The 56,445-nt window shown below is 47.5% G+C and carries 61 protein-coding genes and 4 tRNA genes (2 of these 65 only partly in view); 23 read left to right on the top strand and 42 right to left on the bottom strand.

Features of this window, described 5'->3' with window-relative positions:
- From BLV22_RS11470 to BLV22_RS11450, 5 genes are all read right to left on the bottom strand, one after another.
- Positions 1–797: the 5' portion of an aspartate aminotransferase family protein gene (locus BLV22_RS11470; RefSeq protein WP_342706675.1), read on the bottom strand. Its footprint begins 550 nt before the window's first position; 797 of the gene's 1,347 nt are visible here — the first part of the coding sequence; it begins with the start codon at positions 795–797; its stop codon lies beyond the left edge, outside the window.
- A 96-nt stretch (positions 798–893) separates the two neighbouring features.
- The gene (locus BLV22_RS11465; protein ID WP_091615373.1) at positions 894–1,313 is read right to left on the bottom strand and encodes a DnaJ family domain-containing protein; all 420 of its coding nucleotides are present in this window, start codon (positions 1,311–1,313) and stop codon (positions 894–896) included.
- A gap of 63 nt (positions 1,314–1,376) precedes the next feature.
- Complete coding sequence (locus BLV22_RS11460; protein ID WP_091615370.1) at positions 1,377–2,444, bottom strand: NAD(P)H-dependent flavin oxidoreductase; 1,068 nt, start codon at positions 2,442–2,444, stop codon at positions 1,377–1,379.
- A 111-nt stretch (positions 2,445–2,555) separates the two neighbouring features.
- Positions 2,556–3,143, bottom strand: coding sequence for a PAS domain-containing protein (locus BLV22_RS11455; protein ID WP_281241109.1), 588 nt, complete (start codon positions 3,141–3,143; stop codon positions 2,556–2,558).
- A 187-nt stretch (positions 3,144–3,330) separates the two neighbouring features.
- Positions 3,331–4,422: a GGDEF domain-containing protein gene (locus tag BLV22_RS11450; RefSeq protein ID WP_143030982.1), complete on the bottom strand. Its 1,092-nt coding sequence runs from the start codon at positions 4,420–4,422 to the stop codon at positions 3,331–3,333.
- Positions 4,423–4,605: 183 nt separating this feature from the next.
- On the opposite strand from BLV22_RS11450, the gene BLV22_RS11445 reads away from it, so the two are divergent.
- The 11 genes from BLV22_RS11445 (at position 4,606) to BLV22_RS11400 (ending at position 11,663) form a co-directional block, all read left to right on the top strand.
- Positions 4,606–5,136: a TetR/AcrR family transcriptional regulator gene (locus BLV22_RS11445; RefSeq protein WP_176967752.1), complete on the top strand. Its 531-nt coding sequence runs from the start codon at positions 4,606–4,608 to the stop codon at positions 5,134–5,136.
- Positions 5,136–5,447, top strand: a complete 312-nt coding sequence (locus tag BLV22_RS11440; protein ID WP_091615361.1) for a DMT family transporter — start codon at positions 5,136–5,138, stop codon at positions 5,445–5,447. Before BLV22_RS11445 ends, BLV22_RS11440 begins: the two co-directional genes overlap by 1 nt.
- Before the next feature lie 16 nt (positions 5,448–5,463).
- The gene (locus BLV22_RS11435; RefSeq protein WP_091615358.1) at positions 5,464–5,829 is read left to right on the top strand and encodes a DMT family transporter; all 366 of its coding nucleotides are present in this window, start codon (positions 5,464–5,466) and stop codon (positions 5,827–5,829) included.
- Positions 5,830–6,032: 203 nt separating this feature from the next.
- A complete protein-coding gene (locus BLV22_RS11430; protein WP_091615356.1) occupies positions 6,033–7,061 on the top strand; it encodes a DUF6612 family protein in 1,029 nt (342 codons plus the stop codon).
- Positions 7,062–7,189: 128 nt separating this feature from the next.
- Positions 7,190–7,936, top strand: a complete 747-nt coding sequence (locus BLV22_RS11425) for a class D sortase (protein ID WP_091615353.1) — start codon at positions 7,190–7,192, stop codon at positions 7,934–7,936.
- A gap of 155 nt (positions 7,937–8,091) precedes the next feature.
- The gene (locus BLV22_RS11420; protein ID WP_091615351.1) at positions 8,092–8,397 is read left to right on the top strand and encodes a PadR family transcriptional regulator; all 306 of its coding nucleotides are present in this window, start codon (positions 8,092–8,094) and stop codon (positions 8,395–8,397) included.
- A 17-nt stretch (positions 8,398–8,414) separates the two neighbouring features.
- Positions 8,415–9,590, top strand: coding sequence for a chromate transporter (locus BLV22_RS11415; RefSeq protein WP_091615346.1), 1,176 nt, complete (start codon positions 8,415–8,417; stop codon positions 9,588–9,590).
- Between the two features lie 125 nt (positions 9,591–9,715).
- Entirely contained in the window at positions 9,716–10,642 is a 927-nt protein-coding gene (locus BLV22_RS11410) for a prenyltransferase (RefSeq protein WP_091615343.1), read from the top strand.
- A gap of 96 nt (positions 10,643–10,738) precedes the next feature.
- On the top strand, positions 10,739–10,930 hold the full coding sequence (locus tag BLV22_RS11405) for a YwbE family protein (RefSeq protein WP_091615340.1): 192 nt from the start codon (positions 10,739–10,741) through the stop codon (positions 10,928–10,930).
- Between the two features lie 188 nt (positions 10,931–11,118).
- The gene (locus BLV22_RS15195; RefSeq protein ID WP_245724083.1) at positions 11,119–11,265 is read left to right on the top strand and encodes a hypothetical protein; all 147 of its coding nucleotides are present in this window, start codon (positions 11,119–11,121) and stop codon (positions 11,263–11,265) included.
- Between the two features lie 41 nt (positions 11,266–11,306).
- Positions 11,307–11,663, top strand: a complete 357-nt coding sequence (locus BLV22_RS11400) for a GNAT family N-acetyltransferase (protein ID WP_245724082.1) — start codon at positions 11,307–11,309, stop codon at positions 11,661–11,663.
- 136 nt (positions 11,664–11,799) lie between these two features.
- Here BLV22_RS11400 and BLV22_RS11395 read toward each other — a convergent pair whose 3' ends face one another.
- Both BLV22_RS11395 and BLV22_RS11390 read right to left on the bottom strand, forming a co-directional pair.
- Positions 11,800–12,933 carry an alcohol dehydrogenase catalytic domain-containing protein gene (locus BLV22_RS11395; RefSeq protein WP_091615338.1) on the bottom strand — a complete coding sequence of 378 codons (1,134 nt, stop codon included), beginning with the start codon at positions 12,931–12,933 and terminating at the stop codon, positions 11,800–11,802.
- Between the two features lie 92 nt (positions 12,934–13,025).
- A complete protein-coding gene (locus tag BLV22_RS11390; RefSeq protein ID WP_091615335.1) occupies positions 13,026–14,084 on the bottom strand; it encodes a sulfotransferase in 1,059 nt (352 codons plus the stop codon).
- Between the two features lie 129 nt (positions 14,085–14,213).
- On the opposite strand from BLV22_RS11390, the gene BLV22_RS11385 reads away from it, so the two are divergent.
- Positions 14,214–14,828, top strand: a complete 615-nt coding sequence (locus tag BLV22_RS11385) for a hypothetical protein (protein WP_091615332.1) — start codon at positions 14,214–14,216, stop codon at positions 14,826–14,828.
- 69 nt (positions 14,829–14,897) lie between these two features.
- Complete coding sequence (rpiA, locus tag BLV22_RS11380; protein WP_091615330.1) at positions 14,898–15,581, top strand: ribose-5-phosphate isomerase RpiA; 684 nt, start codon at positions 14,898–14,900, stop codon at positions 15,579–15,581.
- Positions 15,582–15,629: 48 nt separating this feature from the next.
- Here rpiA and BLV22_RS11375 read toward each other — a convergent pair whose 3' ends face one another.
- Positions 15,630–17,651 (bottom strand): heavy metal translocating P-type ATPase, encoded by a 2,022-nt coding sequence (locus BLV22_RS11375; RefSeq protein WP_091615327.1) that lies wholly within the window; start codon positions 17,649–17,651, stop codon positions 15,630–15,632.
- Positions 17,652–17,788: 137 nt separating this feature from the next.
- Between BLV22_RS11375 and BLV22_RS11370 the strand changes: the two genes are divergently transcribed.
- Both BLV22_RS11370 and BLV22_RS11365 read left to right on the top strand, forming a co-directional pair.
- Positions 17,789–18,325 carry a macro domain-containing protein gene (locus BLV22_RS11370; RefSeq protein WP_091615325.1) on the top strand — a complete coding sequence of 179 codons (537 nt, stop codon included), beginning with the start codon at positions 17,789–17,791 and terminating at the stop codon, positions 18,323–18,325.
- Positions 18,326–18,495: 170 nt separating this feature from the next.
- A complete protein-coding gene (locus BLV22_RS11365; RefSeq protein WP_091615322.1) occupies positions 18,496–18,816 on the top strand; it encodes a hypothetical protein in 321 nt (106 codons plus the stop codon).
- 38 nt (positions 18,817–18,854) lie between these two features.
- On the opposite strand, the gene BLV22_RS11360 is transcribed toward BLV22_RS11365, so the two are convergent.
- The 6 genes from BLV22_RS11360 to BLV22_RS11335 form a co-directional block, all read right to left on the bottom strand.
- On the bottom strand, positions 18,855–19,754 hold the full coding sequence (locus BLV22_RS11360) for a DUF5996 family protein (protein WP_091615320.1): 900 nt from the start codon (positions 19,752–19,754) through the stop codon (positions 18,855–18,857).
- A gap of 56 nt (positions 19,755–19,810) precedes the next feature.
- The gene (locus BLV22_RS11355) at positions 19,811–20,218 is read right to left on the bottom strand and encodes a VOC family protein (RefSeq protein WP_091615317.1); all 408 of its coding nucleotides are present in this window, start codon (positions 20,216–20,218) and stop codon (positions 19,811–19,813) included.
- 22 nt (positions 20,219–20,240) lie between these two features.
- Positions 20,241–20,666 (bottom strand): VOC family protein, encoded by a 426-nt coding sequence (locus tag BLV22_RS11350; RefSeq protein ID WP_091615314.1) that lies wholly within the window; start codon positions 20,664–20,666, stop codon positions 20,241–20,243.
- 57 nt (positions 20,667–20,723) lie between these two features.
- The gene (locus BLV22_RS11345) at positions 20,724–21,524 is read right to left on the bottom strand and encodes a helix-turn-helix domain-containing protein (protein WP_091615311.1); all 801 of its coding nucleotides are present in this window, start codon (positions 21,522–21,524) and stop codon (positions 20,724–20,726) included.
- Between the two features lie 128 nt (positions 21,525–21,652).
- Positions 21,653–22,705: a 2,3-butanediol dehydrogenase gene (locus tag BLV22_RS11340; RefSeq protein ID WP_091615308.1), complete on the bottom strand. Its 1,053-nt coding sequence runs from the start codon at positions 22,703–22,705 to the stop codon at positions 21,653–21,655.
- Positions 22,706–22,817: 112 nt separating this feature from the next.
- The gene (locus BLV22_RS11335; RefSeq protein WP_091615306.1) at positions 22,818–24,173 is read right to left on the bottom strand and encodes an aspartate aminotransferase family protein; all 1,356 of its coding nucleotides are present in this window, start codon (positions 24,171–24,173) and stop codon (positions 22,818–22,820) included.
- Positions 24,174–24,394: 221 nt separating this feature from the next.
- Here BLV22_RS11335 and BLV22_RS11330 point away from each other — a divergent pair, with 221 nt between their 5' ends.
- The gene (locus BLV22_RS11330; protein ID WP_091615303.1) at positions 24,395–25,447 is read left to right on the top strand and encodes an MFS transporter; all 1,053 of its coding nucleotides are present in this window, start codon (positions 24,395–24,397) and stop codon (positions 25,445–25,447) included.
- 27 nt (positions 25,448–25,474) lie between these two features.
- Here BLV22_RS11330 and BLV22_RS11325 read toward each other — a convergent pair whose 3' ends face one another.
- Positions 25,475–25,741: a hypothetical protein gene (locus BLV22_RS11325; RefSeq protein ID WP_143030981.1), complete on the bottom strand. Its 267-nt coding sequence runs from the start codon at positions 25,739–25,741 to the stop codon at positions 25,475–25,477.
- 400 nt (positions 25,742–26,141) lie between these two features.
- Here BLV22_RS11325 and BLV22_RS11320 point away from each other — a divergent pair, with 400 nt between their 5' ends.
- The 5 genes from BLV22_RS11320 to BLV22_RS11300 all read left to right on the top strand — a co-directional run bounded on the left by BLV22_RS11320 (position 26,142) and on the right by BLV22_RS11300 (position 31,800).
- A complete protein-coding gene (locus BLV22_RS11320) occupies positions 26,142–28,322 on the top strand; it encodes an ATP-dependent Clp protease ATP-binding subunit (RefSeq protein WP_091615623.1) in 2,181 nt (726 codons plus the stop codon).
- A gap of 472 nt (positions 28,323–28,794) precedes the next feature.
- Positions 28,795–29,844: an NAD(P)/FAD-dependent oxidoreductase gene (locus tag BLV22_RS11315; RefSeq protein ID WP_091615299.1), complete on the top strand. Its 1,050-nt coding sequence runs from the start codon at positions 28,795–28,797 to the stop codon at positions 29,842–29,844.
- A gap of 63 nt (positions 29,845–29,907) precedes the next feature.
- Complete coding sequence (locus BLV22_RS11310; RefSeq protein WP_176967751.1) at positions 29,908–30,414, top strand: GNAT family N-acetyltransferase; 507 nt, start codon at positions 29,908–29,910, stop codon at positions 30,412–30,414.
- Positions 30,415–30,513: 99 nt separating this feature from the next.
- On the top strand, positions 30,514–30,828 hold the full coding sequence (locus BLV22_RS11305; RefSeq protein ID WP_091615294.1) for a DUF3817 domain-containing protein: 315 nt from the start codon (positions 30,514–30,516) through the stop codon (positions 30,826–30,828).
- A gap of 144 nt (positions 30,829–30,972) precedes the next feature.
- Positions 30,973–31,800, top strand: coding sequence for a DUF368 domain-containing protein (locus BLV22_RS11300; protein WP_091615291.1), 828 nt, complete (start codon positions 30,973–30,975; stop codon positions 31,798–31,800).
- 58 nt (positions 31,801–31,858) lie between these two features.
- Here the strand turns inward: BLV22_RS11300 and BLV22_RS11295 are convergent, their stop codons facing one another.
- The 9 genes from BLV22_RS11295 to BLV22_RS11255 all read right to left on the bottom strand — a co-directional run bounded on the left by BLV22_RS11295 (position 31,859) and on the right by BLV22_RS11255 (position 39,388).
- Entirely contained in the window at positions 31,859–32,236 is a 378-nt protein-coding gene (locus BLV22_RS11295; RefSeq protein WP_091615289.1) for a DUF423 domain-containing protein, read from the bottom strand.
- A gap of 19 nt (positions 32,237–32,255) precedes the next feature.
- On the bottom strand, positions 32,256–32,555 hold the full coding sequence (locus tag BLV22_RS11290) for a DUF5327 family protein (RefSeq protein WP_091615286.1): 300 nt from the start codon (positions 32,553–32,555) through the stop codon (positions 32,256–32,258).
- A gap of 180 nt (positions 32,556–32,735) precedes the next feature.
- Positions 32,736–34,205 (bottom strand): nicotinate phosphoribosyltransferase, encoded by a 1,470-nt coding sequence (locus BLV22_RS11285; RefSeq protein ID WP_091615283.1) that lies wholly within the window; start codon positions 34,203–34,205, stop codon positions 32,736–32,738.
- 183 nt (positions 34,206–34,388) lie between these two features.
- Entirely contained in the window at positions 34,389–34,574 is a 186-nt protein-coding gene (locus BLV22_RS11280; RefSeq protein WP_091615281.1) for a hypothetical protein, read from the bottom strand.
- Between the two features lie 118 nt (positions 34,575–34,692).
- Positions 34,693–34,950, bottom strand: coding sequence for a MerR family transcriptional regulator (locus BLV22_RS11275; protein WP_022792987.1), 258 nt, complete (start codon positions 34,948–34,950; stop codon positions 34,693–34,695).
- 44 nt (positions 34,951–34,994) lie between these two features.
- Positions 34,995–35,702 carry an exonuclease domain-containing protein gene (locus BLV22_RS11270; protein ID WP_091615278.1) on the bottom strand — a complete coding sequence of 236 codons (708 nt, stop codon included), beginning with the start codon at positions 35,700–35,702 and terminating at the stop codon, positions 34,995–34,997.
- Positions 35,703–36,716 carry a DUF294 nucleotidyltransferase-like domain-containing protein gene (locus BLV22_RS11265; protein WP_091615275.1) on the bottom strand — a complete coding sequence of 338 codons (1,014 nt, stop codon included), beginning with the start codon at positions 36,714–36,716 and terminating at the stop codon, positions 35,703–35,705.
- A gap of 3 nt (positions 36,717–36,719) precedes the next feature.
- On the bottom strand, positions 36,720–38,000 hold the full coding sequence (locus BLV22_RS11260; RefSeq protein ID WP_091615273.1) for an ammonium transporter: 1,281 nt from the start codon (positions 37,998–38,000) through the stop codon (positions 36,720–36,722).
- A 338-nt stretch (positions 38,001–38,338) separates the two neighbouring features.
- The gene (locus BLV22_RS11255) at positions 38,339–39,388 is read right to left on the bottom strand and encodes an AbrB family transcriptional regulator (protein ID WP_176967750.1); all 1,050 of its coding nucleotides are present in this window, start codon (positions 39,386–39,388) and stop codon (positions 38,339–38,341) included.
- A 175-nt stretch (positions 39,389–39,563) separates the two neighbouring features.
- On the opposite strand from BLV22_RS11255, the gene BLV22_RS11250 reads away from it, so the two are divergent.
- A complete protein-coding gene (locus BLV22_RS11250) occupies positions 39,564–40,052 on the top strand; it encodes a glutathione peroxidase (RefSeq protein ID WP_091615268.1) in 489 nt (162 codons plus the stop codon).
- Between the two features lie 61 nt (positions 40,053–40,113).
- Here BLV22_RS11250 and BLV22_RS11245 read toward each other — a convergent pair whose 3' ends face one another.
- A complete protein-coding gene (locus BLV22_RS11245) occupies positions 40,114–40,956 on the bottom strand; it encodes an aldo/keto reductase (RefSeq protein ID WP_091615266.1) in 843 nt (280 codons plus the stop codon).
- Positions 40,953–41,642: a uracil-DNA glycosylase gene (locus BLV22_RS11240; protein ID WP_091615263.1), complete on the bottom strand. Its 690-nt coding sequence runs from the start codon at positions 41,640–41,642 to the stop codon at positions 40,953–40,955. Before BLV22_RS11240 ends, BLV22_RS11245 begins: the two co-directional genes overlap by 4 nt.
- A gap of 200 nt (positions 41,643–41,842) precedes the next feature.
- Here BLV22_RS11240 and BLV22_RS11235 point away from each other — a divergent pair, with 200 nt between their 5' ends.
- On the top strand, positions 41,843–42,115 hold the full coding sequence (locus BLV22_RS11235) for a DUF4190 domain-containing protein (RefSeq protein WP_091615260.1): 273 nt from the start codon (positions 41,843–41,845) through the stop codon (positions 42,113–42,115).
- 56 nt (positions 42,116–42,171) lie between these two features.
- Here the strand turns inward: BLV22_RS11235 and rlmH are convergent, their stop codons facing one another.
- The 16 genes from rlmH to BLV22_RS11155 all read right to left on the bottom strand — a co-directional run.
- Positions 42,172–42,651, bottom strand: coding sequence for a 23S rRNA (pseudouridine(1915)-N(3))-methyltransferase RlmH (gene rlmH, locus BLV22_RS11230; protein ID WP_091615258.1), 480 nt, complete (start codon positions 42,649–42,651; stop codon positions 42,172–42,174).
- A gap of 63 nt (positions 42,652–42,714) precedes the next feature.
- The gene (locus tag BLV22_RS15190) at positions 42,715–42,969 is read right to left on the bottom strand and encodes a CxxH/CxxC protein (protein ID WP_245724081.1); all 255 of its coding nucleotides are present in this window, start codon (positions 42,967–42,969) and stop codon (positions 42,715–42,717) included.
- Positions 42,970–43,002: 33 nt separating this feature from the next.
- The gene (locus BLV22_RS11220) at positions 43,003–44,244 is read right to left on the bottom strand and encodes a S1C family serine protease (protein ID WP_091615252.1); all 1,242 of its coding nucleotides are present in this window, start codon (positions 44,242–44,244) and stop codon (positions 43,003–43,005) included.
- A 214-nt stretch (positions 44,245–44,458) separates the two neighbouring features.
- Complete coding sequence (locus tag BLV22_RS11215) at positions 44,459–45,253, bottom strand: MBL fold metallo-hydrolase (protein ID WP_091615245.1); 795 nt, start codon at positions 45,251–45,253, stop codon at positions 44,459–44,461.
- 18 nt (positions 45,254–45,271) lie between these two features.
- Positions 45,272–46,207, bottom strand: a complete 936-nt coding sequence (gene yycI / locus BLV22_RS11210) for a two-component system regulatory protein YycI (RefSeq protein WP_176967749.1) — start codon at positions 46,205–46,207, stop codon at positions 45,272–45,274.
- Position 46,208: 1 nt separating this feature from the next.
- Entirely contained in the window at positions 46,209–47,573 is a 1,365-nt protein-coding gene (locus BLV22_RS11205; protein ID WP_091615240.1) for a YycH family regulatory protein, read from the bottom strand.
- Positions 47,570–49,420 carry a cell wall metabolism sensor histidine kinase WalK gene (gene walK, locus BLV22_RS11200; RefSeq protein ID WP_091615235.1) on the bottom strand — a complete coding sequence of 617 codons (1,851 nt, stop codon included), beginning with the start codon at positions 49,418–49,420 and terminating at the stop codon, positions 47,570–47,572. The genes BLV22_RS11205 and walK overlap by 4 nt, the downstream gene beginning before the upstream one ends.
- Before the next feature lie 3 nt (positions 49,421–49,423).
- Positions 49,424–50,134 carry a response regulator YycF gene (gene yycF / locus BLV22_RS11195; protein WP_091615232.1) on the bottom strand — a complete coding sequence of 237 codons (711 nt, stop codon included), beginning with the start codon at positions 50,132–50,134 and terminating at the stop codon, positions 49,424–49,426.
- A gap of 227 nt (positions 50,135–50,361) precedes the next feature.
- Positions 50,362–50,437 (bottom strand) — tRNA-Phe (locus BLV22_RS11190).
- Positions 50,438–50,654: 217 nt separating this feature from the next.
- Positions 50,655–50,730: transfer RNA gene (locus tag BLV22_RS11185), tRNA-Asp, on the bottom strand.
- 198 nt (positions 50,731–50,928) lie between these two features.
- A tRNA-Glu gene (locus BLV22_RS11180) sits at positions 50,929–51,003 on the bottom strand.
- A gap of 5 nt (positions 51,004–51,008) precedes the next feature.
- Positions 51,009–51,084 (bottom strand) — tRNA-Lys (locus BLV22_RS11175).
- 143 nt (positions 51,085–51,227) lie between these two features.
- Positions 51,228–52,520 (bottom strand): adenylosuccinate synthase, encoded by a 1,293-nt coding sequence (locus tag BLV22_RS11170; RefSeq protein ID WP_091615620.1) that lies wholly within the window; start codon positions 52,518–52,520, stop codon positions 51,228–51,230.
- Positions 52,521–52,739: 219 nt separating this feature from the next.
- Positions 52,740–54,104 carry a replicative DNA helicase gene (dnaB, locus tag BLV22_RS11165; RefSeq protein ID WP_091615230.1) on the bottom strand — a complete coding sequence of 455 codons (1,365 nt, stop codon included), beginning with the start codon at positions 54,102–54,104 and terminating at the stop codon, positions 52,740–52,742.
- Positions 54,105–54,200: 96 nt separating this feature from the next.
- A complete protein-coding gene (gene rplI, locus BLV22_RS11160; RefSeq protein WP_022792967.1) occupies positions 54,201–54,644 on the bottom strand; it encodes a 50S ribosomal protein L9 in 444 nt (147 codons plus the stop codon).
- Positions 54,641–56,445, bottom strand: partial view of a DHH family phosphoesterase gene (locus BLV22_RS11155; RefSeq protein ID WP_091615228.1) — the 3' portion only. Its footprint extends 166 nt past the window's final position; 1,805 of the gene's 1,971 nt are visible here — the last part of the coding sequence; its start codon lies beyond the right edge, outside the window; it ends in the stop codon at positions 54,641–54,643. The genes rplI and BLV22_RS11155 overlap by 4 nt, the downstream gene beginning before the upstream one ends.

The following is a 56,445-nucleotide window of genomic DNA, read 5'->3' as shown; positions in this document are numbered from 1 at the left end:
CCGTACTCCTCCTGAGCTCCTCCGAGTCCAAGTCGAAAGCCAGTCTTCACTTCATCAAATATAAGCACTATTCCAAGCTCCTTTGTCACTCTCCGGAGCATTTGAAGGAAGCCGGGATCAGCGGGAATAAATCCTCCCTGAACTGGTTCAAGAATGACTGCAGAAATAGTGGAAGCATTGGCTCTAAGAAGATATTCTGCTGCACCGGCGTTATTAAACGGCAGTATAAGCGGCTTTTCTTCAGAACTCATGCCTGAAGAATCCGGTACTGCTTCCGGCTTTTCTTCAGGACCTCCTTCATTTTGTTCAGGGTTCACGCTATACAGTACTTGACTGTAGCCCCCGTGATAATGGCCTTCACATTTTGCCAGTCGATTTTTTCCAGTGTAAGCAGCAGCTATCCGCATAGCAAGTAAAGTTGCTTCCATACCCGAATTAGTATAGCGGACTGTATCAATAGATTTATACAAGGAGACTAATTTCTCTGCCATTGTAACCTCCAGCTCGTGTGGAGTGCCAAAAATAGGCGTCCCCGCGTCATGAAGCTGTTCTGTTACTTTTTCTATAACCCTTGGATGCCCGTGTCCAGTCATTAAAGCACCGTAACAAAGCAGGTAATCAATGTATTCATTCCCATCTACATCATATAGCTTACTCCCCGCCCCCTTTTTCATCACAATAGGATACGGAGAAAAATATTTAATATTTGCAGTAACACCCCCAGGCATTACCTTCTTCGCTTTTTCGTAAAGATTTCTTGATTGTGTAGTTTCACGGGAAACGCTTGTTTCTTTCACATTCAGAACCTCCATAAATATTTATTTCATTTATATTATATATTGAAATAAATATTTCATAAAGGGTTGATTTTAAACCGGTGTCTTTCAACCGGTTTAACGCCACCGCTCATACTGGCTGTGCAGGCTTTCTTTCTCTATTAAACACCTTTGCAGACTCGGTGTTGGGCAAAGCTGATTGTACCGTCGGACTTTTTTATTGATTTTACTGATTTCTTTTTTTATACGGCGGTCAGAGAGTGCTTCATCCGCCTGCTGCTTTAGTACCTGCCCGAGGTCCTCCCGGATTTCCCGCTGCAGCCGGACCCACGAAGGCACAAATCCGTTTCGTTTTAAAAGAGTGTCGAAGGTGTCGCTTTGCAGGTACTCCTTTGGCAGCGGCTTGCCGCGTCCCCGCAGATGGTCAAAGCCGCCCTTCTTTTCGTGCTCCCGAATCAATTCACCAACAGGGTCGCGGTACATTAGTCCTTCTTTTTCACCGGCGAGCCTCTCGTTGTATTCCTTCGATAACGCCATTCGTTATGCCCCTTTGCTTTTTTGATATTTTCATTTTAACAAACAGAGCATGCGAGAATCTTTCTAAAGGCTTTCCCATGTTTCTTCCGCCTCTTCCATCAGACGCTTAATCATGACACCTGCCGGCTCCTGTACGCTCAGACGTGTTCCCTGGCCACTCCAGAGAGACATAAATGCAGGCTCGTTTTGTCTGGCCGCTTCTTTGCGAATCGGCTGCGTAAGCATATTTTGAATGGGGTACGGCGGCCAATTGTGCTCGAGCGCCTCCATCCATATCATCATTTTATTTGCAATTCCTCTAGCCGGCTTGCCGCTGAATATGGAAGTAACAGCGGTGTCCGTTTCTTTACTCATTAATACCGCCTCCTGATGGGCCTGCGGGGCGCCGCTTTCCCTGCTTGTTAAAAAAGCAGTCCCCATCTGTACCGCTCCCGCGCCCAGGGCGTGTGCAGCCAAAATACCGCGTCCATCCATAATCCCCCCAGCTGCAATTACAGGAATGTCGACCTCGTCCACGACCTGGGGCACTAAAGCCATCGTTCCGATCATCGCTTTCCCGAAGGACTCTGCAAAGGTTCCACGGTGCCCGCCGGCTTCACTCCCCTGGGCCACTACCGCGTCCATGCCTGCCTGTTCATTTTGAACGGCTTCTTCAACTGTGGTGGCGGTGCCGATCAAAAAGACGCCGTGGGCTTTCAACCGCTCAACCTGGGAGGCGGAAGGGATGCCGAAGGTAAAGCTGCAAACTGAAATTTTTTCTTCTATAATAACTTCAAGCTGTTCTTCAAAGAAAAAAGGCAGCTTTTCCGGCATCGGTTGAGCGGCCAATTTTAATTCTTTATGAATCAGAGAGAGCTTTTCATTGGCTGACTGAACATCTTCAGCGACCACTTCCGGAGTTTCCGGCACGAAGACATTTACCGCAAACGGCCCCGAGGTCTGCTTTTTCACAAGTTGAATGGCAGAGCGAAGGTTCTCTGCGGTCATATATCCGGCCCCTATAGTCCCGAGCCCGCCTGCTCTTGTAACTTCTGCCACTAACTCCGGAGTAGTGACCCCACCGGCCATGCCGGCTTGAATAATGGGCTGTTCGAGTCGAAGACGCATAAGTAATTCAGGACGTACCGCCATATGTGCTCTCTCCTTTACTACAATATTTAATACAATTAATTGGAAATGTATTTATTATAGCATGGCATATATCGAATATAATTCTTTTGAACTAAATCTAAAGTTTTACACTTATTTTTCGCAAATAAAAAAGCAGGGATACTGATCCGCTGCTTTTTTATAAAATATCCCGGAACTGCTTTGCCCTTTCTTCCAGGCCTCTCGCTGCTGCTCCAATGACTCCAGAATCGCAAGATTGTTATTTGCCTCTGTCACTACCTGCTGGGAGTTTTCAGTAATCTCACGACTTTTTGTCATACCGTCCTCCGCCCTCTTTAAGAGGTCCTCAGACATGTTCTGCACAGAATCTGATAACTTTGTCATTTCGTCTTCCCGGCGGGTAATATCTGTCGCTGCCTTCAACACCGCGTGTACATTCCCCGCATCATCAAGCACCGGCATGTACGTAGCTTCAAGCCTTACCAGCTTACCGCTTCGCGTCATCCGCTGTATTTTATCCTGAAAGGATTTTCCCGCTCGCAGATCCTGCCAAAATCTTTCATAATCCCGGCTCGAAGCAAAATCCGGGGTGCAGAACTGCCGGTAATGCATCCCTGCCATGTCTTCTTCATGATACTCCATCGCCGCAGCAAAATGGTGGTTTGCCCACAGCACCCTCCCATTGAGATCGAACTCAATGATGGCGAGCGACTGTTCCAGCGCACGTAAAACCTGGGACGCGTCTAAAACCTGATCGTTATTTTTTGTTTTTTCATGGTGAATACCTCTCTAGTTCTTTTTTATTATATAATATTAATACTTTATACCCAATAACCTATTTTAAAAACACTTTTTCTAATACATATTTATAAAAAAGACTCAATTATTTATAAACAATAAAAAAGACCTATTTTATAAGGTCTTTTTTAGAATACATGCAAGTCTGGTTACGACCCTGGTTTTTTGCCTGATACAAAGCATCATCTGCCTGCTTGAACAGCTCTCTTTCCTCCACAGCTGTCCCAGGAAATATAGAAACCCCGGTCGACACAGTAATATACAGTGTCTGATGATCCGTGAGGAAAGGATATTTTTCCACCCGCTCCCTTATTCGTTCAGCGATATCGACTGCTTTGGGCGCTGGACAGTTGGACAATATAATTGTAAATTCTTCTCCACCTTTTCGGTACACAGAATCCTCCGGCCGGACCATTTCAAGAAGCACCGTGCCAAGCTGCCTTAAAATATCATCTCCGGCTGTATGCCCATGACAGTCATTAATATCTTTAAAATGATCGATATCGATCATGAGCAGTGACACCGACTGCTTCATTTTCGAAGCCTGCTCGAGATTTTTTGTTAACGAATAGGCAAAGCTCCTCGGATTATCAAGGCCCGTGAGCGGATCTTTTAAAGACTCAGCCCGATACTTATGAAGAAGCTGATTGGAATAAGTCAGCCGCTTCACCATATATACTGCTGCAAACGCTCCGGCAAACGACACAAACCAATAGCTGAGTGCCACTTCCGTATAAAGATCCACAGTATTCAGCTGGTACATCATAATAATGAGAAAGTAAATGTTGGAGCATAGAAGCATATAGAATGCTGCAAGCCACGGATTTCGCACCATCCGGGCGATAAAAACATACACCGCCGTGCTGAAAATAATCATGCTGAGCGGGTATAAAACAATTACCCCACCACCGATGGCGATACGTGAAAACGAAATAATGACCGCAGCCGCTACTGCAGGTATCCATCCGCCAAACAAAGCGCTGAGCATAATTGGGATATGACGAAGGTCGATCAGGGTGTACTCATTAACCCTGATGCCAAATCCGATTAACACCATGCCGAGTAATCCAAACAGTATGCCGGTAAACAGCCTCACCGGTATAGGGGTGACACGTGAAAAGGAATGCTCCCGGAATACCTGGTAATAAAAAAAAAGGAACGTCACTAAGATGGTTAAATTAACAAAAAGCTGACTAAACACAACGGCCCTCCTCCCACCATTCAGGCCCCGTCCACGCTTCTGCGCTCCGCGGTTCAATCTTTTTTTGTACAGACCTTTACACCGGTTATGGATAAGCTGACTTCTTCTTCGCTTTTTATCCGTTCCTCTGCTACACTTTTTACTATACCGTCCAGACTGTTGACTAATAAAGGAGAATCAACAATGAGTAAACGAGTAGAAATTATGCATTCTGCCGCCCGCATCATCCGCAGGGACGGCTTTAACCGCCTTACTCTTCACGCTGTGGCAAATGAAGCAGAAGTGAGTAAAGGCGGGCTGCTTTATCATTTTCCAAATAAAGAACGGCTCGTATATGAAATGAATGCTTATGCGCTTGCCCGGTTTCATGAATTAATCGAAGAAAAACGAAGCACTGCTGGCAGCTATATTAAAGCTTACGCGGAAGCAACACTTGAAGAGCTTCGATCGGGAAGCAATTTTTTAATAAATGCGAGCCTGCTTGCCACCCTTGCTGATCACAAAGAGGTGCTCGATCTTTGGAAGGAATACAACGAACGCTGGCAGAAACTTTTTGCTTCAGACGCTTTTCACACTGATGAAGCTTCTATGATCCGGCTGTTAAGTGACGGCATCTGGTTTTCACATATTTTTGAGATTAATACCATGCCCCTTTCACAGTCTGAACGTCTGCTTCAAAAACTTTTGGGGCGCTTTGAACAAGGAGAAGTGTAATGGTTTATGTGCTCATAATCATTTCTGTCGTATGCGAAGTATTTGCTTCCTCCATGCTCAAGCTTTCATATGGTTTTACCAGGCTGCTCCCGTCTCTTGGTTTTGCAGCCGGCATGGGCATTGCTTTTTACCTGCTGGCTCTCGTTCTCCAAACCCTTCCGCTCGGTGTCGTTTATGCTACGTGGAGCGGACTTGGCACCATTTTGACTGCCTGCATCGGCGTTTTTTATTTCAGGGAAAAAATGAATAAAATGAACATTTTAGGTATTGTATGCCTGGTAATTGGTCTTCTTATGATGAATTTAGGATGAAAGGAAGGAATAATTTATGCGTGCTGTTCTTCTGCTATTTGCTGCGATTTTATTTGAGGTTACTGCATCTACGTCCTTGAAACTTTCAGAAGGTTTTACCAACCTTATTCCCTCTCTGACCGTTTTTATAGCATTTATCGGGGCTTTTTTCTTCCTGAGCCTCGCCTTAAAATCGATCCCGTTATCTGTTGCTTATGCTGTATGGGCAGGTCTTGGTACGGCTTTAACAGCCGTCGCGGGCATTTTGCTTTTTCAGGAATCATTTGGATGGATGAAAGCTGCCGGCTTATTTTTGGTCATTTCCGGGCTTATTCTTCTTCATGTGAAAAATAGCCGCCGCACGAAAAAAAGCAGATATTTCCACCGTGCCCGGCATGCTTAAGCTCCCCTCCAGTTTTTTGAATCCCGAAGCCCCTATAAAATATGGCTATACGGGCTTTTTTTCTCACATTTTTTCACAAATTTTTAAAAAGTGCGTTTATTTCCGACATTTATAAGGTAAAATTACCATAGAATACCAGAAGCCAGTGGTTTACCACATAAGCTTTTGCCGAATAAATGAAAGAAAAGAAAGGACGAAAAATGATGAAAAAATGGATCACAGGAAGCAGTGCCGGTTTTTTAGCTCTCGGTGTAATCGCCTTACCCGCCCAGGCAGAAGAAATGAATGCAGGGGACGTTCTGCAGCAGTCAAATGAAACTATGGCTGAGCTCGACAGCTATTCTGCCACCACCGAAATTTCACAGGAAATTACAAATGCCGCCGGTGAAGGGGAAACAATGACGAACAGTTCCACTTCGGAACAGGACATTACGATGGATCCTTTCGCTCTCCACCAGACAACTAATACAGTCGATCCGGTCAGCGGTGAAGAAGTATCCACAGAAATGTACTGGACAGAAGACGGCTACTATGTAGAAATGCCCGATGGCAGCTGGACTATGATGCCCGGCGACATGATGGGTGGCATGGAAGAGATGACCACAAATCCAGGCATGCATATGGGAGCTTCAGAGTCCTTTGCTGACGAAATGGACGTAGAAGAGACCGAAAACTCCTACGTACTCACATACGAAGGAAGCGGTGAAGAGATAGAAGAAGCAGCCAGTCAAATGATGCAGTCGGATATGGGCAGCGGTATGGCTGATGAGGAAATGATGGAAGAGACCTGGAGTATGATCGATATTCAGGACGTATCCATGAGCCTGACCGTGGATAAGGAAACTCATTACATGACAGCGAGCACCATTAATCTGGATGCTTCTTATGAGATGGAAGAAATCACCACAGACATGAACCTGACAGCTGATTCCACCTACTCCAACTTCAACAGCGTCGGTGATATTACTGTTCCGGAGGAAGTCATGAATGAGGCTGTACCGATGGATGAAATGGAAGGCATGGACGGAATGAACGGTATGGAAGACATGCCTGAAGAAGACATGCCTGAAGAAGGCATGGCCGAAGACGAGGCTTCAACGGAAGAAGGCGCTGAAGGCGGAGAAATGCCTGAAACAGCAAGCGCCCAGCCTGCCTATATGGCTGGCGGTCTGGCCCTTGCCGGCCTGGCCGGCGGAGCCCTGTTCTGGACAAGACGCCGCCAGCAGGTATAATAACCTTTCGATCACGCAGCCTTCACCTCTCTGGTGAAGGTTGTTTTTTTCTCCATTGACCGTGTATTATGGAAATAATAGTAATGTGTATTGTGGTCTGTTACGTCCTTTTACTGGAGTGAGCATATATGGAAAAAATATTTATTGCGATGATTGTTATCGGCCTTAGTATTACCGGATACTTCGGATATCAGTGGTTTGATGCCAGAGCAGGAGTAGATAAAATTTCCACCAACGAAGAAGACGTTATCACTGATTCTGCGAATGAATCAGCGGAAGCTCCGGACGATAATAACTCCGAAGAGCAAAACGATTCTTCCAGCGTGGAAGCTGCCGGGGAACCAGAAGCCTATACGCTGCCTGAAGGAAACAATACAGACACGAGCCCCGACGAAGCTTCCTCTTCCTCCTCCGACAACAGCAGAGATTCGGCGGTGATGAGCGATGAAATAGATCAATGGGATAAAGGCGAAAATGTAGCCAAATTAAAAATTCCGGAGCTTGGAAACTCTTATTCCATCTACTGGGGCACAGATGATGAATCGCTTGACCAGGGCGTTGGTATGTACGTCAGCGAATGGACAACCACCCCGGAAGAGTCCCGCCACACGGTGCTCAGCGGCCACCGGGACACAGTCTTCACCGGGCTTGACGAACTTGAAGACGGGGACTCTCTTATTGTCGAGTATGAAAACACCCAGTACGTTTACCGGCTGCAGGAAACATGGGTGACGGACGCCGAGGACCGCTCTGTCATTGTAGACAAAGACGAACCAACGCTTACGCTCACCACCTGCTATCCTTTTGACTATATCGGCAGTGCTCCTGATCGTTACATTGTAGAGGCAGAACTCGAACAGACGAACAGTCTTTAAGCACCCAAAACGGCTCCGACGGCCAGCCAGCGGAGCCGTTTTTTCATTTTTCCGGCAATGTTTCAAATTTGTTTTCCCCTCTTGCTATAATAAAAATTAATTGTTATTCTTTCGATATCGGATTTCGATATCGAAATCCGAAAGGATGATCGATCATGGAAGATAAAACACTTCGCAAGCTTTTTTTAGGCTTTATTCACATTCACATTCTACATCATGCCTCCGAGCATCCCGTATACGGGCAATGGATGCTTGAGGAACTGCAGGAACACGGTTATTCAATGAGTGCGGGCACTCTTTACCCGATTCTTCATGCTATGGAAAATGACGGCCTTTTACACAAAGAAAATAAAAACGTGAACGGAAAAATCCGTAAATATTATACCACCACAGATAAAGGAGCCGGAATTTTGCAGGAAGCCCGCGCAAAAGCCTATGAATTGTTTAAAGAAATCAAGTAAAGACAGGAGAGAACGCCATGGGAAAAACATTGGGCCAAAAATGGCTGGAGATATTTTTGATTTCCACGCGGCTGGGACTGACCTCTTTTGGCGGCCCTATCGCCCATTTAGGCTATTTTCATGAAGAATACGTACGACGCAGAAAGTGGCTCGACGAAAAGAGTTATGCGGATCTTGTCGCCTTATGTCAGTTTCTTCCCGGCCCTGCCAGCAGTCAGGTCGGCATAGGAATAGGCATTGTCCGGGGAGGTCTCGTTGGAGGGTTTATTTCCTTTCTGGGATTCACCCTTCCTTCCGTTATTGCTTTAGTGATCTTCGCCCTCGCACTTGAGGGCCTCGACGTCAGCGATGCCGGCTGGCTCCAGGGACTGAAAATCGTCGCTGTGGCAGTTGTTGCCCATGCGATATGGGGCATGGCCCAGAAGCTCACACCTGATCTTCAGCGCCGCACCATTGCCCTGCTCGCCATGAGCGGTACTCTTTTATGGCAGACCTCTCTTGCACAGGTACTCGTCATACTCGCAGCGGGCGGGGCCGGCTGGGTGCTGTACCGCTCGGTCCAGGAGGCAGATAATACGGAGGTCATCGAAACCGTTTCGCGCAAAACAGGTGCTTTCTGCCTGACACTCTTTTTTGTTCTGCTCGCTGCACTGCCGCTTTTACGGGACTGGACCGGGTCTACCTTCGTAGCCATGTTTGACAGCTTCTACCGGGCCGGGTCACTTGTGTTCGGCGGTGGTCACGTTGTTCTTCCTCTGCTGGAACGGGAGTTTGTCCCGACCGGATGGATGAGTGAAGAAACGTTTCTAGCGGGCTACGGGGCAGCCCAGGCTGTACCGGGGCCTTTATTTACCTTTGCTTCCTACCTGGGCACTGTCCTCTCCGGCTGGCAGGGAGCCCTGGTCGCCTCTGCAGGCATCTTTTTACCAGCCTTTCTTTTAATTATCGGAGCGCTGCCGTTTTGGTCTCTGCTTCGTAAAAACACTCATATGAAAGGCGTTTTGACCGGTGTAAATGCTGCTGTTGTAGGTATCCTTTTAGCTGCCTTTTATAATCCAATCTGGACGTCATCCATTACCTCCTCACTGGATTTTATACTGGCTGCTTTTCTATTCACGATGCTTGCCTTCTGGAAGCTTCCGCCGTGGGTAATCGTCGTCAGCGGTGCAGCCGCAGGCGCTGTTCTTTTATAGAACAGCGTCTTTTTTACTGTTCTATGCCGGCTCTTCTCCCCTGGATACTGTACGAAACCGCCAATAAATGGGATACTAGTACCAGAAAAATTGAAATTATCAGGAACCAGAAAGGAAAGATGTGGATGGCCAATCAATTAGCCGGGACGCTGCGCAGTGCGTGGATGCTTGTTCGTGCCATTGCTGTTATATCTTCGAGTATTGCCACGATCGTCTCTACCATGCTGCCGCTTTTTTTATACTCGTCTCTCTCTGCTTCTTATTTAACAGCCGTTTTTATTCTTCTGGCCATTGGCGCTTTTCTTATTCACGGGCTTCTCACTCACGCTTTTAATGATTATGCTGACTATCTTTCAGGCACGGATGAACACAGCCCTGCTATTCTGTCCGGAGGCAGCCGCGTTCTGCAGACCAATGCCATGTCGTTAAAATCATTATGGCTGGTCGGAAAATGGCTCGCTATCGCATTGCTTGGCATTGCCGTACTTTGTTTTATCTTTGGCTATATTAAAGTCGGCGTACTTCTTCTTGTCGGCGTCTGGGCAGCGGCTTCTTATTCCCTGCCGCCGTTCAGCCTCAGCTATAAGCCATTTCTCGGAGAATGGCTCAGCCTGTTTCCATCCATATTTTTGCTCGGTCTCGGCGGAGCATGGCTGGCGCTTGGAAACATTCCGGAATGGGCTTGGCAGAATGCATTTATAAATGCCATGATCTGTCTGGCCTGGGTGATGGTCCATCATATTCCGGACCGGGAAGCGGACATGCAGGCCTCTCCCGAAAAGCGTACCACTGTAGTCTGGTTCACCCGTGAATTTGGCTCCCCTTACGCTCATATGCCTGCTGTATGTTATTTAGTGATTTCGGGGCTCACTATTTTTTGGCTTGGCAGTGACCGCCTGTGGGCGGCAGCAGGGCTGGCCGTACTTATGGCAGTATCTCTTATTCTTGTCAGCCGGATGGATAACTCCAACCCCGAGCACGTATCAGCTGTAGAAAAAACCCTTTTGCTAATCGCCATGCTAAATGCCGGATGGCTCGGTATTTTTATTTAAACCGGTGGTGCAGCGATTCAGGAAAGAGAATTTATTGTTTTCTCTTTTCGGTTGTCTGCTAAAATAAAGCATCACCTTTGAAAGGAAGGACATGTTATGGACGGCACAAAGCGTAAAGATATTACCCCGGGAACAGAAGTGGATATTGTATTAAAAAAAGATCAGCGGAGCGGCGCGCTGACCCGGGGAATCGTTAAAGATTTACTTACCAATTCCCCGAGCCATCCGCACGGTATTAAAGTCCGGCTTGAAGACGGCCAGGTAGGACGCGTCAAACATATTCATTAAATTCACAGCATCCTTAAGCTCCTCTCTTTGCTCAAAGAGACGGGGCTTTTTCATTCCAGAAAAAGTATGGAAATTAAAATATATCAATATAATAAAATCTGAATATTTTCTTCATACTTGAATCTTCCTTTCAACCATAAATTCTGTAGGAAATATGTTATCTCTGCATGAGCAACAGGAGGTATAGAATGAAGCTTCAACAAAGAAAGAGAGAAACAGAGCGTTTAATTCTGCGTCCGCTGCAGCCGGATGACTTTGATAGCTACAGGCATTCTCGGAACGAAAACCATCCCAGCATTTATACGACCCCGGTCGTCCGGAAATCAGCCGTTTAACTAAAGCAAAATTCATGGATATGATTCAGCAGAGAAAAGCGATGAAAGAGCAGGATAGTACCTATGTATACGATATTTTTCATAAAGACGGAAATCATCTGGGACATGCTGATATTACTACGTTAATACGTGAAGAATTTCAATGGGGCATGCTCGGCTATATGATTCATAACCAGCACTGGAATCGGGGGTTTGGGAAAGAAGCCGTCCAGGAGGTTCTATGCGCTTCTTTTGATGATCTGTATTTTCACCGGATAGAAGCTCACATTAATGTCGATAATCACCCATCCATCTCTCTTGCAGAAAAAGCCGGAATGGAATATGAATGCCTGCGCCGGAGATTCATTTACGAAAACGATGCGTGGAAAGATAACCTTATCTACTATAAAAATGCTTAATACAGTGTTTCACGTGGAACATTTTATTTTTGGCCTGCCGGCAGTTCCAATCAAGCTAAAGATCACTTTTTTAACATAATAAATGCGGAACCTTTATAAAATTATAAGGTTCCGCATTTACTATATTAGAATTATTTTATGGCTTCAAAATCACTTTAATATTGCCATCTTCTTTTTCGTCAAAGATGCGGTAGCCTTCAGCTGCATCCTCCAATGGAATTGGGTGAGTAATAATATCCGTCGGATCGAACAGTTTGTTTTCAATCATCCGGTAGAGGCTCGGCATCATATGAATGACCGGTGCCTGTCCCATCGTAAGCGCAACGTTTCTTGTAAAGAAGTCACCAATTGGGAAATTGTTGGCTTCGGTGCCGTAAACACCAGTCAACTGCACGACTCCGTTTTTCTTCACGGACTGAGAAGCTGTCACAATCGGGCTGATGGTCCCAAACTGGTTGTCGCTTTCGGAACCGAACGTTGTATCCGGTGGTACGGTGCCATCCATGCCTACACAGTCAACGACTACGTCTGCCCCGCCTTTTGTATCTTGATGAAGCAGTTTGCCTATTTCTTTTGTTTCACTGAAATTGTACGTTTCCACGTTGTTTGTTCTTCTCGCATGCTCGAGACGGTGCGGCACCTGATCCACCGCTATGACGCGGGAAGCCCCTTTCATCCATGCAAATTTCTGGGCCATTAACCCGATCGGCCCGCAGCCTAAAATAATGATCGTATCCCCATAAGTCGCTCCACTGTTTTCAATGCTCCAGAATGCAGTAGGTACGACGTCTGAAAGGAACAACACGCTTTCGTCCTTCAGTTCACTATCTTCCGGCACTTTAAAAGAAGTAAAGTCAGCATACGGTACACGCAGGTACTCCGCCTGACCGCCCGGGAAGTTCCCGAAATCCTCAGAGAAGCCGAACAATCCACCCATTTCCGCGTGCGGGTTGGAATTGTCGCACTGGCTTTCCATTTGATGGGTGCAGTAATAGCATTCCCCGCATCCAATGTTAAATGGAATAACAACGCGGTCTCCTTTTTTCAGCGTTTTTACATCGGGCCCGACTTCTTCTACGATTCCCATCGGCTCATGACCGACAACATAATCCTCCGGCGTCGGAATACCACCTTTATATAAATGCAAGTCCGATCCACAAATACCACTGGCTGTAATGCGTACAATCATGTCATCGCTGCGTTCAATTTTCGGGTCTGCAACTTCTTTGACTTCCATGTGTTCTTTGCCTTGAATCGTTACTGCCTTCATTATTTTAGACCAGCCTTTCTGTTATTTAATCTGTGTCTGGAGTTACTGGTTTTAAATACTCTTTCCGATTATGATAATTTGTAAACACTTGGTTACTCGTAGTCTAAATAGCGAAGTGCCGGCCCTACCGCTTCTTCCAGCACAGTTCTTTTCTCTTCCGGCAGCTCCGGCCACGTATCCGGCTTGGGATCGATGTGTCCGGTGCCTTTTTTTATCCATTGTTCGTTTGTTTCTTTTGACGCAGAGGGCGGATTTATAAAAGTAATCAGACGATCGAGCTCTCTTTCCGGTGTTTCCAGCAGATCTTCATACCGAAGCCAGTGCTGCTGAGTCTCCGGCAGACCTTCGATCACACGGCCTGCGTGCAGCAGTGACCTTGAAATCCAGGACCCGAGTTCCTTGTACGGGATGTCCATCTGGTGCAGTTGTTCAAGTTCAAAATAATCCGGGTGCAGCCACTGGTAGAAGCCAAGCTTTTCAGCCTCCGTCGACGGATCCGAGGGATCAGCCCCTGTTTCTTCCATCGCCTTTAAAATAGCTTTTCCCATTTTCATCGTCTGGAAGCGGTTAAAAGCTACGGCAATTTCCCGGGGATCCCGGTATAAAAAAACATATTTCGCGTTCGGGAACATGTCTATTAAGTATTCGACTGCGTCTGTAGAAAATCCGGAACGCTCTACACAAGTGTCACCATCAAATCGCTGCTGCATCCACTCAAACAGGCGGCGGTACTGGTCCGGCAGCGAGCCTTGCGGAAACGCAGGAACAACTTCTTCAAGCTCCCGGTACAGCTTATCCGGTTCATCGGTTAAGTGAGGAAGGGTGATGGACGCAATAGCCGGCAAGCCCGTTTTCTCGTTAAACAAAGTATTTTCCGTTCTCTCATAAAGCACTTCTTTATTGTACAGCCCTTTCTTTTCGTACGGAGCCAGTCGTATCGGCTCTTTTTGGGCGAGCAGCTCCCAGAATTCACTGCCTGTCCACGTTTGGTTATCGAATTGCTTCCATTCTTCACCGCTGATACCGAAATTATAATGAAGAGAAAGAATCATTTCAGACAGGCTTACAAGTTTAGGATGAAGATGAATGCAGTTGGACACAGCTGTTGATCCGCTTCTCCCGGTAGAAATAATAAATACTGGCTCCGTCATTGAAAACACTCCTTTTTATCGTGATCCATTCACTTTTTCTCTACCCTCTTTTACCATAATTATGACGACCGGTCTTTCTTTTGGGTTATTTTGGTACAATAGCAGGAAATGGAAATAGGAGGCCATCATATGCTTTTCCATTATCATCACTGGACGCCCTACATAGAACAAACCGAAGCCTTTTATGCCCGACTGGGATTTCGCGTCTCCCAGCGTATTGGAAAATACAATGGCAGCTATCAGTCCTTTGACCCTCCGCTGGATTGGGATGACTTCCGCGGCAGACCAATCACATTCCGCATTATTGAAATGCGCAGAGGTTCTGTAAATATTACATTCGGCCAGGGAAAGCGGGTCATGTTTGACCATATCGGCTACCTGACAAATGAACGCCGGCTCGGGATTATTTGCCAGCAGGCTGAGACGGCGGGGCTGCGTGTTCAACGAGGAGAAAAAAGAACGTTTATTTCCACCAGTCATTCGTTCCGGGTAGAGCTTCAGACGCATCAGGAGGCTGTTGACGAGATTGACAGCCCCTTCCGGCTCCAGAGTCTCAACATCGAAACCACTACGGACGGCCTTGAGCAGGAAATCAACCAACTGCTTCACCCTTATTCTTCCGGCGTACAATCTCTTATCACTCACCGTCATGCTCTTCATTCAGCCCTGATATCACATCCTGCTTTTGAAGAGACTGTCGACCCAAACGGGGTGAAGCTCATTTCTGCCAGGACCAGCAGCTGAAGCCGCAGGTTTGACCAGAAGCAGAAAAGGAAATAGCCTGCTTAAATACATCCTAAAGGAGCTTTTTTTATGTCCAGGGAACAGCAAAAACAAGACGCAGCAGCAAAGGCTGTCGAGTATATTCCAGATAATTCTATTGTCGGACTGGGCTCCGGATCCACTATGTACTGGGTCATGCAGAAGCTTGGAGAACTTGTCCGGCAAGGGATGCACGTCCAGGGCATTCCTTCCTCCCCTGCTACAGAGCAGTGGGCAAAGGAATTTCACGTGCCGCTGGTCTACTTCTCGAGCGACATGACGAAAGCTGATGTGGCCATTGACGGTGCAGACGAGGTCGATCCTGACTTTCATATGACCAAGGGAGGTGGCGGTTCCCTGTTAAGGGAAAAAATTATTGCCGACGCAGCAGATAAGCTGATTATTGCTGTGGATCAAAGTAAAATTGTGCAACAGCTCGGCTCCTTTCCACTGCCGGTCGAAATCACGCCATTTGGATGGCAGAAAACAGCACGCGATATTCAATCGCTGGGCTGTGACCCCGTCCTTCGCCGCGACCGCGGTGACCCATTTGAAACAGATAACGGCAACTACGTGATCGATTGTGATTTTCAGCTGATCGAGCGGCCGGACGAGCTGCACCACCAACTGATTCAGCTGATCGGCGTTGTGGAAACAGGTTTATTTGCTGATATGGCAGATATCATCATTGCAGGTACAGACAGCGGAGCTGAAACGTTCGAAAATAAACGGTGAAACCAACCATTAAAAAACCCGGGAGGCAGAAAGCCTTCCGGGTTTTTCCTACGTTCGCAGCAGCTGGGCGTTTATAGCTACTACTACCGTACTGATACTCATCAACAGCGCTCCGACAGCCGGACTCAGCAGAATACCGACAGGCGCCAGTACACCGGCTGCAAGTGGTATAGCAGCGATGTTGTAACCGGCAGCCCACCAGAGGTTCTGAACCATTTTCCGGTACGTTTTCCGGGACAGATCAATAACGGAAAGCACATCGAGCGGATTGCTCTGCACAAGTACAATGTCAGCAGTTTCCATTGCAACATCAGTGCCGCTGCCAATCGCAATACCAACATCCGCTGTCGCGAGCGCGGGCGCATCATTGATACCGTCGCCCGTCATCGCAACCTTTCTGCCGGACTGCTGGACTTTCTTTACCTGCTCTGCTTTATGGTCCGGCAGCACCTCCGCGTACACTTCTTCAATGCCAAGCTGGGCTGCTACCCAATCTGCCACGCGCTGATTGTCCCCCGTAAGCATAATCGGTTTGATTCCCTGTTCGTTTAAGCGCTCCACGGCTTCTTTGGCGGATTCTCTCACCATATCAGCGAGCGCCACCATTCCGATCAGCTCTCCATCAACCAGTACAAATACAACCGTTTTTCCTTCTTCTGCCTTCTCTTCGAAGGTTTTCTCATCATACGTCAGCTGATGATCTTTCATGTAGCCGGGGCTGACAATTTTCACCGCTGACCCGTTCACAGATCCTTCAAGTCCCTGGCCGGTCATCGTTTGAAAGTCTTCTACCTCATGCAGCTTGATATTGCGCGCTTTAGCTTCATTAACGATTCCTTCCGCCAGCGGATGCTCCGATTCCTGTTCCACGGAGCCGGCAAATTCAAGCACCTGCTCTTCAGAATAACTGCCGCTTGGGACAACGTTAGTTACACCGAAGCTCCCCTGGGTCAGAGTCCCGGTTTTATCAAAAATGACTGCGTCAAGCTTCCGGGCACTTTCAAACGGCGGCCGGTTACGGATTAACAGCCCCTGTTTTGCGGATAATGCCGTAGAGACAGACACGACGAGAGGAGCTGCGAGTCCGAGAGCGTGCGGACAGCTGATAACCATTACAGTAACGGCCCGTTCTACTGCACTGTCTGTCGAACCGCTTACCATCCACCAGATAATAAACGTCACAATGCCCGACCCAAGCGCAGCATAAAACAGCCATTTAGCTGCCCGGTTTGCCAGATCCTGAGCCCGTGACTTGGATTCCTGGGCTTCCTGTACAAGCGTAACTACCTGCGAAAGATACGTCTGATCGCCGGTTTTTGTTACTTCAATTGTTAAGCTTCCGTCCTGGTTGACTGCTCCTCCAATTGCCTCGTCCTGCTCGTTCTTTTCTACTGGAAGCGATTCCCCGGTGAGCATGGATTCATCCACTGAGGACCTTCCTTTTATAATCGTTCCGTCCACCGGCACTTTTTCCCCTGGTTTAATAAGAACGTGGTCTCCCTGTTGAAGATCGTCCACGCTAACTTCTTCTGTCTCCCCGTCTGCTTTCACCCGGCGGGCTTCATGAGGCATGAGCTTAATCAGCTCCTGCAGGGCGTTTGAAGCCCCCATTATCGAGCGCATTTCGATCCAGTGCCCGAGGAGCATAATATCAATTAACGTAGCGAGCTCCCAGAAAAACTGGGTGCCTTCCCAGCCAAACACTACCATAGTGCTGTATCCGTAAGCTACGACGACAGCCAGCCCGATCAGTGTCATCATTCCCGGACTTTTTTGCTTCAGTTCGTCTGCTGCTCCGGTTAAAAACGGCCAGCCGCCGTAGAAGAATACGACCGTTGCAAGTCCGAAAAGCACCCACTGATCATAAGGGAAAGCCCAGTCAAGACCGAGGAATCCCTGAATCATCGGGGTCAAAAGCAAAATAGGAACGGTTAAAATGATTGATACAAAAAATCTTCTTTTAAAGTCAGCAATCATAGCGCTGTGGTGTTCATGATGATCATGTCCGCCGCCATGATCTTCGTGTTCTTCATGATGCTCTTGTCCGTGCTCTCCGTGTTCGTGTGCCATTGGCCCACCTCCTTTAATATGATTCCTGTAAATACCCTACCCCAGTATAAAAAATAATAAACAAAAGCCTCTCCGCATAGAAAGACAAAGATAAGGGAAAAGCCTCTACAAATGATGTATTGGAGGCGAAAGCTTTTATGCAGACAGAATATCAGGGTATCACCATCGAATCTGTCAAAGGCGATATTACCAAGCAGGACGATCTCGAAGCTGTAGTCAATGCCGCCAATGCCCAGCTTTTAATCGGCGGAGGGGTTGCCGGTGCTATTCACCGGGCTGCCGGTCCGGAGCTCGAGGAGGTCTGCAAACCACTCGCCCCTATTTCTCCCGGGGAAGCAGTGATCACGGAAGGGTTGCAAATGCCAAACGATTATATCATTCACTGCCTCGGCCCCGTTTACGGAGTTGACAAGCCTTCTGATGAACTCCTTCGTGCCTGCTACCTTAACGCCCTGCAGCTGGCCGAAGACAAAGGCATTACAAGCATTGGGTTCCCTGCCCTTTCCACCGGGGCTTTTGGCTACCCTCTCGAGCAGGCGCTTGTGGATTTTATGCCTGCCTTTTTGGATCAGCTTTCTCATGCTGCTTCTATTCAGCATATCCGGTTTGTGCTATTTAGTGATAAAGATGCTGCCTCTTACGAAAAATATATTCAGCAGGCGGTTTCCTATTAACCGGTCCAGGATCCGGAAACTGCAGCAATGGATACCTCTTCTGCCGGGCTGATGCTTCACAGCTATTCAGCTGCAGGGTCCGACTTTCGATTTGAATTTGCTGCTGTTGGTTACGTTTCATCTCATGGAGGGAATGTAGAATTGTACCTTCAACTGAAAGGAGATCATCTATGAAAAAATTCTTTTCTATCGTCGGGCTCGCAGCTTTATTTGTGACAGGATCGGCTGTCCCGGCGCAGGCTTCTGAAACCCCAACGACTGTTCAACAGGAACAGAAGCAGGAATTCACCCCTTATGAAGCACTCCAGACAGTACGCGATCAGGAAGGAACAGATGCGGAGTTAAAAATCGATCAATATCCTTCGATCAGCGAAAGCGGCCAGGCTTATTACCAGGTGCAGGCACTGGACCTTTCCCTTATTGAACAGGGCGACGACGGACTGCTCCAAACGTACCACGTGTATGAAGACGGACGCGTTCTCGCCGTATAAACATCAACCCCGTGCAGCAGGAGCTGCACGGGGTTTCTCTATTTAATGGTTGGAGGCTTTTTCATTAAAAGCGGACGGTAAAAGTATTCCCGGTCCCTCCATTCAAGTTCTGCATGCAGTAAAGCAAACGTCGAATGGAAAAACCTCTGTATTGCCTTTTCGTCAAAGTCATTGGTAAGAGGCAGAAAGTACTCGCTCGCGTTTTGATCATAATAAGCCTCTTCAGGCTCAAGCGCCGGGCTGTTTAAATCCTTTTGCCGAAAAGGATATGGCAGAACGAAAAAAGCGGGCCTGGCTGTATTATCATCACCGGGCCAAAATCCAAATTCGATAAACTGCTCGTCAAAAGCAGCCTTTTCAATCGTTTTATCCTCTGGAAAAGGCTCCGGAATACTTTCCACGATAAGCGTCGAAACGTCGAAGGTGCCCCAGAATAAACCCGGTTTGATTTTACGGCACCTAAGCGGCCCGATAAAAGCCAATTCCTCCTGATACGCTGCCTGCATCATTTTGAGCCCCTTCATAGCTACCTCTGCATCGTACCGTTTATGCACCTGGTCTTCCGGGAACCATATCGTCACCGGCATTTCCTGTGGCCTGGGATGAATGTGCACATGAACTCCGGCCTGGTGAAGACAGCTGAAGATCCATTCGTAATATGTTTGAATGGACGTGCCGTCTTCCAGCTTTCTGGTTTCAGCATCACCTTCGACTGCCACTAAAAGCCGGCTGTGCCGAATGTCTATTTCGAGCTCAAATGCTTTGCGGTCCTTAAGCAGCATACCTGTAGAGAATCCATTCCGGGTAACTTCAAGCATCACATGCTCCCACTGTGGCTCCTGCGGCGCTGTTTCAAGCCTTATTTTTCCGAGAATCTGGGAGAGAAGCTGAAGGGTTAGTTTTGTTTCCTTCCATTCCTGAAAAGATATAATTTCCATTAAATACTGCTCCTTTCTTTCGGAGGAAGCTGCTGTTGTTTATTGATGCCTTTCTGCTACACTGCGTTTTCATCCATATACATTACTTCCCAGAGATGACCGTCAATATCCTGAAAGCTCCAACCATACATAAAGCCTCCGTCCATCGGTTCGTTGGATGGACGGCCGCCTGCCTCCAGCGCCTTTTGGACAATCTCATTGACTTCTTCTTTGCTGTCTGCAGAAATGGCTAGAATCGATTCCGCCTCTCTGCTGGTATCGACCATATCTTTATTGGTAAAGGTTTGAAAAAACGCTTCCTGGAGCAGCATGACATACATACCGCTTCCCAGTATCATGCACGCAGCATTTTCATCCGTGAAGCGCTGATCGAATGAAAACCCGATAGTCTGGAAAAACTCCATCGAAGCCTCAAGGTTTTTAACCGGAATATTTACAAATATTTGCTTTGTCTGCAGACTCATTGCATCTGCACCTCCCTCTTTGTCATTTTTCTTTTTCGTAAGCAACCACATGCCACAGCACACCAAACTGGTCCTTCAACTGTCCGTAAGCCGGACTGAAAAACGTTTCTGCCATAGGCATGATTACTTCTCCGCCTGCTTCAAGAGCGTGAAACGTTTCTGCTGCCGAGGAAGCGTCACTCATGCTAAGTGCGATCGACACCAGACTTCCCGGAGCTTCCAGATCAGAGCTTTCTGAAAACGTATCTGAGAGCATCAGCTCCGTATCACCGATTTTTAAATAAGCATGCATAATGAGTTCTTCGGCTCCGGGTGGTATTTCCATGCCTTCGACCTCTGCATAGGTCTGGCTTTCGATAACTCTTGCCCCCAGGGCTTTTTCGTAAAAAACAGCCGCCTCCCGAGCTTTTCCGGTAAAAGTGAGGTACGGAGTCATTCCGGTAATCATCGTACACACCCTCCTCTTATTAATGATTACCTTCACTATAGCACGGTCGCTTTCACCCTATTTCTTCCCGATTGCGGTCTCAGCCTGGCGTTTTAGAAAATTATTCATCAACAGCGACAATGATATGAGGATGGGAGGATCATCGAGGCGCGGCGGGTATAAATAAACGTCTCTATTTTCTTCTGCAAGGGCTCCGTCTACGTGACACGGCTCTTTTGAGCGTGTGCGAAGTGTGCGATGAGGGATGAGAATATCGGCCGCCTTCATTTTCCAGGCGACCGATGTAGCCATCATGAAATATACTCCCGGCTTCACCCCCCGGATACAGTATTCATCCGACGCCTCGCACAGGGTGCCGTACAATGGCACCCCCTCCGGCATCGGCCGGGGAAAGAGTCCGATTAACACAAACCCTTCAAAAGGCGCTTCACTGTAGATACGGCCTTTGACACATGTTTCCGTCGAAGGAAAAACCGGCTCTGCCCAATGGCGGGCCTTTCTTAACGAGGACAAAGATTCCTCCGTGGCAGCAGCTGATGCACGAAAAACTCCCGGCGTCATTCCTACCCTCGAAGCAAAGCTTGTTGTGAACGTTCCTACGCTCTGCTGGCCGATCTCCATCCCGATGTCCCGTATAGGAAGAGCTGTTTCAAGCAGCAGCTCCTTCGCCCATTGAAGCCGTAGAGCAGACAGGTAATACAGCGGCGGCACCCCGACACTCTTTTTAAACAGACGCGAAAAATGATACGGACTATAGGCAGCCTGCGCGGCCAGGCCGGCAAGATCCATTGGTTCGTGAAGATGTTCATGCATGTACGTAATGGCGTCATGAACAGACGGCAAATATGAGTGTTCCATCACCCAGCCTCCCGCCCTGAAAATTGTTACTGAACACACTCGTGTGCGTTGAGCTTTTCATAGATTACATTATTTACGAAAAAGCCCCTGCCGCATGCATAGGCTCAGGCGGCAGGGACTCTTTTTCGTTATTCTGGTGACACCAGTATTTTAATCTGACTTTTTTCTTTGGATAGTGCTTCAAACCCGTCGGTTACTACATTATCCAGCGGTATTTTTTGTGTAACAAACTGCTCAGCCTGAAAATATCCCTGCTTCATCAAATCCATAACGGCAGGATAAATGTGCCGGTAAGCAATAATTCCAGTCACTGTTCGCTCCTGCAGCAAAATCGTATTCGGCTGTATCGCCGCTTCATTTTCCCAAATGCTGACGATCACTGTTTCTCCTTCAAATGAAGTACTGTTTATGGCCTGAGGAAGTACTTTTGGCACGCCGGTGACTTCAAAAGCGACATCTACGCCGCCACCGCTCAAATGACGGAGTTTTTCAGCCACGTCAGCTTCAGAGGGGTCGACAACCACGGCCCCCAAATTTTCTGCTTTCTGTTTCCGGACTTCCGAAACCTCCACCGCATAAATTGCAGCGGCACCAGCTGCCTTTAAAGCTTCAATAACCAGTAAGCCAATAGGACCGGTGCCAAACACAGCAGCCTTGTCTCCGGCCCGCAGTGTGCTTTGCCGTACAGCATGCAGAGCGACGGCAGCCGGCTCTACAAATGCCCCCTGCTCATAGGAAAGCTCCGCAGGCATCGAGTGGGCCATATGTTCAGCTACGACTGTATACTCGGAAAAACCTCCACCACCTCCGGCCAAACCGTGAAAGCCAAGCTTTTCACAAAGGTTGTATTTATTCTCCAGGCAGGCCTTACACGTCCCGCAGGAGAGAATCGGTTCCACCGCCACCCGGTCTCCCACCTGCACCCGGTTCACTCCCGCTCCAGTCTCCACGACTTCTCCGGCAAATTCATGTCCCATTACAATAGGAGCTTTTTCCCCGCTCAGAGGATGGGGAGAGTCTGCGGGAATAAAAATAGGCCCATCCAAATATTCGTGCAAGTCGCTTCCGCAAAGCCCGCACCATTTCACTTTAATTTTGACGTCTTTGTCTCCCAATACTTCAGGCTCTTTCACGTTTTCGACGCGAATGTCCCGTGCCCCGTACCAGCGTGCTGCCTTCATTGAGCATACACCTCCTGTATTAATTATAACAGAAAGCGCTTTCATTTAGGCTGCAAAATGAAAATCTTTCCATGAAATTGCCCCTGCCTCGAGGCAGGGGCAAGTCTTTATTTTATGCCGGGTGTACTGCAGCTTTTACATGCTTTTTCAGGGTCGTAATGAGCAGCTGAAGATCTTTATCTTCGATGTTCAGCGGCGGGGAAAGGGTTAAAACATTGTTATGGTGCTTGGCAATATCGGATGTTTTGCCGACAATGACTCCGTCTTTCTTGCAGTTTGCAAGAATTTGCTTCACGAGCTTTTCCGGTGCTGCCTTTTTAGTCGTTTTGTCTTCAACAAATTCAATGCCGGCCAGAAGCCCGCGCCCCCGTACCTGACCTACGTGGGAAAGCTCTTCCAGCTCCTTTAATGCCTCCAGGAGCTCCCTGCCTTTTTTCTCCGATCGTTCCACCAGCTTTTCCCGCTCCATTACTTCCAGGTTTTTCACAGCGGCTGCGCAGGCAGCTGGATGGCCCCCGAAAGTATTCACGTGGCGGAAATGGTCGTAGGCTTCACTTCCAGTAAATGCCTGATACATATCCTTTCGCACTGCGGTTACAGACAAAGGCATATATCCGCTCGTTATTCCCTTCGCCATCGTTACAATATCCGGCTTCACGTCTGCGTGCATAAATCCAAAGCGCTTCCCGGTCCGTCCAAAACCACAAATAACTTCATCGCTGATTAAAAGAACGCCGTAGCGGTCACAGATGTCCCGGACCCTTTTCATATAGGAAGCTTCGGGAATCAGCACCCCGCCGCCGGTAATGATTGGTTCCATAATAACCGCCGCGACAGATTCTTCCGCCTCCCATAAAATCGCCTGTTCAATTTCATCTGCACAAGCCAGGCTGTACTCCTCATCGCTCTGGCCTTCCGGCTTCCGGTACGGATCCGGCGGCGTTACATGCACAAACCCCGGCGGCAGCGGCTCGTACCGGTATTTCCGCTGTGTCTGGCCCCCTGCTGCCATTGTGGCGAGTGTGCTCCCGTGGTAGGTGCGGTAGCGGGAAATGGTTTTATAACGGCTGGCTTCACCAATTTGTTGAAAATATTGACGCACCAGCTTCAAAGCAGTTTCATTTGCTTCCGATCCACTGTTGGAAAAAAAGTACATATAGCCGTCGCCGAGCCATTCATCAAGCTTTGCTGTCAATTGCACGGCCGGAGTGTGGCTCTGCGTTAAAGGATAGAATGGAAGCTTCAGCATCTGTTCATAGGCAGCGTCGGCAATTTCTTTTCGCCCGTATCCGACATTTACGCACCAGAGACCGGACATGCCATCAAGGTACTCCTTGCCGTCCACGTCTGTCACCCACGAACCGTCCGCCTTCTCTATAACCATGCCTCCCCCCGGACTGTAAGGTCTCATGGCATGCCAAATGCTTTCCTCATCTCTTTTCTTCATCTCTTCCGGTTCCCAAGTCATCACAGTCACCCTTTCCCTTAAAATGTCAGCGCATACAAAATGCTGTCTATTGTGATCTTCTCACGTCGGCCGTCAAAAGAAAAGACTTAGCGGAAGGGAGTTTGTAGTCAGAGTCCTTGATATTCATGATTTAAAAGCTGCAGGAAACACGTTGATAATATTTCCATATTTAGGTATTATCATTTTTATACTTCATTATTATTGGAAAAGAGAGAGCTGCGTTGACTAAATTCCAGGGACTGCACAAAAACATTAAAATACGTCTTATTACTGATTTTTCTATGGAATTTGTATTGATGGCCATTCTTCCGTTTATGGCGGTATATTTCAGCAGCCACCTCGGAGCCGGTACCGCCGGCCTTTTGCTCGCATTCACTATGGCCGCAGGCATTGGAATTGGTTTATGGACCGGACATTTATCGGACGTCATCGGCCGAAAGCGTATTATCGTTACTGCTCAGGGGCTGCAGGTATTGAGCCTCGGTGTAATGGCAGTGGCAAGCTCTCCCGTATTTGAATCTGTCTGGCTTACATTTGCAGCTTTTCTTATCGCTAACGCTTGTTTTAACGCCGCCGACCCGCCATCCGAAGCGATGATTATCGACTACAGTTCTGAAGCAGAACGCCCCCGGCAGGGCCAGGTGCCGCTCACTATATGGAAGAGGTACGCAGCCGTAATGAAAGACCGCCGCTTTCTTTTCTTTTTAATAGGGACCGTATGTATTGCCAGCCTGGAATTTCAACTGGATAAATACGTGGCCGTGCGTCTGGACGAACAATTTCATATGATGCTGGGCGGGTTTGAACTTACAGGAGTACGAATGTTCAGCCTTATTATGTTTATTAATACCCTCGGCGTCGTATTTTTTACTTTGCCGGTTTCCGCACGGGTTTCGTCCTTGAACTATAAAAAAGTACTGGCTGTCGGCCTCGGCATTTACACCCTTGCCTTCGGCTTTTTTGGGTTCAGCACTTCATTTTTAGTCCTTATACTGGCTGCTGCAGCCTTCACCCTGGGGGAGATCATTTATATTCCTGTCCGCCAGACGATACTCGCCGGCATCGTTCACGATGATTCCCGCGGTTCTTATATGGCAATGGAGTCAATGATGTATAATACCGCTCTTCTTCTCAGCAGTTTTATGCTTACAGCAAGTGCCGTCATTCCTGCTGCAGGAATGTCGACACTGTTCATTCTCCTGGGCGCTGTCGGCTTTATCAGCTACCGGCTCTGCCTTCCATTTAAAAAAAGCGGGAAAGCTTATGCTTCTTGATCCCCGTGCCTTCGAATCATTATCCACTCATTTTTTCGGCCGGTGCAGATGAACTGTCAGCGAAGGGATGTCCACGCGGAGCAGTGTCCACCGGAACAGTTTTACCTTTAACTCTCCGGCCACGGTCACTGCTTCCACCGGATTCCCATTTTCAATTTTTCGCTTTACCTCCACCGGGTGCACGTTTCCGACAGGAAACGTTCTTCTTGGCACCGGCCGGCTTTCTCCAAACAAATGACGAGGTTCTGATAACCTGTACGTCTTTGCGGATGAACGCTTTTCATTGTTTCTCATTTGGCTCCGTCCTTTCTGAACAGCTCTGTTTCTTTTCCTTTCCCTTTTTCCCTGCAAACTTTTCACTGCTTTTATCTTCCCCTAATTCGATATGTTTTATTGGTCAGAAATGTTTAGACTTTCGCAAAAATGTTAATACATTCTTTACCGTTTTTCACACATATTATCCGAGCATATTTCTTGAATTTCTCTTCTCCATTTCCTACTATGTAGGTGTAAATCAATTGGTCAGAGAAAATCAAACTTATCTCTTGCATTATACAGGAAGCGGGTATATAATACTGTTACAAGGTCAAAGATAGTCAAAGTCAATGCAATAATTCTGACCTTACGAAGATGAAAATGAACGATGCACACGTCAATAATATTACTTTAAAATAAGGAGGTTCGGTTCAGTATGATGAGATGTGAACATTGCGAACAGCGTCCAGCACGCATTGAACTGAACATGAATGTTAATGGAAGTCATCAAAAAATGCACCTGTGCGAACGGTGCTATAGAGAAATCCGTCAAAACATGAATCAGCCATCCGGCCAGGGCGGCTTCGGCGGCTCCCAGTCCCCATTTGACCAATTCTTCAACAACATGATGGGCAGCGGAGCAGAACAAGGCTCCAATCAGGAACAGGAACAGGCTCAGTCTGGCGGCGGCCAGGGCGGCGGCCTTCTTGACGATTTAGGTAAAAACCTGTCTGATGTTGCACGTGCCGGACTCATTGACCCAGTCATCGGCCGCGATAAAGAAGTTGAACGAGTCATCGAAACATTGAACCGCCGCAATAAAAATAATCCGGTTCTTATCGGTGAAGCTGGTGTCGGCAAGACAGCCATTGCTGAAGGCCTCGCCCTCCGTATTTCAGAAGGCGAAGTGCCAAACAAGCTGAAAAACAAAAGCATCTACCTGTTGGACGTTACCTCCCTCGTAGCAAATACCGGGGTGCGCGGCCAATTTGAAGAACGCATGAAACAACTGCTGAAAGAGCTGCAGGAGCGCCAGGACGTCATCGTCTTTATTGATGAGGTTCACCAAATCGTTGGCGCAGGTTCGGCAGAAGGTTCTTCGGACGCCGGCAATATCATGAAACCGGCGCTCGCCCGCGGAGAAATTCAACTGATTGGTGCGACTACGCTCGCGGAATACCGCAAAATTGAAAAAGATGCAGCGCTTGAACGCCGCTTTCAGCCGGTCATGGTTAACGAACCAAACCTCGAAGACAGCGTAGCGATCTTAAAGGGTCTGCAGGCGAACTATGAAAAATTCCATCACGTTGCTTTTACCGATGAAGCACTTGAAGCCTGCGTTAATCTATCCAACCGCTATGTACAGGACCGGTTCCTGCCGGACAAAGCAATCGATTTAATGGATGAAGCAGGCTCTAAAATAAATCTCGCTCACAGCGATGATGACAGCGAATCCCTGCAAAGCCGCCTCGAGCAGATTGCTGCAGAAAAAGAGCGTGCTACTCAGCAGGAGGATTATGAACAAGCAGCTAAGCTTCGTGATGAAGAGGCCAAGCTGCATGAGCAGGTTAAGGAAGCCGAACAAAACGGCAATATAAAAAAAGAAACGCCAACCGTTGACGTAGAGACGATCCAGATGATTGTAGAAAATAAAACTGGTATCCCGGTTCGCCGCCTCCAGCGCGATGAACAAAAGAAAATGCGCGACCTGCCTGAACGTCTGAATGCAAATGTTATCGGACAGGAAGAAGCGGTAAGCAAAGTTGCCCGCTCGATTCGCAGAAATCGTGCCGGCCTTCGCCGCGGCAGTCGCCCAATTGGTTCCTTCCTGTTTGTCGGACCGACCGGTGTCGGGAAAACAGAGCTGTCCAAAACACTCGCTTCTGAAATGTTTGGCGATCCTGAAGCAATGATCCGCCTCGACATGAGTGAGTATATGGAAAAACATTCTGTGTCCAAGCTTATCGGTTCACCACCAGGATATGTTGGACACGATGAAGCCGGCCAGCTGACAGAAAAAGTGCGCCGGAAGCCTTACAGCATCATTCTTTTGGACGAAATTGAAAAAGCGCATCCTGATGTGCAGCATATGTTCCTGCAGATCATGGAAGACGGCCGCCTGACTGACAGCCAGGGACGCACGGTCAGCTTTAAGGATACAGTCATCATTATGACTTCAAACGCCGGCTCACAAATGAAGCGCGTGACGGTAGGCTTTGGAGACAAAGACCAGGTAGAACCAAAAATCATGGAATCCCTCAGTGAGTATTTCCGTCCGGAATTCCTGAACCGTTTCGACAGCATTGTAAGCTTCAAAGAACTCGCTCGCGAAGACCTTGTCACCATTGTAGATCTCATGCTCAAAGACATTTTAGAAGCAGCCGGTGAACAGGGACTGAATGTTACCGTGTCTGAAGATGCAAAACGCATGCTGGCCGATCAGGGCTACGATCCTTCGTTCGGTGCCCGCCCTCTTCGCCGGGTAATCGAAGAAAAAGTAGAGGACGGCATTGCTGATCTCATGCTTGAAGAAGAAGATGTGCAAAGCATTACTATCACGGTGAATGACAATGATATCCAGGTAGCCAGTGCACAAACATCCGCCTCCGCTAAAGAATAATTCTCATAAAAGAAAAGCCCTGCGGCAACTGCTGCAGGGCTTTTTTATACTTAAGAACATCTGATATGAACCGCTTACTTATTTTATGTTATCCTTTTCTCAAAATACGCATCAATTAAAGAACCTTTTTCCATTTCTCTTTTTTCTGTACTGTTGCTTTGCCAGAAGGGATGATTGGATGAGAAAAAATATGCTTCGTTTTTTATGGGCATTATTTATACTGCTTACAGGTCTTTTTGTAGCAGCCGGAATTCGAACCGGAGAATGGAAATTCTTTAATTATTTAATTTTCTTACTCGTTTTATTGAGTACAGCGGCGGGCACGTATTATAAGCTCTCTCCCCCGAAGTCCTAAATGTTCCACGTGGAACATTTTTTGTTTGCGAAAGTATTTACCATCTTCCTTTTACTTTTGTACAAAAAGAGCGTACAATGTAATTGATAACGATTATCACTAAAGGAGCTGGACACCTTGTCTGACTTTCACATACATGATGTTACTATTATCGGCGGCGGTCCTGCTGGTTTATACACTGCTTTTTACTGCGGGATGCGGGCGCTCGACACCCATATAATCGAAGCGCAGCCTGATCTGGGCGGAAAAATTCACGCCTACCCTGAAAAAATTGTTTGGGATGTCGGCGGCCTGCCTCCTTCCTCCGGGAAGCAGCTGATGGATCAGCTGGTGGCACAGGCAGAAACCTTCCATCCAGCCATTACTACAAATGAAAAAATTATTCACGTGGAAAAAGACGAAACCGGACTATTTCGCCTTGAAGCAGAGACAGGCGGCATCTATTATTCCCGTGCTGTTATAATCGCTGTCGGCCACGGCATTCTTCATGCCCAAAAGCTCGACATCGAAGGTGCAGAAAAATTTGAGCTCTCGAACCTGCACTATACCGTTCAGCAGCTTGAGCGCTTCCGTGATCAGAAGGTCATGATTTCCGGAGGCGGCAACTCTGCCGTCGATTGGGCTAACGCTCTCTGCCCGATCGCAAGCGAAGTCACCGTCGTGCACCGGCGCGATGAGTTCGGCGGTCATGAACGGCACGTTCAGGAAATGAAAGAATCTGAAGTAAATGTACAGACGCCTTTTGCTCTTTCGGGGCTTCACGGCAACGACGAAGGCACTGCTATCGAAAGGGTGCTCTGCACAAACCTTGAGACGAACGAAAGTATGGAGAAAGAAGTGGATGCTGTCATCGTGAATCACGGTTTCCAGATGGAGTTCGAGCTTCTCGAAAACCTGCAGCTGCAGACAGAAGAAAATAAAATCCTCGTAAACGAGCAGATGAGAACAAATATTGAAGGTTTATTTGCTGCCGGTGATATCACCAATCACCAGGGAAAAGTCCATTTGATTGCCGGCGCGTTTGTGGAAGGTGCTTCGGCTGCGAACAGCGTCAAGCAGTTTCTTGAGCCCGGTGCCGGGGCAAAGGCTATGGTCTCTTCCCACAACGAGCGGTTTGCGGAAAAAAATCAGGAAATTCAAAAGAACCTTCTTTCTAAACAGCTGTAAACGGCCGTTTGAATGCTTTATGGAAACAATGACAGCCATCAATTAATCAAAGAGGTGAAAGCGTTGCGACTCCCCCGCTCCACAGAACGTCTTTCATTTCGTTCTATGCAGCATACAGACCATAGGCTGCTGAAAAACATTTTCCAGGATAAAGACGTCATGCGCTATTACGCCGCGTTAAAATCCGAAAAAGAAATCGACGAGTGGATCCACTGGAATAAAAGTTACTATCTATCGTACGGGGTCGGGATGTGGATGGTGGAAGACCGGCAAACCCAACGCTTTATCGGCCAGTGCGGACTTGTGCCCGAAAAAATAGAAGGCAGCGTTTCTATTGAACTTGGATACCTGTTCACACCGGAGAACTGGGGGTACGGTTATGCGTCCGAATCCGCTGCTGTGGTCAGGGATTTCGCGTTTTATTCACTCGCTATCCCAACGCTTATATCGATCATTGATCCTGAAAACACGCCTTCCATTAAAGTAGCGGAAAATATCGGGATGACTTATCAGCGTCCTGTAAAACGGTGGAACCGTTCTTTCAGCTTATATGCTGCGGCCCGCCCGTGACTCAACTGTCACAATTCGTCCATTGTACCGGATCTTACCCTATGCTATGTTAACGATATATTCTTATCGTGATTTTGACATTAGAAAGGAAGGCCGTGCATGAATTCTCTCCAATCGCTTAGATGGGCCGGTATCATAGAAGGAGTCTCATTTTTGCTTCTGCTCTTTATTGCTATGCCGTTAAAATACGGGGCGGGCTTTGACATGGCTGTCACCGTCGTTGGCGCTGCCCACGGCGGATTGTTCGTCCTGTATGTAGCTATTGCTTTGTTTGTCTGGGTACAGAAACGCTGGCCGTTTCTTCGTATGCTTATTGCCGTCATTGTATCCGTCATCCCGTTTGGCCCGTTTGTGTTTGAACGCAGCCTGCGGCGTGAAGAAAATGAAGAGCTTGAGCCCGGCGCCGTTTTTTAAACCGAACCTTTCGTTCGGTTTTTTTCATGGGCCGCTGACGGCTTATAGTAATTTCTTTCAAAACATGATATAAAGAATTGATGCTGTGAAAAATTTGCAGCTTTTACATAAACCAATTTTGATGAACGAGGAGTCTCGATGTACATGATTGAATGGAAAAATATTTTACGCGGCATGGCCATGGGAGCAAGTGACGTTATCCCGGGCGTAAGCGGCGGCACTCTGGCGTTAATCCTTGGTATTTACTACCGGCTGTTGTCTGCTATAAGCCTGCTTTTTTCACGCCAGTGGAAGCAGCAGCTCGGCTTTTTAATCCCTCTCGGTTTAGGGATGGGGACAGCTATACTGTCACTCGCCCATCTGCTTGAATGGCTGCTTGCCGAACACCCACAGCCGACATTTTTCTTCTTTTTTGGATTAATTCTCGGAACGATTCCTTTTATTTTGTACAAAGTGAATTACAAAACGAATTTTAAAAAGCATCATTACGCCATATTGCTGATCGCAGCTGTGATTGTTCTGCTCTCGGGTCTTTTCCAGGGGGATGAGGAGGCAGCCGTAATTGCCACTGGCAGCGCAGGAAGCTTTGCAACCTTATTTTTCTCAGGATGGCTTGCGAGCACAGCGATGATTCTTCCCGGCATCAGCGGTTCGTTTGTGCTCGTAATAATCGGAGTTTATCAGACCGTGATTAACGCTTTAACAGAGCTGAACCTGCCGGTCCTTTTCACCTTCGGCGTTGGCGTACTCGTAGGGATTTCCATTATGAGTAAGCTGCTGCGTTACCTGCTGCGTGCTCATACTGTCGGAACGTATGCAGTGATTACCGGCCTGCTTCTTGGGTCGCTTTACGTTATATTCCCCGGCTTAAATGACGGCGTGATCGCTTTTATCATCAGTCTGGTGATGTTTGCCACAGGCCTCTTTCTGGCACTTTTCCTCGGCCGGATTGATCGTACCAGAGCAGTGTAATTCCTACAAATAAAAAAGAGAAAGGCCGGCCGCGGTAAAATTCCGCAGCCGGCCTTTTTTAGGCTTTCAGCACATAAATAATTAAACAAATCCACCCGGCAATAAAAGCCACTCCGCCTAAAGGAGTTACAGCCCCAAGCCAGGAGATGCCAGACAGCGACAGCACATACAGGCTTCCGGAAAATAAAACGATTCCCGCAAACAAAAGCCATCCGGCCCATCCCACCAGTGCTGATCCTCCGCCGGTATAAGCTGCTACAGCGCCGATAGCGATCAGCCCCAGGGAATGATACATATGATACTGCGCTCCGGTGTGATACGTTTCAAGCATCCGGTTCGACAGCCGGCTCTCCAGGCCGTGAGCGCCGAACGCCCCAATTCCCACTGCCAAAGCAGCGTTCACTGCACCTAACACAACGAGTACTTTCCACAGCATGCCTAAGTCTCCTTCTTAATTAAAAATCCAGTAAATTACCTTCCGTTGACGGAATTTCTTTTTCCTCCTCAGCTGTTTCCCGGCGCGGCCCTGGTGCTGCAGGTGTTTTTGAAGCAGGAGCCGCTGCTTTAGGCTGCGGAGGTTCTGCAGCCGGGCGCTTCGCTTCCCCGGCCTTTGAAGAAAGCAGAATATCACAGTAGTTTCGAAGCGTTCTTGCATGCTCCTGCAGCGCCCGTTCGTCGCCCTTCTCCCCTTGCTCTGCGAGCTGGAGCAGTTCCTCTTCCATTTTTTCAATCACGGTCTGAACAGATATCTGCATAGGCTCTGCCCTCCCTTTCTCTGCTTCAAAGCATTCACAATTAGAGTCCTGTCAAATTATATCATATGTACAGCCCGCAGCCCTACGTTTCCCTTTATTGTCACGAGACGTTCGCAATTTGCCGGCGCGAAACACAAAAAAACTGCCGAACCGAACAATCCGGCACGGCAGGCAGCTCTTTTACTGACTAAACTCATTTTGAATTTCATGCATCTTCTGCACTTTATTTTCCCAGCATTTCGGGCTTAAATCAACCGGGTATTCTTCAGGATTTAAAGACCGTTTATACTCTTCCCATAAAAGCGGCAGATTTGACTGCATATAGGCCTGGATATCTGCTACGGATGGCAGACTGTATACCAGTTTCCCGTCTTTAAATACTGTTTCATGAAGGTTCACCGCTTTGAAATTCTGCACTTTTTTGCTGATGTACGTATGCACAGGATGAAACATATGCAGCTCCTCCTGCTCGTTTGGCTCTTCATCGGAAAGCGTAATATAATCCCCTTCCGATCGTTTGTTTTCGGTATTTATTATCCGATAAACATTTTTCATGCCCGGCGTAGTCATTTTCTCCAGGTTACCGGATTTTTTTGCTCCGATTTTCATCGTGTCGCGCATTTCGCCGTTATTGTTCTCAATCGCTACAAGCTTGTATACAGCTCCGAGAGCAGGCTGGTCATATCCGGTGATAAGCTTTGTGCCGATGCCCCATGTATCAATTTCTGCTCCCTGGGATTTTAAGTTGGTGATCGTATATTCATCCAGGTCCCCGGAGGCGATAATCTGGGTGTCCGTAAAGCCAGCCTCATCGAGCATTCTTCTTGCTTCTTTGGAGAGATAGGCCAGATCCCCGCTATCAAGACGCACGCCTTTGAAACGAATATTGTCACCCATTTCTTTTGCGACCTTGATAGCATTAGGTACTCCGGAGCGGAGAGTGTCGTAAGTATCCACTAAAAACACACAATCGGTGTGATGCTCGGCATACATTTTAAAGGCTTCATATTCTGTTTCACATGCCTGTACCATGGAATGCGCATGTGTGCCCGCTGTAGGAAGCCCGAATACTTTTCCGGCCCTGACGTTGCTTGTTACTTCAAAGCCGCCCACAAAGGCTGCTCTGCTCCCCCACAGCCCGGCGTCAAGCTCCTGAGCCCGGCGCAGGCCGAAATCCATTGCGCGCCCATTTCCACCCGTCACCTGTTTGATACGGGCTGCTTTTGTAGCAATCAGTGTCTGGTAGTTCACCATGTTTAACAGCGCAGTTTCAATCAGCTGTGCTTCTCCGAGCGGGGCTTCCACTTTGATCATCGGCTCATTGCCAAAGACAAGCTCGCCTTCTTTCATCGCATAAACGCTGCCGGTAAACCGGAGTTCGGCCAAATAGGAAAGAAAATCTTCTCCGTAGCCTGCTTCTTCCCGCAAATAAGTAAGGTCTTCTTCTGTCATCCGGAAGTTTGCCAAAAAATGGACAACTCTTTCCAGCCCGGCAAATACGCCAAACCCATTGCCAAACGGGAGATTCCGAAAATAGAGATCAAATACAGCTTTCCGGGTATGCATGCCGCTCCGCCAATACGTTTCCACCATATTCACCTGATACAAATCCGTATGGAGCGATAAACTGTCATCTTCATAGCGTGTCATTCCAGTCCCCCCTTTAAAATCCTGTTGTCTATAATTCCTTGATCCGTTTTTGCACTACCTGTACTTTTTCACTTCTTCTTTCCATTGAAACCCGTTTCCACCCCGGTCGTATCCCGCGTCCATATACATTTAAAAAAGAGCCCGCCCTAAATCAGGTGCGGACTCTTATACGTCTGTCTGCGTTTACTTCTCTACAAGCTCATAGCCGTAGGCTTCGATCTTCGCGTAGTCTTCTTCGTCAATCACCCAGTACTGGCCATCGTTATTGCGGACAATGACTTCCTTTTCCGATGCGTCTTCACGGGCGTTTTCAAGCTCGTCGAATTTTTTCGCCGGCACTTGAATATCTTCTACTATGATAAATGACATGAATAAAACACCTCCGTTGTTTCGAAAGTGTTCCCGTTCACTTCTTTATTCAAACAGATATAAAGAATTTTTTTTAAAAAGGGACTTTTTTATTAATCCGTATCCCGGTCGTAATTTGTCAACTTGAATTCTTATCACGGACGGAGAGCACGGCTTTGATGCCGGCAATATTTAACCCCTGGTCGATAAGCTCTTTGATTTCCTGACACCGATCAATATCATTCATCGAAAACAGGCGCTGGTTCCCCTGGTTTCGCTCTGGATTGATCAACCCCTGTTCTTCGTAGTAACGGATTTGGCGAGCTGACAATGATGTGATTTCTTGTACCACGCTAATGGGAAAACAAGCAGCGTTACGAGGAATATTACCTTTCACCGCGCCCTCCTCCTTTATAAATTTTTTCAGCCTGCCGTAAGGGGTTACCTCCGGCGGTGGCTGAGATGTGCATATACGTCCTGAAGCGTCTCATAGCCAAGCTCCTGTACCGTCTGGATGGAGCGTGTCCAGAGCTCAGCGGCCATAATGGCATCGCCGAGGGCATTGTGTCTGCCTTTTATCGGAATGTCGTAATAGTTGCAGCAGTCATCGAGCGAACGAAATTCAAAGTCCGGCGCAGCAATACTGAACACAAACGAAGTATCGAGCAGGCGATGCTGAAGGTTTGTCCCCATCGTCCGGTACGTATACTTCTGCAGAAACTTTCGTTCGTGGGAGGCGTGATGGGCTACGAGTATATCTGCCTGGGCAAACTGATAGAACTGCTCGAGCGCCTCGCTGATCGACTGACCGTCTGCTTCCAATTCTTCCGCTGTTAAGCCGGTGACTTCGCTTACCTCCGGAGACACAGCCTCCGGTTCATGAACAAGCGTATAAAAGGCATCGTCCCGAACCAGCCGGTTGTGTTTAATTTTAATAGCTCCCATCGACAATATCTTATCTCCGGCGTCCGCGTTAAAGCCCGAGGTTTCCAGATCAAGGACGGTGACGTTCAGCGAAGACAGCGATTTCTGCAGAGGCTGTTCTGCCTTTACGTCTTTTTGCAGCTGACGCATAAAAGACTGATGCTGGGGATTCGTGGAGTCCAGACCGCCAAATCGACTCGAAATACTGCGCATCCATTGGAACATTTAAAAATCACCCGACTCCATGATTTTTTTTGTATGCTGAAACAAGTGCTTTCCTTCTTTTAATGCAGATTTCAGCTCGGACTTCTGTGTTTTCGAAAGCTGCTGCACCGGCACATAGTGAACGTCTTCATAGGCATGCTGTTTTTTGGAAAATGAAGCCCGCAGCTCCAGCAGATTTTTAAAATGCACGTCCTTGCCCTTCACATAGGAGTGTTTTTCCGACACCTGCCGGATGCGTTCTATCGTGGAGGAAGCATGGATTCCTTCATAGATGGCGAGCAGGCGCAGGGCATGAACGTATGGAAAAAATCCAACATCTTTAATGTGCATCGAGCCTGCGTACTGCCCTTTTTCTTCCGGGAGAAGCTGGCCGAAAGCGTTGAGCCCTTTATGCAGATATGCGGTATTTTCTGATAATCGTTTTAGCACATCGCCCCGGCCGGCCTGCTCGAATACATGCTCCTTTACTTCCTCAAGCAGCTCATCTTCTCCCACAAGCGTCCTGGCATCGATAAAGGTGAGCAGGTGGCGGAACGGCCCCCATTCATCGGCTTCAATCCAGCCGTCCACCTGCTTTTTCCACCCTTCCACTCCGTGGCACCAGCGTTTATGCGAAGCCATGACCAGCCCTTCACAGCGCGGGTATCCAACGATCGCCATTCCTTCACGTATTTCCGCTCCCAGGCCGAGAAAATAATCCTGATGTTCGTCGTCTGTCCCTTCAAAAACAATACCGTGATCCTGATCACTGAACTTCGCCTGTTCCTGTCTTCCTGCGCTTCCCATAAGAAAAAAAGCAAAGTGAGCAGGAAGATCTCCCCGCTCACTCTGATGATGATGAACAGCAAGAGTAACCGTTTCTGAAATCCACGTATCGTGGGCTTCATTAAGCTTTACTGGCTCTCCCGCCAAATCGTCCATCTTCTCTTCTTTGTCTTTTTTTATTTCTTCATAGCTCTTAAAGGAAGGTTCTGCTGAAAATCCCTGTGTTTGTGAGAATGAAGAATTCGACATATTTTATGCTCCTGTTCTTTCTGAAGAATTGCCATTGGTAGGCTGCACGTTTTCCGGATAGCCGTATGCACCGTGCTCACTCATATCAAGACCCATGATTTCTTCTTCTTCCGATACGCGAAGTCCGCCGATAATCGATTTCGTAATTAAGAGCAGAATGTACGAAGCAATAAATGCAAACAGCCCGCACGCTACTACACTGATAATTTGTACACCAAGCTGGGTTAATCCGCCGCCGTAGAACAACCCGGCACGGCCGCCGTTCATTTCAGCAAGCTGTGGTGTGGCAAAGAAGCCGGTTGAAATTGTTCCCCAGGCACCCGCCATACCGTGCACTGAAAGGGCGAAAATCGGATCGTCGATGTTGCGTTTTTCGAAGAAACGAACGCTGAAGAAGCAGATCATACCGCCGATTGCGCCGATAACTACAGAAGCCCAAGGAGCTACAAATGCGCAGGAAGCGGTAATTGCTACAAGCCCTGCAAGTGCTCCGTTAAGCATGCTTGGTACGTCTGCTTTCCCAAGCACTGCCCAGGCAATCAGAAGTGCTGCAAAAGCACCCGCTGCAGCTGCAAGCTGCGTGTTCATAGAAACGTAACCAAAGAATCCGTCTGCTACACCAAATGTACTGGCACCGTTAAAGCCGAACCAGCCGACCCACAGCAGAAGCACACCTAAAGCAGTGAATACCTGGTTGTGACCTGGAAGATTGTTGACCGAACCGTCTTTATTGTATTTCCCAATACGCGGTTTAAGTAAAATCGTTGCCGCAAGAGCACCCATTGCACCAGTGAGGTGGACTACTGTGGAACCGGCAAAGTCCTGTTTGCCAAGACCGGAAATCCAGCCGCCGCCCCAGATCCAGTGTGCAACTAGCGGGTATACAATAGCAGAGAATAAAATGGCGAATACTACGTAAGCAGCAAGCTTTGCACGTTCAGCGAAGCCGCCAAAAGCAATCGTAAGGGCAATCGCTGCAAACGCCAGCTGGAAGATAAAGTCGATGGCAGGCGTTAAACCGTCTGCAGTGCTGGCATCCCCGTAAAAGAAGTTCGAAAGTCCAATAATGCCTCCGACATCGTTACCATAGATAAAACCGTACCCGACAGCCCAGAAGACAAGTGAGGAAATTCCCAGTGTAAAGATCGTCTTTCCTGCAATGTGACCCGCGTTTTTCATCCGGGTCGAACCTGCTTCCAATAGAATAAATCCACCCTGCATAAGAATAACTAAAATAAATCCAATCATAACCCAAAGGTTATCAAGCAATACTATCGGATCCACGTTTTTTCCCCCTCTGTTATTATCGTGCAAGACTCATGTGAACTTAGTTAACATCTTGCGTTAAATAGTATTTTACCGTTTAAATTTTCAGAATCTAGTATTGTGTAAGATAATCTAACACAAAAATATCCTCTTTATGTATTAAAAATTCGAAAGACCAGTGATATATAAGGGGTTCAAAAGATTTACTTTTTTACGAATTATTTTTGTTCCTCCAATTTTTGAAAGCGTTATCGTAAAATGGAAGCCTTTTTTATTCTTGCTCCAGCGTTTTCCCGCTCAAAAAAAAGACGATAAAATCAATTATCGTCCCAACTGTTTATTTCTATTCAGTTCTGCTACACCGACTGTTTTTGAATCAGCTTCTGCAGCAGGCGCACAAAAAATGGCAGGCAGATAAATAAAACGAGCACCCTTATAATATGAAGACTCGACACAAGAGTCGGTTCAAGATTTAAGGCAATTGCTGTACTGCTCATTTCCGCCGCTCCTGCCGGAACTGTGCTAAGCAGACTCGTTACATATGAAAGACCTGTCGCGGCGTGAAACATCAGAGCGAGCAGCAGGCTGAAAATGAAGTAAAACCCAAGAAGCACCGCACTCGGCCGTCCGATCTCTTTCAATTTGTAAAATGTCGGACGGTCGAAGCGAATACCGACCATCGCCCCGAGCAGCGCCTGGCCGCTTCCACCGATGACAGACGGGAGTCCATTGTCTATTGTCACCACCCAGTGGCCAGCTATAAATCCAATAATTAACCCATAAAATAACGTTCCCGCCGGCACTTTATACAAATAATAAAGCAGGACCGTCACTACAACGCAAATGCCGAACACTCCCATTACGGCAGGGGAGACTTCGGACACCGCCGGTCCGGCACTTCCTATCGAGCCAATGTCTGCCGGTGTCGTTAGACCGATAAAAATTGGTACTGTTAACACAAACAGCGTTATTCGCGTAGTGTGAAATGCGGCAACCATACGGTTATCCGCTCCGTAATCGCTGCTTAAGCCGATCACCTCCGAAGCCCCACCCGGCACACAGCAAAAATAAGCCGTCAGCGGATCCAGGTCCGTCCAGCGGTTCATCAGCCAGCCGAGACCAGCACCGAGTGCCATCGTTAAGCTGAGCGTAAGGATCAGCGGAAAAATATACTGTCCCAGAAGAGCAAAGATGCCGGGTTCCATCATAAAACCAATGTTGCAGCCAATCAGGGCAAGAACGGTGCGGAATGGCCAGCCATCAAAGACGAGCCGTTTGTATGCCATCCCGCAGACAATCCCTGTCACGAGCCCGCCGAGCAGCCATCCAGCCGGGAGCTGTAAATAGGAAAATAAACTGCCTGTTAATACGGCAGCTGCCAATAAGAGAAGTTTTGTCCGCTTCATCATAATGCCTTCTTTCCTCATTCATCCATATCGGTTATTATTATAGCATCCTGATGAAATTGAAAAACCTTCCCGCTATTTCCTGCATTAATTGCATTTTATTCACAGCATGAGTGTTTAAGCAGAAATTGCGAAGGTTATACGAAAAGTATCATTTGCTCAAAGGAGGAAACATATGACTGCCGGCATTTACAACATCGAGGCCGTTCAGGCCGATGGCACAGAAAAAACGCTGAACGAGTACCATGGAGAAGTCCTGCTGATTGTCAACACTGCTTCAGAATGCGGCTTCACTCCGCAGTACGAAGAATTGGAGGAGCTGTATCAACGCTACAAAAACCGCGGCTTTCAGGTGCTGGGCTTTCCTTCGAATGACTTTGGCGGCCAGGAACCGGACACTATTGAAAATATCACGGAATTCTGCGAAACCAATTACGGGGTCAGCTTCGATATTTTTGATAAGGTCCATGCCAAAGGGAACGAAAAGCATCCGCTGTTTGACTGGCTCCTGGAGCAGAGCAACCCGGGTCGTGAGATCGAATGGAATTTTGAAAAGTTTCTTGTTTCCCGCCGCGGCGAAGTTCTCGGCAGCTTCAAAAGCAGCACAAAGCCAACCGATCCGCAAATAACGGGCATGATTGAAACAGGCCTTCAACAATCTTAAAGAAGGTGGGTAAACATAAAAAAGCAGCCGGCATAGCGAATATGCCGGCTGCTTTATTTCGTTATTTTGTCGTTGACGCATAATCGAACTCATCCGGGTGCAGACCGTAACGGGCGTTTTCATTCATGCCGTTGATCGTATCCATATCTTTCGTATCGAGTTCAAAATCGAACACTTCTGCATTGGAGCGGATCCGTTCGGCTGTAACAGACTTAGGAATAGATACAACCTTGTTTTGAAGTGCCCACCGCACCAGAACCTGTGCCGGCGTTTTGCCGTGCTTGTCAGCAATTTCTTTCACCGCATCGTGGTCAAGAAGGTCGCCCTTGCCAAGCGGTCTCCAGCCTTCAAGCTGAATATCATGGCTTTGGCAGTATTCTAACAGGGCTTTTTGGAAAAGACGCGGATGAAACTCCACCTGGTTCACCATCGGCGTAATTTCTGCTGTTTTCAACAGTTCTTCGAGGTGCTGGTCGGTAAAGTTACTGACACCTATTGCACGCACTTTGCCGTCTTTATACAGCTTCTCGAGGGCTCCCCAGGTTTCCTTGAACTTTCCGGGAACCGGCCAATGAATTAAATAAAGATCCACTACATCGACGCCGAGTTTTTTACGGGAGCGTTCAAAGGCTTCCAGCGCTTCGTCGAATCCGTGTTCATTGTTCCACAGCTTTGTGGTAATAAACAATTCATCACGCGGCACACCGCTTTCCTGAATCGCTTCACCGACGCTTTCTTCGTTGTCATAAAAAGAAGCGGTGTCGATGGAACGGTAACCTGCCTGCACGGCAGTTAAAACGGCATTTTTTACTTCTTCGCCTTTTTCTGCCTGATAGACGCCAAGGCCCAGCCATGGCATTTTTACTCCGTTTGCTAAGGTTGTTACAGATGTTTGGATACTCATGTATGATCTTCCTCCTCTGTTGGAATACACCAGTCAATTTCCGGACGCCCGGCTTCTTTTAAAAACTGGTTTGTTTTTGAAAACGGGCGGCTTCCGAAGAATCCTTTATTGGCCGAAAACGGACTCGGGTGTGGTGATTTAATAACTAGATGGTGTTCATTTGTAATAAGCTCTTCTTTTGCCTGAGCATGGCGCCCCCACAAAATAAAGACAACTGGATACTCTTTTTCGTTTGTCTGCCGGATTACTTCATTTGTGAAGGTTTCCCATCCTTTTCCTTTGTGCGAATTCGCTTCCCCTTTTCGCACCGTAAGTACCGTATTCAGCAGAAGCACTCCCTGCTTTGCCCAGGAAACCAGAGACCCGTGACTCGGTTTTTCACAGCCCAGATCTTCTTCCAGCTCTGCGTGAATGTTTTTCAGCGATGGTGGCATGGAAACATCCGGGTTTACTGAAAAACTTAATCCATGGGCCTGCTTTGGCCCGTGGTAGGGGTCCTGACCGAGAATCACGACTTTTGTATTCTCGTATCCTGTATAATGCAGCGCGTTAAAAATGTCGTGCATATCAGGATATACGGTCTTTTCCTGGTATTCCTTTTTTAAAAATTCCCGCAGCTCCTGGTAATACTCTTTATCGAATTCCTTTTCGAGCACAGGAGCCCAGTCATTCTGCAGAATTTCCATAGCCGCGTCGACTCCTTCGCCTGCTGATTTCTTTTACTGTATGCTCTAAATCCTTAATATCCTTTTTTTAGAAAGATCAAACGTAAGCAGCCCGGGAATTGTCAACAGAATGCCACTCCTGTTCATTGTTTTTGCTTCATGGCCGCGTTACGATGAAAAAGACGAAAATGTGATTTGGCATAGTGAAGGAGCGGCAGCCCATGAATGAAACTGATACACCGGCAACACAGCGAAGAAGCCTTAAAGCCATCATTTCTTTAGTACTCGGTTTTGATGCATTCATTTTTCTTGTAATTCTTTTTCCTTTCAGCCTGATTTTCGGCATTATTGGGCTGTGGACCGGTCTTAAAGCACTAAAGGACATTAAGAACTATCATTACCGCGGCAGAAAAGCAGCTTTGGCTGGAGTCATTTTCAGCTTAATCGGAATCATAGTAGGAGCTATTATTACGTTAAATGTATTTGTACTGTGAGAAAAGTCTCGGCGCTTTTAGGTGTAAAAACCCTAAGAGCGCTTTTTACATTCCTTTTATTTATGATACGGACTCCCCGCATTAATCTGTACGGCACGGTAGATCTGCTCTGCAAGCATCAGGCGTATTAATTGGTGGGGAAAGGTTAATGCGGAAAATGACCATTTAAAATCAGCCCGTTTTAATACTTCCCCTGACAGACCGAGCGAGCCACCAATGACAAAAACGATTGTACTCGTTCCCTGGACGGCCAGCTCCTGGAAGGTTGCAGCAAGCTGTTCAGAAGAAATCATTCTGCCTCCCGGATCGAGCGCAATAACGTATCCCCGTTCGGGAACCTTTTTGAGAATGCGTTCACCCTCTGTATTCTTTACCTGCTCATTTTCCTTCTCACTGGCCTGATCCGGTGTTTTTTCATCCTTTACTTCAACAATTTCCAATGAGCCCTGTCTGGTCAGTCTTTTTTTATATTCTGCGATTCCTTCATTGATAAAAGTTTCTTTGCATTTACCAACAGCAATAATTAATATATTCACAGGTCTTTTCCCTCCAGCTTATTTTTCCACAGAAATTATCCACATATTCACAAGTGAACGAGCCTAAATTGATACGGTACATTCTGCTTCCTTTGAGCAACACTCACAGGGTGTGGATATTTTTTGGTTTTCATCCACAAACTTATCCACATCCGGAGCTTTGCCTTCTCCATTTTCCACTGCGTCATCCAACGCTTCTTCTATATGTTCTTTACAGCAGTATATCAAGGGTTTGTCCTTCTTCCTGTATACAATTTTTTCAGCGTCTATTGTAGCATATATTTTCTTCACTTCGATTATCTCTATATTTATCCACAAAAAAGGACCTTCAATGGAAGGCCCTTAATTGATTTATTCACCTGTAGATGCCGTCTGTGTTAATTCTATCTCCGTTGTCTGTTCTTCCCCGTTCCGGTAATACGTTATAGTAACTGTATCTCCGATCTCAGTACTGTTATAGAGATAATTCCTGAGGTCACTGCCTCCCTGCACTTCTTCGCCGTCAATTTGAGTGATCACATCGTTTTGTTCAAGTCCTGCCTCCTGCGCATCAGAATTTGGCTGGACCTGGGTTACGTATACTCCGTGATCCACGTCTTCAGGCAGTCCCAGTTCCTCTGTCCAGTTATAACTCGATAGTTCAGAAATAGATTGAATAGCTACACCAAGCTGCGGACGTTCTACTTCACCGTCTTCTTCTAAATCTTCAATGATCGGCACTGCCACTGATGTGGGAATCGAAAACCCGATGCCTTCCACCGAAGACTGGGCAATTTTCATGGAATTAATTCCAATTACCTGACCGGAACTATTAACTAAAGGCCCGCCACTGTTGCCCGGGTTAATCGCTGCATCTGTCTGCATGACATCTGCTTCCCAGTCATCCTGTCCGTCTCCGTCGTAATCCACCGGAATACTACGGTCCTTCGCACTAATGATTCCTTCTGTCACCGTTCGTGACAGATCGGTGCCGAGCGGATTCCCGATAGCGATTGCCTGATCGCCTACCTGCAGGTCATCGGAGCTGCCAAAATCAGCTACGGTCTCCACCGGTCCGCCGTCTACTTTTAACACGGCCAGATCGGTGTAAGGATCAGTACCGACAATCTCTGCTTCAAGCCGGGTATCGTCCTCTAAGCTGATTTCCACAGAGTTTGCCCCTTCCACCACGTGGTTGTTGGTAACAATAAACGCTGAGCCGTTTTCTTTTTTATAAATGACGCCGGAGCCGGTTCCCTGTTCGACGGATTCTCCGTCCTGCTCCCCGTTGCCCTGAATGCCGGTGTTTTCTGCCTGAACCTGATTAAACACTCCGACTACAGCTCCGGAAACTTCGTTTGCCGCTGCTGTCACCGTACCAGCTTCTGCACTGACTTCTTCCGTGGAGACGTCGGAACCGTTGTCCGATAAATCCGCCGTCCCGTCAATCGTTTCATTATTTTCTCCTAAAACCGAATCATATATAAACGGTGCCGACACTGTCATTACCCCCGCACCGATAATTGCCCCCACAAAGCCTGCAATACCTACGTTTCTGCGACTTTTCTTATGCTTTTGACTTTCCTTTCTTGCATGATCATCATAATAACCCATGTTCCGACACTTCCTTTTTTCATAAGATACCGGGGCTTTCTCCAGTGCTTTTGACACATATTGAAATAAAGACCCTTTATCATACCCGTCTCGGGTGCCGGGATGTATGTTTATTGTACGAAGAAAAAGCACAACCCGTCTAGTAAAAGGGCGTGCTTTTGATAATTTTTTACGTTTATAGAGAATACCCCGCAGGTGTACCAAATATTTTTGTTCAAAGCGCGTGCAGGCTTGTTGGAAGGAACGGATCCGTATCGTAAAGATGAAACGTATGGCCTATTCCTGTTTCCTCTTCTTCGAGTACCTGCTTTACTGTCATCCGTGCCAGGTCCTTCATGTTATTGTCCCGGCTCAAATGCGCGAGATAGATTCTGCTCGTCCGTTCTCCGACAATATCAGCGAGCGCATAAGCGGAATCTTCATTCGACACGTGCCCGGAATCGCCCAGGATTCGTTTTTTAACATTCCAGGGATAGCGGCCCATACGCAGCAGGTTAATGTCATGGTTTGATTCAAAAATGTACGCATCGGCATTTTTTACCGTGCCTTTGATCTGGTCGCTGACGTAGCCCATATCTGTGGCAAGCGCCAGCTTTTTGCCTTCATGGTGAAACACAAAAAACATGGGATCCGCTGCATCGTGCGAAACGTGGAACGGCTCAAGCTCTATATTGCCAAATGCTTCCGGACGGTTTCGGTCAAGGTGAAATTTCTGTTCAAGAGGCACCTTGCCGATAAGTCCTTCCATGGCCTGCCATGTTTTTAAATTGGCATAAACCGGCAGCTGGTATTTCCGGCTTAAGACCCCGACGCTTTTAATATGGTCACTGTGTTCGTGGGTAACTATCAGCGCGTCCAGCGCTGCCGGGTCCACGCCGATCGCATGTAAATTTTCCACTATTTTTTTGCCGCTCAAGCCTGCATCAATCAACAGACGCTGCTCCCCGGTCTGTACGTATATAGCATTGCCTGTACTGCCGCTGGCAAGTACGCTGAACTGCAGTGTCATTCTATCCTCCTGCTTTCCCTATTCATTAGCCGGCGCTTCTTCCCCGTTTTCCGCTGATCCATTTTCTTCAGCATCTTCTTCCGGGTCAGAGTCATTTTCCGGCACTTCCGGTTCGACCATGATGTCCTCTTCGCCGTTATCCTCCATTACCTGCTCCCATGATTGAACGCGCTGGGTTCTGGCATTCACCAAGTACCTTGATTCTCCGTTCACTTCCACAATATACATCGGTGTATATAAATAAACGTTTTCTCCCTGAGGCGTCACCTGGTTGAAGTAACCAACACTCACATCGCTCACCGTGTCATTTGTCTGCAGAATACCGTTGCTCGGGTTCCCCAGGGCTTCGATAGCATCCTCTGCCGGAATGGTGCTTTCTGCCGGAGTGGCGTCGAGCTCAAAATATGACTGGCGGAAGCCGACAATTTCGTTCTGATCGTTAAACACCAGCTCAAGCTGGGAGGATGTTTCCGGTTTATAAATTTGTTTATCATCAAATGTCTGGTAATAGTACTGCCTGTTTAATTCTTCATCCATCTGGCCCTGCTCATAGTCATCTGCACTCCAGACATAATCATTTAAAAAGGCAGCCAGATCCTCGTTCCGGTTATCCTCAGATATTTCCACCGGTTCCTCGAGCGTGGCGCTCATTCCGATCAGTCGTTCGTTGGATATATACGTAATATCATTAATATTTGAGTTGTCTTCTACCTTTTGGGAGCGGCCGCCGCTTTCAAAATCCACATAGCTTGCTTCAAGGTGAAGCTGCTCAATCTGTTCCGGTAAATCGTCTTCATTAAAACCATAAAGGCGCTGCTCTGCTTCTTCCCCATCCGTTTGAGAAGCAGAGCTTTCCTGGTATTCAATCTGCTGTTCTAAATAGCTGTAACACAGAAACGTATTAAGAAGCAGGAAAACAATAATAAAAATGGTCTTTGTTCTCGCCCAGTCCATCTTATTCTCCTCCTTCTTCGTTATCGTCTCCGCCAAATTCCACTGGAGACCAGCTGCCGTCACAGCGGACAAACCAACCGGGCTCCATATCATAATAGCCGGAATTTTCCCCGTTTCTTGAAATGCTGTAGCCGATTTGTATATCTTCAATCAGCGAAGAACTGCACTGCTCCTGTACAGCATCGAGCGTTTCTTCCCCAGTGGGAAGATCGGTGGAAACACCGGCATCCCCCGTTCTGACCGGATTGTTTTCCAAATCAAACAGTGGACGTGAATACCCAGTCGTCTGCGTGCCTACATTCGACACCTGGATAGAGGCAAAATCACTGCCGTTGGAGTCCCGGAACACCGGCAGCCCTCCTTTATTCATACGAAAAGTATCCGTGGTTTCTCCGTCTACTGTGCTCGAAGAATAATACCGGTATTCATCCGACCATCCGGCATGGTTGTTTACAAATTCAAAGGAAGAAATGAGACTGCTTGTATCATTTCCATCTGTCTGTTCAGAGTAGGTAGGATTTGCATAGCGCAAGTAATCCCCGACATTATTAATCCGCAGCTCTCTCGTTCCGTCTGTAATAACTTCAGTGGAATCACTTGTATAGGTTTGGAGATTCTGTGCATTTTCATCGGCTATCAATACCTGCTGAAATTCATTTGTAGATAAATCTGTAGAAGCATAGGTGTAATTAGTACGTGCCCCCGGATCTTGCGGAAGATAAATATGCTTTTCGTATCCTTCCTGATCGGTATCATGGGTAAGCATACTTTCATGCTCTGCAAGATATTGCTCGTATTCTATTTCATTTTTATCAAGGTTCGTATTGCTGTTTACGACAACTCCCTCATCATAAGAAACAAACACAGCGTTCAGTTCTTCACTCCCTGGTGAAGCCGTTAGTAAGATCCGGTCAATTGACCCGTCCAGCGCTTCTTCCACTTCATTACTTTCATCTTCAAAGCTAAACAGCTCATTCACCATTGACCAGGAGACCGCCGAAGGAAATACAAGCTCCACCGAATATTCTGCTGAAGAAGCGTTCTGATAGAGCTCATCGTGATCCAGATCAGTTACTGATGTCTCGGTAATATCAGCTTCTCCAAGCTGATGGTAAACTTTATCCAAATCAGAAGCAGCCTGATCTTCTGTCATAAGAGAACTGCTTCCATTTGAGCGCACTACTCCCTGAGTGGGGCGTACGACCTCTCCTGCTTCTCTTGTTTCTGCTATTTCTGTCGTTTCCTGTACGCTTTCAGAGGAATTGACATTTTCGTATTCAGGCTGAAACGACCAGTTCTGCCAGGTAAGCAGCAGGCTGCCTATCACTAAAATCGATAATGTCCAGGATTTGATTGTTTCTTTCATGATCCAGCCTCCGCTTTATTAATCACTGAATATGGCAGCGTAATTAATATAGTGGTTCCTTTTTTCCATTCACTGTCAGCCGCAATCTTTCCGCCATGCGCATGGATAAATTCCTTGGCAATCGCAAGCCCGAGCCCAGTGCCGCCGAGATTTCTCGCTCTCGCTTTATCCACCCGGTAAAACCGGTCAAAAATACGGTGCTGGCTTTCTTTCGGGATGCCTACACCCTGGTCGCTGATTTCAACATCCACAGCATCGGCACGCGTAAACATCTGCACACTGATCTCCCCGCCATCCGGCGAATACTTCACAGCATTCGAAAGCACATTATCAAAGACTTGATAAATCCTGTCTTTGTCCATGTCTACGTATACCGGGTAGGAAGGGACCTCTTTATAAAAAGCAATATTTTTATCCTTGTTAATCATTTCAAACCGTTCAATCACCTGATTGATCATTTCAGACAAGTCCACAGTAAAAAAGTCTAAGCTGATTTCGTCACTATCCATCCGCGAAAGCTGAAGCAGGTCGTTCACGAGCCGGATCATTCTGTCCGTTTCGTTCTGGGTCACCTGTAAAAAGCGGGGACCCAGATTTTCGTCCTGCATAGCCCCGTCTTCGAGAGCTTCCATGTAGCTTTTCAGCGTAGTCAGCGGAGTTCTTAATTCGTGGGAAACGTTTGATACAAACTCCCGGCGCTCTCTTTCGATCTTTTCCTGCTCTGTGACGTCATGAAGCACGGTAATCAGGCCGGTAACTGGTCCGTCTTCGTTCCGCACGATTGAAAAATTAGCCTGCAGCAGAAAATCCTGTTCCTCGCTGCTGAAATCCAGCATGATTGCTTCATTGTAATCATACAGATCGCTCGATGTCAGCGTCTCTGACAGGTGCAGAGCTTCCGTAATATATGTGCCTTCCATTTCGTCGCTGTTTTTATTTAAAAGCTGCTCGGCGCGCTTGTTCATTAATATAATGCGCCCGAGTTCGTCAGTAGCTATAACACCATCTGTCATATGAGTCAGAACCGAGCTTAATTTCTTCCGTTCGTCCTCGGTGCTTGCCTGGCTCTCTTTTAATTTCAGCGTCAGCTGGTTAAAGGAATGGGCCAACTGCCCGATTTCATCGTTGCCGTACACGCGGACTCTGCGGGAAAAGTCTCCTTCCCCCATAATTTTCGCCTGGCGCTGCATGTCTGCGATAGGCCGTGTAATCGTGCGGGCAAGCAAAATACCAAGGATCGCGTTTAAAATCAGCACAATAACGCTCGCTGCAATTAAAATACTGCTGATGTCATTTACCAGGCTGTACACGCTCGACATATCAGAACGCACGTACAATACACCCAGAATTTCTCCGTCTTCTTCGATCGGCCGCACAATTAAGCTGACCCTGTGCCCGCTGTCGGCATCCCAGCGCACTTCTTCAAGCGTGTTCCCTAATAACGCCCGCTGTACAAGATCATCGTTTGATTGGTTATTGACGATATCCTGCTCGTTTATGTTCGACGTGCCTAAAATAATTTGGTTGGAGCCGATCACCCTGGCTTCCGGACTCGAATGTCCCGGATCATTGTTTGCTCCTGAGTTGGCAAATTGGCTTAATAAACTATCGATATCCTCCTGAACCGTATTATCGTCTTCTCCTCGACTCTGTGTCAGTTCTTCCTGCACATTATACTCCAGAAGATCTGTCTGCTCAGCGAGCGTATCATTAAAATTTTCCACGAGCGTGTCTTCAAGGGCGCTCGTGAAAAATACGGTAATGAACTGCATCGCTACAAAAATCAGCAGAACGAAGATCAAAATGAGTTTAAAATGAATCGATTTGAAAAAATCGATAATCTTCATACATTACTTCTCCTGTTCTGGATGTTTTAAGTAGTACCCAACACCACGTCTTGTCACAATCCACTCAGGGAAACTCGGATTGTCTTCTACTTTCTCTCTCAAACGGCGCACCGTTACGTCCACGGTACGTACGTCCCCAAAGTAATCATAGCCCCACACGGCCTGAAGAAGATGCTCTCTGGTCATTACCTGACCGATATGGCGGCCGAGGTAAAGGACCAGTTCAAACTCACGATGCGTAAGATCTATCGGCTCACCGCGTTTTGTCACTAAATACGCATCCGGATCTACGAGAAGGTCACCGATTTTTATAGCATTCTGCGGCTCGGTGCTTCCTTCTTCTGCTGCCGGCTGCTTCCTGCGGAGATTGGCTTTAACTCTGGCCAGAAGTTCCCGGTTGCTGAACGGCTTGGTTACATAGTCATCTGCGCCGAGCTCAAGGCCGAGCACCTTATCGATTTCACCGTCTTTAGCAGTTAACATGATGATTGGCATATCAAACCGCTTCCGGACTTCTCTGCATACTTCCATGCCGTCCTTGTTCGGAAGCATGACGTCAAGGAGAATCAGGTCCGGGCCGAAATTATCCACCTTTTCTAAAGCTTCGTCGCCGTCATATGCACAAACAACCTGAAATCCTTCTTTTTGAAGATTAAATTCCAATATATCAGCAATTGGCTGTTCATCATCGACTACTAATATTTTCTCATCCATGTTCCCACCGCTCCATTCCTCAAATGTGAAAAGGCATAAATTCAGTCATCTATGTGTAGTAACACCCTGCCCAGGTATGCCTCTTTATGTTTATTGCAAAATATTTAAGAGGATTACAATTCTCTTTCACATTGTAACACAGCTCTTTATCTGTTCCTATCGAGGCCTAAGGCCTTTGAAAAAAGCGCCTGGACGTCAATGTCCAGGCGCTGGTTATTTTATAAAAATGGTGGCTCGAGACGGAATCGAACCGCCGACACGAGGATTTTCAGTCCACTGCTCTACCGACTGAGCTATCGAGCCATATTAAAGGAAATGCTTTTGCTTGAGTGCTGCTCTTGCTTTTAGAGCCACTGTCCTTACCCTCATTCTTTGCTTATTCGATGAAGCAATTCGGGACGGACAACTCGCAGAACATTCGGAGAAGTATTGCTTGTTGCTCTACCGACTGAGCTACCTGGCCATATTAAAGGAAATGCTTGAATGCTGCTTTAACGACTGATCGTCTGCAATTCAAAAATGGCGGGCCTGACGGGATTTGAACCCGCGATCTCCTGCGTGACAGGCAGGCATGTTAACCACTACACCACAGGCCCTTTTAAAAAGAATACAAGGCGAACCTTGTCGTCTGCTGCTCTCGTTCACTACAGTCACGTACGTTTTGTACGTTCCTTTGCTCTCTCCCTGGCATACTCAACCTTCTGGTGTCTTCTTTCCAAAAACGAGCAGGGGGAAATACACTGCGAATCTTTTCGTCTGTTTCAGCTCTGTTTATTTTCTGCTTGATAAGAAAATGGTGACCCGTACGGGATTCGAACCCGTGTTACCGCCGTGAAAGGGCGGTGTCTTAACCACTTGACCAACGGGCCTTTCATGGTGAGCCATGGAGGATTCGAACCTCCGACCCTCTGATTAAAAGTCAGATGCTCTACCAACTGAGCTAATGGCTCCTGATACGAAGAAATTGTCGCTGTGGATAACGACAACATGAGTAATATTATCACGTCAGAGATACAATTTCAACTAGTTTTATATGAAAAAAGTGATTCATTGAAAAAAAGCATCCACCTCTATGGCAGATGCTTAGTGGTTTTTATTGGATCGCCCATACACCGCGGACCATATTTGTCTGATTCCGGTCCGGTCCTACCGAGAAAATGCTGATAGGAATGTTCGTCAGCTGGGAGATACGTTCAATGTAATGACGGGCGTTTACCGGAAGATCTCCGAGCGACGAAGCACCAGTGATGTCTTCTGTCCAGCCTGGCAGCTCTTCATAAATCGGCTCGCACTCTGCGAGGACTTTCAGGCTCGCAGGGAATTCTTCCATAATCTCTCCCCGGTACTTGTAGGCTTTGCATATTTTCAGCGTTTCAATACCAGTCAGCACATCAATGGAATTTAAAGATAAATCGGTAATACCACTCACTCTGCGGGCATGACGCACGACTACGCTGTCGAACCAGCCAACACGGCGTGGGCGGCCGGTGGTAGTCCCGTATTCATTTCCGACTTCACGAATCTGGTCCCCGGTTTCGTCAGACAGCTCTGTTGGAAACGGGCCGTCGCCCACGCGGGTCGTGTACGCTTTGGAGACACCCACCACGTGCTGAATTTTGGACGGTCCTACACCTGAGCCGATGGTCACGCCTCCAGCGATAGGATTCGAGGAAGTGACAAACGGATATGTGCCCTGATCGATATCAAGCATTACGCCCTGCGCGCCTTCAAACAGCACGCGGCGACCTTTATCGATCGCTTCATTTAATTCTACCGACGTATCACAGACGTACTTCGCAAAGAACTGGCCGTACTCGTAGTATTCGTCCAGAATGTCTTCAAGCTCAAACCCTTCTGCGTCATACATTCTTTCAAGCAGGCGATTCTTTTCTTTCAAATTCCGCGCCAGCTTTTCCCGGAATTCATCTTTATCCAGAAGGTCAGCAATACGGATACCAACGCGCGCAGCTTTATCCATATAAGCCGGACCAATGCCTTTGCGGGTCGTTCCGATTTTATTTGTGCCTTTGCTGTCTTCTTCCACAGCGTCGAGACGCAGGTGATACGGAAGAATCACGTGGGCACGGTTGCTGATACGAAGGTTGCTTGTATCAACTCCGCGCTCATGCAGATATTCCAGCTCCTCGACGAGCGCTTTCGGGTCAATAACCATTCCGTTTCCGATAACACACGTTTTATTATCATAAAAGATTCCGGACGGAATTAAATGAAGCTTGTATTTAGTTCCACCGAAGACAATCGTATGGCCAGCGTTATTTCCACCCTGGTAGCGGGCTACAACCTCCGCATTTTCTGATAAGTAATCCGTTACTTTTCCTTTTCCTTCGTCTCCCCACTGAGTTCCTACAATTACTATTGACGACACAGCGTCCACCTCCACAATCTCTCCTGCCGGCACCTTAGGCATATTTTTTTGTTTATCCGATAACGTTCACTTGGCTTCATCTAAAGTTTTCATGTTTGAATTTTATTATGCAGAAAATCCCTTAGATAGTCTATCAACCACGGCACACAAAGTCAATAAAACACGAACATTAAAAGTTTTATTTGCTTAATTTGTTCGCTTATGCAAAAAGCCCGGAGCCTAAGCTCCGGGTGGGATTTGATTATCATCGTGTCTCCGGTCCAAATTAACGAATTTATTATATTCTTTAATAAAAGCGAGTTCAGCTGTACCGACCGGGCCGTTACGCTGTTTGGCAATAATAATTTCAATGATATTCTGGTTTTCGGATTCCTGGTCATAGTAATCATCACGGTATAAAAACGATACAATATCCGCATCCTGCTCAATACTTCCGGATTCCCTTAAATCAGACATCATCGGGCGTTTATCCTGCCTGGACTCCACCCCGCGGGAAAGCTGGGACAGCGCAATTACCGGGACATTGAGTTCACGCGCAAGAGCTTTTAAATTACGGGAGATCTCCGACACTTCCTGCTGGCGGCTCTCCCCGCCTCTGCTGCTTCCCTGGATCAGCTGCAGATAGTCAATCAGAATCATTCCAATGCCCCGTTCCTGCTTCAAACGGAGGCATTTCGCACGTATGTCGTTCACCCGGATACCCGGGGAATCGTCAATAAAAATGCCGGCCGAAGACAAGCTCCCCATCGCCATCGTGAGCTTTTCCCAGTCTTCTTCCTGCAGCGCGCCGGTACGAAGGCGGTTAGCATCAATGTTTCCTTCCGCACAGAGCATCCGCTGCACAAGCTGGGCAGCACCCATCTCCAGGCTGAAAATCGCCACATTTTCCTCGGTTTTCGTCGCAATGTTCTGGGCAATGTTTAAGGCAAAGGCCGTTTTCCCCATCGAAGGCCTCGCAGCCACAATCACTAGGTCACTGCGCTGAAACCCGGCAGTCATATGGTCGAGCTCGGCAAAGCCGCTCGCAATTCCGGTTACATCATTTTCACGGTTCTGCAGCATTTCAATATTGTCATATGTTTCAATGAGTACGTCTTTAATGGAAACGAAGGCCGACGAACGACGCTCCTGCGACACTTCCATTATGGTCTTTTCAGCTTCGTTAAGTACTTCCTCTACATCGTGTTCTCCGCTGTAGCCTTCGTTCACTATGTTAGTTGCTGCCCGTATCAGCCGACGCAGCAGGGACTTGCTGTATACGCCCTGACTGTAATAACCGACGTTGGCCGCTGTCGGTACAGCGTTTGCCAGATCGGTAAGATAGGAAAGGCCGCCGATTTCTTCGAGCACCTGTTTTGCCTGCAGCTCCGTGCTGACCGTAATAAGATCCACCGGCTCTCCCCGTTCGGACAGCTCAATCATCGTATTAAAAATACGCTGATGCGACTGACGATAGAAGTCTTCCGGCATCAAATGCTCCGTGGCAGTAATGAGTGCTTCTCCCTCTAAAAAGACAGCACCTAAAACAGCCTGCTCTGCTTCAATATTCTGCGGGGGGACCCGTTCTGTGAAAATATCATTCATTGCTTTCACCTCTATAGAACGTGTTGAAAAAAAGAGCCTGGTTCTTACCCTCTGTTTATGACGGGGAAACAGGCTCTTTATTCATCCACGCAGCTGTTACTCTTCCGTCACGTGTACGTTTACGACAGCTGTGACTTCAGGATGAATCTTGATTGGTACTTTGGTGTAGCCAAGCGAACGAATTGGCTGGTCGATTTCTATTTTGCGTTTATCCACTTTCATATTCATGCTTTTCAGCTTTTCAGCAATCTGTTTTGTGGAAACCGCTCCGAACAAACGGCCGCCTTCTCCCGCTTTCGCAGTAAGCTCCACATCTGTTTTTTCGAGCTGCTCCTTAAACTTCTTCGCCTGCTCAAGCTCTTCCTGCTCACGTTCTTTTTGTTTTTTCTGCGTAGCTTCCAGGTCCCTCAGATTGCCTTTGCTTGCTTCCACGGCAAGGTTTTTCTTTAATAAATAGTTTCTGGCGTATCCTTCAGACACGTCTGCAACTTCACCTTTTTTTCCCTGGCCTTTTACGTCTTGTTTCAGTATGACTTTCATTCGGATGTGCCTCCTTGCAAATATTCATCAATAGCCTGCTTCAGGCGTTTTTCCGCTTCTTCAATCGTGACATCGGTCAGCTGCGTTGCCGCGTTCGTTAAATGACCGCCTCCGCCTAAAGCTTCCATTATTAACTGCACATTCACTTCACCAAGTGAACGGGCGCTGATACTAATTTTATCATCCTGACGCTTAGATATCACAAACGAACCTTTAATATCATTCATCGTAAGCAGGGTGTCCGCTGCCTGGGCGATTAAAATCTGGCCGTACATTTCATCTTCCGCAGCGGCGGCAACAGCCATACCGTCACGGTACACCTCCGCCCGTTCGATAAGATGCGACCGCTCGACGTACTGATCGAGGTCTTCTTTTAACAGCATCTGTACCATAGTCGTATCGGCACCGTGCATTTTTAAAAATGAGGCTGCATCGAACGTTCTCGATCCTGTTCGGATGGCGAAGCTTTTCGTATCCACAATAATGCCCGCAAGCATCGCCGTGGCTTCAAGCACATCCATACTGAGCTTTTTCGGCTGATACTCCAGAAGCTCTGTTACAAGCTCGGCCGTGGATGAAGCGTACGGTTCCATATATACAAGCACCGGATCTTCAATGAACTCTTCTCCCCGGCGGTGGTGGTCAAGAACAATCGTACGGTTCACGCGGTCAATCAGCCGCGGCTCGATAACCATGGAGGGTTTGTGTGTATCCACGACGACGAGCAGCGTGTGCTTCGTTACTTCATCCATTGCTTCTGACGGCGTAATAAATTGAGACCAAAGGTATTCGTGGTTTTCAATTTCTTCCATCAGCTTTTTCACATCCGGATTAATTTCATCCGGATCAACGACGACATACGCATCTGTATTATTTACTTCAGCGATTTTAAGCACACCAATAGCAGCACCAATAGCATCCATATCCGGATTTTTATGGCCCATCACAATGACCTGGTCGCTTTCGAGAACAAAATCACGCAGTGCGTGGGAAATAACCCTGGCGCGCACCCGGGTGCGCTTTTCGACTGCATTGGACTTCCCGCCGTAAAAACGAACTTTTCCGTTCGCATCCTTGATGGCTACCTGGTCTCCTCCACGTCCGAGTGCGAGATCGAGACTGGACTGAGCCAGCGAACCAAGTTCCTGCAGAGATGGTTCGCCCGAACCGATACCGATACTCAGGGTGATGGTCACCTTTTCTTTACTCGTAATATCACGTACATAATCGAGCAGTTCAAATTTTGTCTGCTCGAGATGATCAAGGGCATCCTGGTTCATGATAGCAATAAACCGGTCTACAGAGATGCTGCGCAGTAAAATGTCATGATCCCCCGCCCACTCATTCAAAGCGGTAGTTACATGACTCATCAGCCGGCTTCTTGTCTGATCGTCCATGCCCTGGGTAACTTCGGTAAAGTTATCTAAATAAATAAATGCAACGACTGATTTCTCTTTTTGATACATCGCCTGTATATCCGTCGTTTCGGTCATATCAAAAAAATACAGCAGCCGCTCTTCGCGGTGAATATAAACGGTATAATGACGATTTCTCATCGTTAAGTGTATTTCGCTTTCCCCCTGCTTAATCGCTGCAGCCAGACGTTCAGAGACGGTACTGATCGGCTTTCCCATGAACTCTTTCGGCAGGTAGGAAAGAATGAAGGGGTTCGCCCACTGTATCTGATAATTCTTGTCATACAGCAGTATGCCGATAGGCATTTCGGTAACCGCTTCCTCCCCTGCCTTGTTCACACGGTGGGTCAGCGTAGATATATACCGTTCAAGTTCTTTTTCAAATG

The organism is Marinococcus luteus, from assembly GCF_900106595.1.
GTDB lineage: Bacteria > Bacillota > Bacilli > Bacillales > Marinococcaceae > Marinococcus > Marinococcus luteus.
The sequence above is the reverse complement of the archived record's forward strand: the minus strand, read 5'-3'. Positions and strand labels throughout refer to the sequence as shown.

What these genes read in the sequence shown, in the direction of transcription:
- BLV22_RS11465 (WP_091615373.1), bottom strand. Translation starts at nt 1,313, where the DNA reads ATGGCGTTATCGAAGGAATACAACGAGAGGCTCGCCGGTGAAAAAGAA.
- BLV22_RS11460 (WP_091615370.1), bottom strand. Translation starts at nt 2,444, where the DNA reads ATGGCGGTACGTCCTGAATTACTTATGCGTCTTCGACTCGAACAGCCC.
- BLV22_RS11445 (WP_176967752.1), top strand. Translation starts at nt 4,606, where the DNA reads ATGAGTAAACGAGTAGAAATTATGCATTCTGCCGCCCGCATCATCCGC.
- BLV22_RS11440 (WP_091615361.1), top strand. Translation starts at nt 5,136, where the DNA reads ATGGTTTATGTGCTCATAATCATTTCTGTCGTATGCGAAGTATTTGCT.
- BLV22_RS11435 (WP_091615358.1), top strand. Translation starts at nt 5,464, where the DNA reads ATGCGTGCTGTTCTTCTGCTATTTGCTGCGATTTTATTTGAGGTTACT.
- BLV22_RS11430 (WP_091615356.1), top strand. Translation starts at nt 6,033, where the DNA reads ATGAAAAAATGGATCACAGGAAGCAGTGCCGGTTTTTTAGCTCTCGGT.
- BLV22_RS11425 (WP_091615353.1), top strand. Translation starts at nt 7,190, where the DNA reads ATGGAAAAAATATTTATTGCGATGATTGTTATCGGCCTTAGTATTACC.
- BLV22_RS11420 (WP_091615351.1), top strand. Translation starts at nt 8,092, where the DNA reads ATGGAAGATAAAACACTTCGCAAGCTTTTTTTAGGCTTTATTCACATT.
- BLV22_RS11415 (WP_091615346.1), top strand. Translation starts at nt 8,415, where the DNA reads ATGGGAAAAACATTGGGCCAAAAATGGCTGGAGATATTTTTGATTTCC.
- BLV22_RS11410 (WP_091615343.1), top strand. Translation starts at nt 9,716, where the DNA reads ATGGCCAATCAATTAGCCGGGACGCTGCGCAGTGCGTGGATGCTTGTT.
- BLV22_RS11405 (WP_091615340.1), top strand. Translation starts at nt 10,739, where the DNA reads ATGGACGGCACAAAGCGTAAAGATATTACCCCGGGAACAGAAGTGGAT.
- BLV22_RS15195 (WP_245724083.1), top strand. Translation starts at nt 11,119, where the DNA reads ATGAAGCTTCAACAAAGAAAGAGAGAAACAGAGCGTTTAATTCTGCGT.
- BLV22_RS11400 (WP_245724082.1), top strand. Translation starts at nt 11,307, where the DNA reads ATGAAAGAGCAGGATAGTACCTATGTATACGATATTTTTCATAAAGAC.
- BLV22_RS11395 (WP_091615338.1), bottom strand. Translation starts at nt 12,933, where the DNA reads ATGAAGGCAGTAACGATTCAAGGCAAAGAACACATGGAAGTCAAAGAA.
- BLV22_RS11390 (WP_091615335.1), bottom strand. Translation starts at nt 14,084, where the DNA reads ATGACGGAGCCAGTATTTATTATTTCTACCGGGAGAAGCGGATCAACA.
- BLV22_RS11385 (WP_091615332.1), top strand. Translation starts at nt 14,214, where the DNA reads ATGCTTTTCCATTATCATCACTGGACGCCCTACATAGAACAAACCGAA.
- rpiA (WP_091615330.1), top strand. Translation starts at nt 14,898, where the DNA reads ATGTCCAGGGAACAGCAAAAACAAGACGCAGCAGCAAAGGCTGTCGAG.
- BLV22_RS11375 (WP_091615327.1), bottom strand. Translation starts at nt 17,651, where the DNA reads ATGGCACACGAACACGGAGAGCACGGACAAGAGCATCATGAAGAACAC.
- BLV22_RS11370 (WP_091615325.1), top strand. Translation starts at nt 17,789, where the DNA reads ATGCAGACAGAATATCAGGGTATCACCATCGAATCTGTCAAAGGCGAT.
- BLV22_RS11365 (WP_091615322.1), top strand. Translation starts at nt 18,496, where the DNA reads ATGAAAAAATTCTTTTCTATCGTCGGGCTCGCAGCTTTATTTGTGACA.
- BLV22_RS11360 (WP_091615320.1), bottom strand. Translation starts at nt 19,754, where the DNA reads ATGGAAATTATATCTTTTCAGGAATGGAAGGAAACAAAACTAACCCTT.
- BLV22_RS11355 (WP_091615317.1), bottom strand. Translation starts at nt 20,218, where the DNA reads ATGAGTCTGCAGACAAAGCAAATATTTGTAAATATTCCGGTTAAAAAC.
- BLV22_RS11350 (WP_091615314.1), bottom strand. Translation starts at nt 20,666, where the DNA reads ATGATTACCGGAATGACTCCGTACCTCACTTTTACCGGAAAAGCTCGG.
- BLV22_RS11345 (WP_091615311.1), bottom strand. Translation starts at nt 21,524, where the DNA reads ATGGAACACTCATATTTGCCGTCTGTTCATGACGCCATTACGTACATG.
- BLV22_RS11340 (WP_091615308.1), bottom strand. Translation starts at nt 22,705, where the DNA reads ATGAAGGCAGCACGCTGGTACGGGGCACGGGACATTCGCGTCGAAAAC.
- BLV22_RS11335 (WP_091615306.1), bottom strand. Translation starts at nt 24,173, where the DNA reads ATGACTTGGGAACCGGAAGAGATGAAGAAAAGAGATGAGGAAAGCATT.
- BLV22_RS11325 (WP_143030981.1), bottom strand. Translation starts at nt 25,741, where the DNA reads ATGAGAAACAATGAAAAGCGTTCATCCGCAAAGACGTACAGGTTATCA.
- BLV22_RS11320 (WP_091615623.1), top strand. Translation starts at nt 26,142, where the DNA reads ATGAGATGTGAACATTGCGAACAGCGTCCAGCACGCATTGAACTGAAC.
- BLV22_RS11305 (WP_091615294.1), top strand. Translation starts at nt 30,514, where the DNA reads ATGAATTCTCTCCAATCGCTTAGATGGGCCGGTATCATAGAAGGAGTC.
- BLV22_RS11300 (WP_091615291.1), top strand. Translation starts at nt 30,973, where the DNA reads ATGATTGAATGGAAAAATATTTTACGCGGCATGGCCATGGGAGCAAGT.
- BLV22_RS11295 (WP_091615289.1), bottom strand. Translation starts at nt 32,236, where the DNA reads ATGCTGTGGAAAGTACTCGTTGTGTTAGGTGCAGTGAACGCTGCTTTG.
- BLV22_RS11290 (WP_091615286.1), bottom strand. Translation starts at nt 32,555, where the DNA reads ATGCAGATATCTGTTCAGACCGTGATTGAAAAAATGGAAGAGGAACTG.
- BLV22_RS11285 (WP_091615283.1), bottom strand. Translation starts at nt 34,205, where the DNA reads ATGACACGCTATGAAGATGACAGTTTATCGCTCCATACGGATTTGTAT.
- BLV22_RS11280 (WP_091615281.1), bottom strand. Translation starts at nt 34,574, where the DNA reads ATGTCATTTATCATAGTAGAAGATATTCAAGTGCCGGCGAAAAAATTC.
- BLV22_RS11270 (WP_091615278.1), bottom strand. Translation starts at nt 35,702, where the DNA reads ATGTTCCAATGGATGCGCAGTATTTCGAGTCGATTTGGCGGTCTGGAC.
- BLV22_RS11265 (WP_091615275.1), bottom strand. Translation starts at nt 36,716, where the DNA reads ATGTCGAATTCTTCATTCTCACAAACACAGGGATTTTCAGCAGAACCT.
- BLV22_RS11255 (WP_176967750.1), bottom strand. Translation starts at nt 39,388, where the DNA reads ATGAAGCGGACAAAACTTCTCTTATTGGCAGCTGCCGTATTAACAGGC.
- BLV22_RS11250 (WP_091615268.1), top strand. Translation starts at nt 39,564, where the DNA reads ATGACTGCCGGCATTTACAACATCGAGGCCGTTCAGGCCGATGGCACA.
- BLV22_RS11245 (WP_091615266.1), bottom strand. Translation starts at nt 40,956, where the DNA reads ATGAGTATCCAAACATCTGTAACAACCTTAGCAAACGGAGTAAAAATG.
- BLV22_RS11240 (WP_091615263.1), bottom strand. Translation starts at nt 41,642, where the DNA reads ATGGAAATTCTGCAGAATGACTGGGCTCCTGTGCTCGAAAAGGAATTC.
- BLV22_RS11235 (WP_091615260.1), top strand. Translation starts at nt 41,843, where the DNA reads ATGAATGAAACTGATACACCGGCAACACAGCGAAGAAGCCTTAAAGCC.
- BLV22_RS11220 (WP_091615252.1), bottom strand. Translation starts at nt 44,244, where the DNA reads ATGGGTTATTATGATGATCATGCAAGAAAGGAAAGTCAAAAGCATAAG.
- BLV22_RS11215 (WP_091615245.1), bottom strand. Translation starts at nt 45,253, where the DNA reads ATGACACTGCAGTTCAGCGTACTTGCCAGCGGCAGTACAGGCAATGCT.
- yycI (WP_176967749.1), bottom strand. Translation starts at nt 46,207, where the DNA reads ATGGACTGGGCGAGAACAAAGACCATTTTTATTATTGTTTTCCTGCTT.
- BLV22_RS11205 (WP_091615240.1), bottom strand. Translation starts at nt 47,573, where the DNA reads ATGAAAGAAACAATCAAATCCTGGACATTATCGATTTTAGTGATAGGC.
- walK (WP_091615235.1), bottom strand. Translation starts at nt 49,420, where the DNA reads ATGAAGATTATCGATTTTTTCAAATCGATTCATTTTAAACTCATTTTG.
- yycF (WP_091615232.1), bottom strand. Translation starts at nt 50,134, where the DNA reads ATGGATGAGAAAATATTAGTAGTCGATGATGAACAGCCAATTGCTGAT.
- dnaB (WP_091615230.1), bottom strand. Translation starts at nt 54,104, where the DNA reads ATGAATGATATTTTCACAGAACGGGTCCCCCCGCAGAATATTGAAGCA.
- rplI (WP_022792967.1), bottom strand. Translation starts at nt 54,644, where the DNA reads ATGAAAGTCATACTGAAACAAGACGTAAAAGGCCAGGGAAAAAAAGGT.